At 73.9% G+C, this 56461-nt stretch carries 46 protein-coding genes and 1 tRNA gene (1 of these 47 cut by a window edge); 20 read left to right on the plus strand and 27 right to left on the minus strand.

The features are described 5' to 3' along the window. Positions 1 to 117: 117 nt before the first annotated feature. Positions 118 to 1011 carry a sigma-70 family RNA polymerase sigma factor gene (locus tag ACFU9E_RS23900; RefSeq protein WP_380684056.1) on the minus strand — a complete coding sequence of 298 codons (894 nt, stop codon included), beginning with the start codon at positions 1009 to 1011 and terminating at the stop codon, positions 118 to 120. Positions 1012 to 1110: 99 nt separating this feature from the next. Then, complete coding sequence (locus ACFU9E_RS23905) at positions 1111 to 2064, minus strand: hypothetical protein (protein ID WP_380684057.1); 954 nt, start codon at positions 2062 to 2064, stop codon at positions 1111 to 1113. Positions 2065 to 2148: 84 nt separating this feature from the next. Between ACFU9E_RS23905 and ACFU9E_RS23910 the strand changes: the two genes are divergently transcribed. Next, positions 2149 to 3609 (plus strand): PLP-dependent aminotransferase family protein, encoded by a 1461-nt coding sequence (locus tag ACFU9E_RS23910; protein WP_380684058.1) that lies wholly within the window; start codon positions 2149 to 2151, stop codon positions 3607 to 3609. Between the two features lie 66 nt (positions 3610 to 3675). Here ACFU9E_RS23910 and ACFU9E_RS23915 read toward each other — a convergent pair whose 3' ends face one another. The 9 genes from ACFU9E_RS23915 to ACFU9E_RS23955 form a co-directional block, all read right to left on the minus strand. Next, entirely contained in the window at positions 3676 to 3867 is a 192-nt protein-coding gene (locus tag ACFU9E_RS23915; RefSeq protein ID WP_380684059.1) for a DUF6126 family protein, read from the minus strand. A 32-nt stretch (positions 3868 to 3899) separates the two neighbouring features. Beyond that, positions 3900 to 4562: a helix-turn-helix domain-containing protein gene (locus ACFU9E_RS23920; RefSeq protein ID WP_380684060.1), complete on the minus strand. Its 663-nt coding sequence runs from the start codon at positions 4560 to 4562 to the stop codon at positions 3900 to 3902. 72 nt (positions 4563 to 4634) lie between these two features. Next, positions 4635 to 6347 carry a pyruvate dehydrogenase gene (locus ACFU9E_RS23925; RefSeq protein WP_380684065.1) on the minus strand — a complete coding sequence of 571 codons (1713 nt, stop codon included), beginning with the start codon at positions 6345 to 6347 and terminating at the stop codon, positions 4635 to 4637. Between the two features lie 143 nt (positions 6348 to 6490). Continuing rightward, positions 6491 to 8902: a glycoside hydrolase family 65 protein gene (locus ACFU9E_RS23930; protein ID WP_380684061.1), complete on the minus strand. Its 2412-nt coding sequence runs from the start codon at positions 8900 to 8902 to the stop codon at positions 6491 to 6493. Further along, positions 8902 to 9678: an HAD family hydrolase gene (locus ACFU9E_RS23935; protein ID WP_380684062.1), complete on the minus strand. Its 777-nt coding sequence runs from the start codon at positions 9676 to 9678 to the stop codon at positions 8902 to 8904. Before ACFU9E_RS23935 ends, ACFU9E_RS23930 begins: the two co-directional genes overlap by 1 nt. Before the next feature lie 112 nt (positions 9679 to 9790). After that, a complete protein-coding gene (locus tag ACFU9E_RS23940; RefSeq protein ID WP_380684063.1) occupies positions 9791 to 10582 on the minus strand; it encodes a VOC family protein in 792 nt (263 codons plus the stop codon). Positions 10583 to 10760: 178 nt separating this feature from the next. Further along, the gene (locus ACFU9E_RS23945; protein WP_380684064.1) at positions 10761 to 11222 is read right to left on the minus strand and encodes an SRPBCC domain-containing protein; all 462 of its coding nucleotides are present in this window, start codon (positions 11220 to 11222) and stop codon (positions 10761 to 10763) included. Positions 11223 to 11318: 96 nt separating this feature from the next. Beyond that, entirely contained in the window at positions 11319 to 13100 is a 1782-nt protein-coding gene (locus ACFU9E_RS23950; RefSeq protein WP_380715334.1) for an LCP family protein, read from the minus strand. A 645-nt stretch (positions 13101 to 13745) separates the two neighbouring features. Further along, a tRNA-Lys gene (locus ACFU9E_RS23955) sits at positions 13746 to 13818 on the minus strand. Between the two features lie 414 nt (positions 13819 to 14232). On the opposite strand from ACFU9E_RS23955, the gene ACFU9E_RS23960 reads away from it, so the two are divergent. The 7 genes from ACFU9E_RS23960 (at position 14233) to ACFU9E_RS23990 (ending at position 21841) form a co-directional block, all read left to right on the plus strand. Further along, complete coding sequence (locus ACFU9E_RS23960; protein WP_380690077.1) at positions 14233 to 15144, plus strand: aromatic prenyltransferase; 912 nt, start codon at positions 14233 to 14235, stop codon at positions 15142 to 15144. A gap of 144 nt (positions 15145 to 15288) precedes the next feature. After that, the gene (mvk, locus tag ACFU9E_RS23965; RefSeq protein WP_380682841.1) at positions 15289 to 16326 is read left to right on the plus strand and encodes a mevalonate kinase; all 1038 of its coding nucleotides are present in this window, start codon (positions 15289 to 15291) and stop codon (positions 16324 to 16326) included. Beyond that, positions 16316 to 17374, plus strand: coding sequence for a diphosphomevalonate decarboxylase (gene mvaD, locus ACFU9E_RS23970; RefSeq protein WP_380682840.1), 1059 nt, complete (start codon positions 16316 to 16318; stop codon positions 17372 to 17374). The genes mvk and mvaD overlap by 11 nt, the downstream gene beginning before the upstream one ends. Then, on the plus strand, positions 17371 to 18510 hold the full coding sequence (locus tag ACFU9E_RS23975; RefSeq protein ID WP_380682838.1) for a phosphomevalonate kinase: 1140 nt from the start codon (positions 17371 to 17373) through the stop codon (positions 18508 to 18510). The genes mvaD and ACFU9E_RS23975 overlap by 4 nt, the downstream gene beginning before the upstream one ends. Next, entirely contained in the window at positions 18507 to 19595 is a 1089-nt protein-coding gene (gene fni / locus ACFU9E_RS23980; RefSeq protein WP_380682837.1) for a type 2 isopentenyl-diphosphate Delta-isomerase, read from the plus strand. The genes ACFU9E_RS23975 and fni overlap by 4 nt, the downstream gene beginning before the upstream one ends. Continuing rightward, positions 19592 to 20653, plus strand: a complete 1062-nt coding sequence (locus ACFU9E_RS23985; RefSeq protein WP_380682836.1) for a hydroxymethylglutaryl-CoA reductase — start codon at positions 19592 to 19594, stop codon at positions 20651 to 20653. Before fni ends, ACFU9E_RS23985 begins: the two co-directional genes overlap by 4 nt. Positions 20654 to 20656: 3 nt before the next feature. After that, positions 20657 to 21841, plus strand: coding sequence for a hydroxymethylglutaryl-CoA synthase (locus tag ACFU9E_RS23990; protein WP_380682835.1), 1185 nt, complete (start codon positions 20657 to 20659; stop codon positions 21839 to 21841). 143 nt (positions 21842 to 21984) lie between these two features. Here ACFU9E_RS23990 and ACFU9E_RS23995 read toward each other — a convergent pair whose 3' ends face one another. From ACFU9E_RS23995 to ACFU9E_RS24050, 12 genes are all read right to left on the minus strand, one after another. Further along, positions 21985 to 22155, minus strand: coding sequence for a hypothetical protein (locus ACFU9E_RS23995; RefSeq protein WP_380682834.1), 171 nt, complete (start codon positions 22153 to 22155; stop codon positions 21985 to 21987). Between the two features lie 23 nt (positions 22156 to 22178). After that, positions 22179 to 22850, minus strand: coding sequence for a hypothetical protein (locus ACFU9E_RS24000; protein ID WP_380682833.1), 672 nt, complete (start codon positions 22848 to 22850; stop codon positions 22179 to 22181). Between the two features lie 51 nt (positions 22851 to 22901). Continuing rightward, complete coding sequence (locus tag ACFU9E_RS24005) at positions 22902 to 23384, minus strand: PhzA/PhzB family protein (protein WP_355366927.1); 483 nt, start codon at positions 23382 to 23384, stop codon at positions 22902 to 22904. 53 nt (positions 23385 to 23437) lie between these two features. After that, entirely contained in the window at positions 23438 to 24091 is a 654-nt protein-coding gene (gene phzG / locus ACFU9E_RS24010; RefSeq protein WP_380682832.1) for a phenazine biosynthesis FMN-dependent oxidase PhzG, read from the minus strand. Continuing rightward, on the minus strand, positions 24084 to 24920 hold the full coding sequence (locus ACFU9E_RS24015; RefSeq protein WP_380682831.1) for a PhzF family phenazine biosynthesis protein: 837 nt from the start codon (positions 24918 to 24920) through the stop codon (positions 24084 to 24086). The genes phzG and ACFU9E_RS24015 overlap by 8 nt, the downstream gene beginning before the upstream one ends. A 182-nt stretch (positions 24921 to 25102) precedes the next feature. Next, positions 25103 to 27067 (minus strand): anthranilate synthase family protein, encoded by a 1965-nt coding sequence (locus ACFU9E_RS24020; protein ID WP_380682830.1) that lies wholly within the window; start codon positions 27065 to 27067, stop codon positions 25103 to 25105. Then, positions 27064 to 27687 carry an isochorismatase family protein gene (locus tag ACFU9E_RS24025; RefSeq protein ID WP_380682829.1) on the minus strand — a complete coding sequence of 208 codons (624 nt, stop codon included), beginning with the start codon at positions 27685 to 27687 and terminating at the stop codon, positions 27064 to 27066. The genes ACFU9E_RS24020 and ACFU9E_RS24025 overlap by 4 nt, the downstream gene beginning before the upstream one ends. Positions 27688 to 27794: 107 nt before the next feature. Further along, positions 27795 to 28970, minus strand: a complete 1176-nt coding sequence (locus tag ACFU9E_RS24030) for a 3-deoxy-7-phosphoheptulonate synthase (RefSeq protein WP_380682828.1) — start codon at positions 28968 to 28970, stop codon at positions 27795 to 27797. A 36-nt stretch (positions 28971 to 29006) separates the two neighbouring features. Beyond that, positions 29007 to 29495 (minus strand): PhzA/PhzB family protein, encoded by a 489-nt coding sequence (locus tag ACFU9E_RS24035; RefSeq protein WP_380682827.1) that lies wholly within the window; start codon positions 29493 to 29495, stop codon positions 29007 to 29009. Positions 29496 to 29794: 299 nt separating this feature from the next. After that, positions 29795 to 31090 (minus strand): NAD(P)/FAD-dependent oxidoreductase, encoded by a 1296-nt coding sequence (locus ACFU9E_RS24040; protein WP_380682826.1) that lies wholly within the window; start codon positions 31088 to 31090, stop codon positions 29795 to 29797. Beyond that, positions 31090 to 31413 (minus strand): 2Fe-2S iron-sulfur cluster-binding protein, encoded by a 324-nt coding sequence (locus ACFU9E_RS24045; RefSeq protein WP_380682825.1) that lies wholly within the window; start codon positions 31411 to 31413, stop codon positions 31090 to 31092. Before ACFU9E_RS24045 ends, ACFU9E_RS24040 begins: the two co-directional genes overlap by 1 nt. A 246-nt stretch (positions 31414 to 31659) precedes the next feature. Continuing rightward, the gene (locus ACFU9E_RS24050) at positions 31660 to 32583 is read right to left on the minus strand and encodes a LysR family transcriptional regulator (protein ID WP_380682824.1); all 924 of its coding nucleotides are present in this window, start codon (positions 32581 to 32583) and stop codon (positions 31660 to 31662) included. A 247-nt stretch (positions 32584 to 32830) separates the two neighbouring features. On the opposite strand from ACFU9E_RS24050, the gene ACFU9E_RS24055 reads away from it, so the two are divergent. From ACFU9E_RS24055 to cydC, 4 genes are all read left to right on the plus strand, one after another. Continuing rightward, positions 32831 to 34126, plus strand: a complete 1296-nt coding sequence (locus tag ACFU9E_RS24055; RefSeq protein ID WP_380682823.1) for a cytochrome ubiquinol oxidase subunit I — start codon at positions 32831 to 32833, stop codon at positions 34124 to 34126. 60 nt (positions 34127 to 34186) lie between these two features. Continuing rightward, positions 34187 to 35281 carry a cytochrome d ubiquinol oxidase subunit II gene (locus tag ACFU9E_RS24060; protein WP_380682822.1) on the plus strand — a complete coding sequence of 365 codons (1095 nt, stop codon included), beginning with the start codon at positions 34187 to 34189 and terminating at the stop codon, positions 35279 to 35281. A gap of 149 nt (positions 35282 to 35430) precedes the next feature. Further along, complete coding sequence (gene cydD, locus ACFU9E_RS24065; RefSeq protein ID WP_380681909.1) at positions 35431 to 37116, plus strand: thiol reductant ABC exporter subunit CydD; 1686 nt, start codon at positions 35431 to 35433, stop codon at positions 37114 to 37116. Further along, complete coding sequence (cydC, locus tag ACFU9E_RS24070) at positions 37113 to 38795, plus strand: thiol reductant ABC exporter subunit CydC (RefSeq protein ID WP_380681910.1); 1683 nt, start codon at positions 37113 to 37115, stop codon at positions 38793 to 38795. Before cydD ends, cydC begins: the two co-directional genes overlap by 4 nt. Positions 38796 to 38826: 31 nt before the next feature. Here cydC and ACFU9E_RS24075 read toward each other — a convergent pair whose 3' ends face one another. Then, positions 38827 to 40722 carry a BTAD domain-containing putative transcriptional regulator gene (locus ACFU9E_RS24075; RefSeq protein WP_380681911.1) on the minus strand — a complete coding sequence of 632 codons (1896 nt, stop codon included), beginning with the start codon at positions 40720 to 40722 and terminating at the stop codon, positions 38827 to 38829. Positions 40723 to 41195: 473 nt separating this feature from the next. Here ACFU9E_RS24075 and ACFU9E_RS24080 point away from each other — a divergent pair, with 473 nt between their 5' ends. The 4 genes from ACFU9E_RS24080 (at position 41196) to ACFU9E_RS24095 (ending at position 50643) form a co-directional block, all read left to right on the plus strand. Continuing rightward, positions 41196 to 46553, plus strand: a complete 5358-nt coding sequence (locus ACFU9E_RS24080) for a beta-ketoacyl synthase N-terminal-like domain-containing protein (RefSeq protein WP_380681912.1) — start codon at positions 41196 to 41198, stop codon at positions 46551 to 46553. Positions 46554 to 46662: 109 nt separating this feature from the next. Continuing rightward, the gene (locus tag ACFU9E_RS24085) at positions 46663 to 48309 is read left to right on the plus strand and encodes a (2,3-dihydroxybenzoyl)adenylate synthase (protein WP_380681913.1); all 1647 of its coding nucleotides are present in this window, start codon (positions 46663 to 46665) and stop codon (positions 48307 to 48309) included. A gap of 73 nt (positions 48310 to 48382) precedes the next feature. Next, positions 48383 to 49609 (plus strand): sedoheptulose 7-phosphate cyclase, encoded by a 1227-nt coding sequence (locus ACFU9E_RS24090; protein WP_380681914.1) that lies wholly within the window; start codon positions 48383 to 48385, stop codon positions 49607 to 49609. Continuing rightward, positions 49606 to 50643 (plus strand): ketoacyl-ACP synthase III family protein, encoded by a 1038-nt coding sequence (locus tag ACFU9E_RS24095; protein ID WP_380681915.1) that lies wholly within the window; start codon positions 49606 to 49608, stop codon positions 50641 to 50643. The genes ACFU9E_RS24090 and ACFU9E_RS24095 overlap by 4 nt, the downstream gene beginning before the upstream one ends. A 66-nt stretch (positions 50644 to 50709) precedes the next feature. Here the strand turns inward: ACFU9E_RS24095 and ACFU9E_RS24100 are convergent, their stop codons facing one another. Beyond that, on the minus strand, positions 50710 to 51303 hold the full coding sequence (locus tag ACFU9E_RS24100) for a TetR/AcrR family transcriptional regulator (RefSeq protein ID WP_380681916.1): 594 nt from the start codon (positions 51301 to 51303) through the stop codon (positions 50710 to 50712). Between the two features lie 44 nt (positions 51304 to 51347). On the opposite strand from ACFU9E_RS24100, the gene ACFU9E_RS24105 reads away from it, so the two are divergent. Further along, entirely contained in the window at positions 51348 to 51719 is a 372-nt protein-coding gene (locus ACFU9E_RS24105) for a hypothetical protein (RefSeq protein WP_380681917.1), read from the plus strand. Here the strand turns inward: ACFU9E_RS24105 and ACFU9E_RS24110 are convergent. Then, positions 51686 to 52138 carry a MarR family winged helix-turn-helix transcriptional regulator gene (locus ACFU9E_RS24110; RefSeq protein WP_380681918.1) on the minus strand — a complete coding sequence of 151 codons (453 nt, stop codon included), beginning with the start codon at positions 52136 to 52138 and terminating at the stop codon, positions 51686 to 51688. The genes ACFU9E_RS24105 and ACFU9E_RS24110 overlap by 34 nt on opposite strands. Positions 52139 to 52323: 185 nt before the next feature. Continuing rightward, entirely contained in the window at positions 52324 to 53277 is a 954-nt protein-coding gene (locus tag ACFU9E_RS24115) for an NADP-dependent oxidoreductase (RefSeq protein WP_380681919.1), read from the minus strand. 146 nt (positions 53278 to 53423) lie between these two features. Between ACFU9E_RS24115 and ACFU9E_RS24120 the strand changes: the two genes are divergently transcribed. The 3 genes from ACFU9E_RS24120 to ACFU9E_RS24130 all read left to right on the plus strand — a co-directional run. Next, positions 53424 to 54596, plus strand: coding sequence for an acyltransferase family protein (locus ACFU9E_RS24120; protein WP_380681920.1), 1173 nt, complete (start codon positions 53424 to 53426; stop codon positions 54594 to 54596). A gap of 91 nt (positions 54597 to 54687) precedes the next feature. Further along, positions 54688 to 56331, plus strand: coding sequence for an FAD-binding oxidoreductase (locus tag ACFU9E_RS24125; protein ID WP_380681921.1), 1644 nt, complete (start codon positions 54688 to 54690; stop codon positions 56329 to 56331). 120 nt (positions 56332 to 56451) lie between these two features. Beyond that, positions 56452 to 56461, plus strand: the beginning of a protein-coding gene (locus ACFU9E_RS24130; RefSeq protein ID WP_355366981.1) for an SDR family oxidoreductase. 734 nt of this gene lie beyond the right edge of the window; 10 of the gene's 744 nt are visible here — the first part of the coding sequence; the start codon lies at positions 56452 to 56454; the stop codon falls past the right edge of the window.

Consider the following 56461-nt stretch of genomic DNA (forward strand, 5'->3'; position numbering starts at 1 on the left):
TGTCGGGGGGGCTGGTATTTTTTTATAAGCCCCGGGGGCGGGCGGGTGGTGTGGGGGCGGCCCCCCGGGGGGCGGCCCCGCGGGGGGCCCCGCCACCCGGAGTGAGGGCCCGGGGCGTCAGGCCGCCGCCAGGCCGAGGCGCCCCAGGCGCTCCGGGTCGGTGAAGATGTTCAGCTCGACGATCCTGCCGCCGCGCACCGTGAACGCGGCGAGCGAGACCGGGCGGCCGTCGGCGAACGCGGCCACCGCCGGCTCGCCGTTGACCAGCACCGGGCGGGACTCCCCGGCGAACTGCGCGCCGAACAGGCTCGCCCCGGCCGCCACCTCGTTCGCGCCGAGCCGGAAGGTGGCCGGCCGCAGCGCGCCGCCGTCGGAGCGGGCCACCACGTCCGGGTCGAGAACGGTGAGCAGCGCGTCGAAGTCCCCGCCCCGGGCGGCGGCCAGGAACGCCTCCACCACCGCGCGGCGCAGCGCCAGATCGGCGTCCGGCACGGGCGCGGCGCCCTGGACCCGGCGGCGGGCCCGGCTGGCGAGCTGGCGGGTGGAGGCGGAGGTGCGGCCGAGGATCGGGGCGATCTCGTCGAACGGCACCGAGAACAGGTCGTGCAGCACGAACGCCAGCCGCTCCGCCGGGGCCAGCGTCTCCAGCACGATCATCAGCGCGAGGCCGACCGAGTCGGCGGTGAGGATCTCCTGCTCCGGGTCGACGGCCCGCGCTCCGCCGATGATCGGATCGGGCAGCCGGACCTCCCGGCCGTCCTGCTCCTGCAGCGGGTCCTCGCGCCGGGCGACGCGGGAGCGCAGCAGGTCCAGGCAGACCCGGCCGGTCACGGTGGTCAGCCAGCCGCCCAGGTTGGCGACCCCGCCGACATCCGTGCGGCTCAGCTTGAACCACGTCTCCTGGACGGCGTCCTCGGCCTCGCTGAGCGAGCCGAGCATCCGGTAGGCGACCGCCCGGAGATGGGGCCGGTGCTGCTCGAACCGCTCGGCCAGAAGGTCTTCCCCGTTCATCTGCCACACCCTCGCGTCGGGATCCGTCGGTTCACTGACGGACGTTAGCCGTTCGGCGTGACGCGGACGCGCGCGCACCGAGCCGGGGGACGGGTGGTCTCAGGGCCGGCGGGGGCCGCGGGCCGACGGGGACGGACCGCCGGAGGGGCGCGGACGGGGCCGGCCGGGCGGGTGGGGCGGACGGGCGGCACCGAGCGCGGCCTGGCGACGCTGGATCTCCCGCCAGATCCGCGGCGGGCACGGACCCTGCGGGCGGTCGGAGAGGAAGCTCTCGTACGGCACCCGGCGCGGCACCATCCCGATCTCCACCCAGGACGGCTTGCCGGTCCAGTCCCAGCCCTCGTGCTCCATCCGGATGTAGTCGGGGCGGTGGTCCTTGTCCTTGCTCGTGATCTGCAGGACCTCCGCGTACCCGGCCCGGACGCCCACGACCACGCAGTAGTGCCGCGCCGCCTCCGCGCGGTCGCGGAAGGGCACCATCGCCACCCACACCTCCCCCGCCGCCGGGCGGGTGACGGTGGCGGTGCGCGACGGGGCGCCGTCCGTGCCCGGCGCCGTCCGGCGGGGCCGGGGGCGCTCCACCGGGCCGCCGGACCAGGCGCGGACGCCCAGCCGCCACGCCCACGCGAACACGCCCACCACGAGGCACTGCAGGGCATAGCCGTTCGCCGCCGCCGGATCCTGGCCGACGCCGAAGACCTTCGGGACGAGGTACTCGCCGACCAGGTGGGCGACCAGCGAGCAGGCGGCGGCCAGCACGGCCGCCCGGGCCGGCACCACCCACCGGGCGACGGCCCGACGGCCCCGGGACGCCTGCCGGTCCACCAGCAGGGCGACCGCGTAGGCGATGCCCACCAGGATCGCCACCTGCCCGGGGGTGGTGTGCAGCGGCGGGGTCTGCGCCCGCATGAGGGCCGGGATCAGGACCGGCAGGGCGAGCGGGTAACCCAGCACGGCAAAGAGGACCGGCAGCAGGAAGGTCCCCAGGCAGCCCCCGCGGCCGGGCCGCCGTCTTCGCTGCGGAACCGCCGAACTCCCGTACTGGTACGCCATGTTCGCCACCCCCACCGCGGTCGTGCGTCGGGCGCAATGTATCGGACATCCGGGGGCGGCGGGGGTTGCGGCGATAATCCCGCCATGAGCCGCCCCCGAACCACCCGCGCCGCCGCCCCCTGGACCGCGTTCGGCGGCGATCTGCACCTCGACCTCGGCGAACGGCGCACCGCCGGGGCCGGACTGCGCGCGGCCCTGGAGGACGCGCTGCGCGAGGCCGTCCAGGACGGGCGGCTCGCGCCCGGCACCCGGCTGCCGTCCTCCCGGGCCCTCGGCGAGGACCTCGGGATCGCCCGGAACACCGTCGTCGAGGCGTACGGCCAGCTGACCGCCGAAGGCTGGCTCAGCTCCCGGCAGGGCTCCGGGACGACGGTCGCCGAACGCACCGCGCCCCGGCCCGCCGGCCGGGCCGTCGAGGTGTCGGCGGGCCGCCGCCCCACGGGGCGGCACGACCTGCTCGCCGGGCGGCCGGACCTCTCGCTGTTCCCCCGGACCGCCTGGCTGGCCAGTGCCCGCCGGACGCTGGCCGTCGCCCCGCACGAGGCCTTCGACTACGGCTCCCCGCTGGGGCGGATCGAGCTGCGGCGGGCGCTCGCCGACTACCTGGCCCGGGTGCGGGGCGTGCGCACCGATCCGGACCGGCTGCTGATCTGCGCCGGCTTCGGCCAGGGCCTCGGCCTGCTGGCCACCGCCCTGCGCGAGCGAGGGGCCGGGCGGGTGGCCGTCGAGACGTACGGGCTGCCGCCGCAGCGGGCCGTCCTGCGGGCGGCCGGGCTCGGGCTCGCGCCGCTGCCGCTGGACCGCGCCGGGGCGCGGACGGACCTGCTGGCCGGGCTGACGGGGGAACGGGTCGGGGCGGTGCTGCTCACCCCCGCGCACCAGTTCCCGACCGGCGCCGCCCTGGCCGCCGAGCGCCGCTCGGCCGCCGTCCGCTGGGCCCGCGAGCACGACGGGTACGTGATCGAGGACGACTACGACGGCGAGTTCCGCTACGACCGGCAGCCGCTCGGCGCGATGCAGGCGCTCGACCCGGACCGCGTGGTGTACGGCGGCACCGCCGCCAAGAGCCTCGCGCCCGGCCTGCGGCTGGCCTGGCTGGCACTGCCCGACGAACTGGTCGAGCCGGTCGGTCGGCTCAAGGACCTGGCGGACACCATGAGCCCGGTGATCGACCAGCTCACCTTCGCCGAACTGATCACCTCGGGCCGCTACGACCGGCACGTGCGGCGCTGCCGGCTGCACTACCGTCGCCGCCGGGACCTCCTGGTCGCGGCGCTCGCCGAACGGGCCCCGCACGTCCGGGTCACCGGCATCGCCGCCGGGCTGCACGCCGTCCTGGAACTGCCGCCCGGCTCCCGCCCGGAAGCGGAGCTGGTGAGCCGCGCCCGCGCCGCCGGTCTGGTCCTCACCGGCCTCGGCTGGTACCTCACCGAGCACGCCGCCGCGGACGCCCCGCCGGCCCTGGTCGTCGGCTACGCCACCCCGCCCGACCACGCCTTCCCCGCCGCCCTCGACGCCCTCTGCGAGGTGCTGCGCACAGCCTGAGGAAGCCGCGTCGCGGCAGGCCGGAGGCCGCCGGGGGTGGGCCTCGGCGGCCTGGGGCGGGAGGGGCTACTTGTTGCGGCTGCCCAGTTCGAACAGGAGCATGATGAAGCCGGCGAAGATGTGGATGCCGGCGGTGTAGATCACCAGGCGGTGGTAGACGCGGCGGTTGGCCCACTTGCCCGCGTCCATGGTCTTCGGCGCGTTCTCGTCCCTGGTGTCCGGGGCGGGCAGGGCGGGGGTTGCGGCGGTCTCGGCCATCGGGATCATCCTCCGGGTTTCCTGACGTCGGGTCAGTGGTGCGGGGCGGCGGGGCCGCCGCCGAGGCAGAGTTCGCCGCCGGGGCTCTGCAGCAGGGTGTGCATGAAGAGCAGTTCGACTCCGGACGAGGAGTCGGCGGCGATGCAGTGCGGGGTGAGCGAATCGAAGTGGGCGGAGTCGCCCTCGTCGAGCAGGTGGACGCGTTCGCCGAGGGTCAGCTTCAGCCGGCCCTGGAGGACGTACAGCCATTCCTCGCCGGGGTGGACGCGGACCACGGCGTCCTGCACGCCCGGGGGGACGTGCACGCGCAGCGCCTGCATGGCCCGGCCGGGGGCGCCGGTCCGGCGGTAGCCCCAGCCGCCGGCGCGACCGGGTTCGATCGCGCCGCCGCGCACCACCGGGTCCGGCTCGGTGTAGGTCTCGCCGAGCAGACCGGACACGGAGGTGCCGTAGGCGCGGGCGAGGCCGAGCAGGACCGGCAGCGAGGGCTGCCGGCGTCCGGTCTCCAGTCGGGACAAGTAGGCTGGGGACAGACCGATCCGGGCGGCGGCGACCTCCAGGGTGAGGCGGCTGCCGAGCCGGTGGTCGCGCAGCCGCGCGGCGAGGCCGGCCACCTCCTGCAGCTCGTGCTCCTCGACGGGGGCGACGGGAGCGGCGGAAGCCTCGGGCTGGGGACCGGCTGGGCTGGTGGTCATGTGTCCAGTGGACACCTCACGTGCCGCCTGGGCAATTTTCTTGCCTCTCGGGCAAAGCGGCGTGTGAGCCCGCTACGGGCGGGGAATGTTCCTGAGGTTGGACCGGGCCAGGTCGATCATCCGACCGACGCCGCCGGAGAGCACCGTCCGCCCGGCGGCCAGCGCGAAGCCCTTCACCTGGGCGGCCGTGATGTGCGGCGGGATGGACAGCGCGTTGGCGTCGGTGACCACGTCCACCAGCGCCGGGCCGGGCCGTTCCAGCGCCTCCGCCAGCACCTCCCGCACCCGGGCCGGCTCGGTGACCCGCTTGGCCGGGATGCCCATCGCCCGGGCGATCCCGGCGTAGTCGACGTCGCCGTTGTCGATCTCCGACTCCGGGTAGCCGGAGACCAGCATCTCCAGCTTGATCATGCCGAGCGCGCCGTTGTTGAAGACCACCGTCTTCACCGGCAGCCGGTGCCTGGCCACCGAGAGCAGCTCGCCCAGCAGCATCGACAGGCCGCCGTCGCCCGCCATCGCCACCACCTGGCGCCCGGGGAAGGCGAACTGGGCGCCGATCGCGTGCGGCAGCGCGTTGGCCATCGAGCCGTGCAGGAAGGAGCCGATCACCCGGCGGCGCCCGTTGGGCTGCAGGTACCGGGCGGCCCAGACGTTGTTCATGCCGGTGTCGACGGTGAACACCGCGTCGTCGGCGGCCACCTCGTCCAGCACCGAGGCCACGTACTCGGGGTGGATCGGCAGGTGCTTCTCGATGTCCTTGGTGTACGCGCCGATCACGCCCTCCAGGGCGCGGCAGTGGCGGCGCAGCATGTCGTCCAGGAACGAGCGGTCGCTCTTCTGCTCCAGCAGCGGCAGCACGGCGCGCAGGGTGGCGGAGACGTCGCCGTGCACCGCGAGGTCGAGGGCGGTGCGGCGGCCGAGCCGGGTGGCGTCGTGGTCGACCTGGACGGTGCGCGCCTGGGGCAGGAAGGAGTCGTACGGGAAGTCGGTGCCGAGCAGCACGACGAGGTCGGCGGAGTGCAGCGCCTCGTGGCAGGCGCCGTAGCCGAGCAGTCCGCTCATCCCGACGTCGTACGGGTTGTCGTACTGGATCCACTCCTTGCCGCGCAGGGAGTGCCCGACCGGCGCGTGCAGGGCGGCCGCGACCTCCAGCACCTCGGCGTGCGCCGAGCGCACGCCGGCACCGCAGAACAGGGCGACCCGGCGCGCCCTGTTGAGCGCGCCCGCGAGCTCCTGCACCTGGGACCAGGGCGGGGCGGCGACGGCCTGCTCGGTGAGGTAGTGACTGGTCCCGGTCTGACGGGCGGCGGAGAGCGCGGCGACGTCGCCGGGAAAGGCCAGCACGGAGACGCCGCGGGCGCCCAGCGCGTGCTGGATCGCGACCCGCAGCAGGCGGGGCAGCTGGCCGGGGGTGGAGAGCATCTCGCACCAGCTGCTGCAGTCGGTGAACACCCGCTCGGGGTGGGTCTCCTGGAAGAAGCCGGTGCCGATCTGGCCGGAGGGGATGTGCGAGGCGAGGGCGAGCACCGGGACGCCGCTGCGCTGGGCGTCGTAGAGGCCCTGGACGAGGTGGGTGTTGCCGGGGCCGCAGGAGCCGGCGCAGACCGCGAGGCGGCCGGTCAGCTCGGCCTCGGCGGCGGCCGCGAAGGCGCCGGCCTCCTCGTTGCGGACGTGCACCCAGCTGATGCCCTCCGCCCGGCGGATCGCGTCCACGACGGGGTTGAGGCTGTCGCCGACCACGCCGTAGACGCGTTCGACCCCGGCCTGCCGGAGCACCTCGACCATCTGCTCGGCGACACTCACCACGGGGATCTCCTGACGCCGGGGACGCGCGACACCAGCACCGTCCGTCGGCACCGGGCCCCCCGCACCCGGGGTGGGCCGGACGGGTGAGGGGGGCCGGGGCTCGCGGGGGGCCGGTGGCGGTGCTACTCGGCGGCGAGGTGGTCGGGGCCGGAGGTGATCCGGCCGGTGGAGAGGCCGGCCTGGGCCTGGCGGCGGGCCGGTTCGCGGCCGGGGGGCTGGCTGCAGCGCTCCTGGGCGGGCGGGGTGGTGGTGGGCACCGAGACCGGGCGGCCCGCCTTCACCTGGACCGTCTCGCCGTCGTGCCGCAGGTGGATCACCTCGCCCCGGCGCAGCGTGTACGTGGTCCGGTCGTGGTCGATCTCCACCCCCAGCAGCTGCCCGCGGACCAGCAGCGAGAAGCTGAGCCGCATCAGCCCGATGGGCAGCCGGGGACGGAACCAGAGCACCTCGCCGTGGTCGCGCAGCCCGCCGAAGCCGGCCACCAGGGCGATGCAGGCCCCGGCGAGCGAGGCCATGTGCAGGCCGTCGCGGGTGTTGCCGCCGAGGTCGTGCAGGTCCATCAGGGCGGCCTCGGCGGTGTAGTCGTACGCGAGGTCGAGCTGCCCGACCTCGGCGGCGATCACCGCCTGGGTGCAGGCGGACAGCGAGGAGTCGCGGACGGTCAGCCGTTCGTAGTAGGCGAAGTTGCGGGCCTTCTGCTCGTCGGTGAAGGCGTCGCCGCGGACCTGCATGGCGAGCACCAGGTCGGCCTGCTTCACCACCTGCTTGCGGTACAGGTCGAAGTACGGGTAGTGCAGCAGGAGCGGGAAGTTCTCCGGCGGGGTGTTCTCGAAGTCCCAGACCTGGTGGTCGGTGAAGCCGTCGGCCTGCGGGTGGACGCCGAGGTTCTCGTCGTACGGGATGAACATCGCGGCCGCGGCGTCCCGCCAGGCGGCGGTCTCCTCGGTGTTGACGCCGAGTTCGGCGGCCTTGCCCGGGTGCCGGGCGGCGGCCTCGGCGGCGGCGCGCAGGTTCGTCTGCGCCATGAGGTTGGTGTAGACGTTGTTGTCCGCGACGGCGCTGTACTCGTCCGGGCCGGTGACGCCCTCGATGCGGAACCGGCCGACGGAGTCGTGGTGGCCCAGCGAGCGCCACATCCGGGCGGTCTCGACGAGCAGTTCCAGCCCGTAGTCCCGCTCGAACTCGGTGTCCCCGGTGGCCCGGACGTAGCGGGCGGCGGCGGCCGCGATGTCGGCGCCGATGTGGAAGGCGGCGGTGCCGGCCGGCCAGTAGCCCGAGCACTCCTCGCCGCGGATCGTCCGCCACGGGAACACCGCGCCGGCCAGGCCGAGTTGGACGGCCCGGTCGCGGGCCAGCGGGAGCGTCGTGTGCCGCCAGCGCAGCGCCTGGTTGACGGCGGCCGGCAGGCAGTAGGTGAGCACCGGCAGTACGAAGGCCTCGGTGTCCCAGAAGCTGTGGCCGTCGTAGCCGGGACCGGTCAACCCCTTGGCGGGGATGGCACGTTCCTCGCTGCGGGCACCGGCCTGGAGCACGTGGAAGACGGCGAACCGGACGGCCTGCTGGAGTTCGACGTCGCCCTCGATCTCGACGTCGCTGGTCTCCCAGAACTCCTTGAGGAAGTCCCGCTGTTCGGAGACCAGGCCGTCCCAGCCGGTGTACCGGGCGGCGGTCAGCGCGGCCTCGACCTGGTCCCGGACGGCCGGCAGCGAGCGGGTCGCCGACCAGCCGTAGGCCATGAACTTCACCAGCCGCAGCCGCTCGCCGGGGTTCAGCACGGTGGTGACGCTGATCCGGCAGTGGTCGGCCTCCGCCTCGGCGACGGTGTCCAGCCGCTCCGGGCCCTCGATCACGTGGTCCATGCCGGCCGCGACCCGGATGCCGCTGTACCGGGTGCGGTGGACCAGCACCGCCTTGGTGCCGCCCGCGTGGTTCACCTCGGCGAGCAGCGGGGCCTCCAGTACGGCGGCGGCCCGCGGGTCGCCCTCGGGGCCGCCGGGCAGCTGCTCGTTGGCGACCAGCTCGCTCTGCAGCACGATCCGCACCGGGCCGTCCACCGCCTCGACGGTGTACTCGACGGCGGCGATGGCCCGTTGGGTGAGCGAGACCAGCCGGGTGGAGTCGACCTTGATGGTCCGCCCGGCCGGGGAGGTCCACTCGGCGGAGCGCCGCAGCAGGCCCTCGCGGAAGTCCAACCAGCGGCGGTGGCTGAGCAGTTCGCCGTAGCGCAGGTCGAAGGGCTCGTCGTCGACCAACAGCCGGATGATCTTGCCGTTGGTGACGTTGATGACGCTCTGGCTGGACTCCGGGTAGCCGTAGCCGCCCTCGCCGTAGGGCAGCGGGCGCAGCTCGAAGACGCCGTTGAGGTAGGTACCGGGAAGACCGTGCGGCTCCCCCTCGTCGAGGTTGGCGCGCAGGCCGATGTGGCCGTTGGAGAGCGCGAAGACGGATTCGGCGCGGGCCAACGAGGTGAGGTCGAGGCCGTGTTCGACGACCTGCCAGGGGTCGACGGCGAAGGGCTGCTCCTGGCCGCTCATCACGACGACGCCTCCGGCTTCTCGGGCTGCTGCGGGTGGTCGGGGATCAGCTCGGCGAGGTCGCGGACGACCACGGTGGCGCCGTCGCGGCGCAGTTCGGCGGCCTGGCCGGTGCGGTCGACGCCGACCACCGCGCCGAAGCCGCCCGCCCGGCCGGAGGCGACCCCGGCGAGCGCGTCCTCGAACACGGCGGCGTGCGCGGGCTCGACGCCCAGTGCCCGGGCGGCGGCCAGGTAGGTGTCCGGCGCGGGCTTGCCCGGCAGGCCCTCGCGCTTGGCGACGACGCCGTCCACGATCACGTCGAAGAAGCCCTCGATGCCCGCCGCCCGCAGCACGTCCCGGCAGTTGGCGCTGGACGAGACGACGGCGGTGGGCAGGCCGAGCGCGCGCAGCCGGCGCACGTAGGCGACCGAGCCGTCGTACGGGGCGACGCCCTGCTCGCGGATCATCCGCAGCACGGTGTCGTTCTTGGCCCGGCTCACACCGTGCACGGTGCGGGCGCCCGGCGGGTCGTCGTCGGTGCCCTCGGGCAGGTCGATGCCCCGGCTGCGCAGGAAGGAGCGGGTGCCGTCGAGTCTCGGCCGCCCGTCCACGTGGGCGTCGTAGTCGGTGACGGCGTCGAACGGGGTGAACGGCCCGCCGGTGCGGGCCGCTTCGGCCCGCAGGAAGGCGTCGAAGGTGTCCTTCCAGGCCGCGGCGTGCACCGTGGCGGTCTGGGTGAGCACCCCGTCGAGGTCGAAGAGGAAAGCGCGGATGTCGTCCGGTAGCCCCAGCATGGGTGCAGTCTTACCCGTCCGCGCGCGCCGTGCCGCCCATTCCCGGCGGCGCGTCGCGGGAACGGGCGGCGGTTCGTCCGGCACGGACCGGAGGACGGCCGGAACCGGCCGCTCAGGGCGAGTCCGGGGTAGAGGTGACCGAGAAGACCGCGCCCTGCGGGTCCCGCACCACGGCCATCCGCCCGGCCTGCATGTCGAACGGCGGCTGGATCACCGAGCCGCCGGCCTTGACCAGGGCGTCCACCGTGGAGTCGGTGTCGTCCACCGAGAAGTAGGCCATCCAGTGCGAGGGCGTGCCCGGCGCCAGGTACTCGGCAACCGGCTGCATGCCGCCCACGGTGTGGTCGCCGACGTTGAGCGAGTAGAAGCCCTCCATGCCCTGGATGGTCCCCGGGCGCAGCCCGAACGCCTGCTGGTAGAAGCGGCCGGCCGCGGCGGTGTCGGTGGTGTTCAGCTCGTTCCAGACCAGCGCGCCGGGCTCGTTGACGATGCCCGCGCCGATGAACTCCAGTTTCTGCCAGACGCCGAAGACCGCGCCGGTCGGGTCCGCGGCGACCAGCATCCGGCCGGTGCCGCCGACCTCCGCCACCGGGTGGACGATCGCACCGCCGGCACCGACGACGGCCAGCGCGGAGGCGTCGACGTCGTCCGTGGCGAGGTAGGTGGTCCAGCCGACCGGCGGCAGCGGCTGCCCGGACTCCCCGGCCTCGGAGCGGGACATGATCCCGGCGACCGGCTTGCCGTTCAGCGAGCACACGGCGTAGCCGCCGAACTCGGGCGGGCCGACCTCGCCCTGCCAGCCGAAGAGGTCGCGGTAGAAGTCGAGCGCGGCCTGCTGGTCGCTCGTCGTCAGGTCCACCCAGCAGGGGGTGCCGGGCTTGTACGGTGCGGTGACTACGGGCATTCCTTGGCCTCCAAGCGATGGTCGTCCGCCGCGGGGCCGCCTGGGCGGCGCGGGCGGTGGGCCGCGCGGCCGACGGCCGTACACCGCCCACGATCGCCGGGCCTCCGCGATCCCGCCACCGGACGGCGTCCCGGCGGGTCGCCGCCGGGCGCACGCTCACCGGCGGGCGTGCGGGCGGTCACGGCGCGTGGTGGTGGCCGCCCTCGGTGAACAGCGGCCGCGGCTCGCCGCTCTGCGCGTAGTCCTTGAGCCGGACGAGCAGCTGCGCCCAGGTGCCGGCCACCAGCGGCACGCCCTCCTCGCTGCCGGGCTGCCAGCCGCCGTGCCGCAGCAGCAGCCGGGTGCGGTGGCCGGGCTCGCCGCGTTCGTCGGGCCGGTCGGCGAGGTCCCAGCTGATCCAGGTGCCGGCCCAGTGCGGCGGGAAGGCCCCGGCGTTCGTCCACACCACCCGGTCCGGGCCGGTGCGCTCACGCCGCAGCCGGTAGGGCTCGGGATCGCCGGGGAGGTCGAACAGCAGCACGTCGCCCTCCCGCTCCACGTCGGTCGTCCACCAGGAGGTCAGCCCGTCGTGGGTGGTCAGCGCGGCCAGCACGACGGCCGGCGGTGCGGCGATGTCGAGCTCCAGGGCGATCTCGGCCATGGTTCCGCCTTTCGGGCCTGCGGCTCCCCCCGGCGTGTGCGACAGGCCCACCATGGCACGGGCCCGCAGGCGCCGCGCCCCGGAGCGCCCGCCCGCTCAGCCGCCGGAGCCGTAGGTGGTGTTGGCGCAGATGTCGTCGTCGGCCGAGCGGGCGTCACCGGTCACGCTGGTGGGCAGCGGGGCGGGCGTTCCGGGGGCGGACGGGGTCGCCGAGGAGCTCGCGGCGGCACTCGTGGTGGCCGTGGCGCCGTTGGCCGCCGCGAAGTCCTTGCCGACGATCACGGTGACGCCCGCCGAGGTGCCCGGCTCGACGATCGCTCCGGGGAACACCGCGGCGACCTTCTCGGCGTTCGCCTTCTGCCCGGAGCCGTACTGGACCATGGTGGTCGTGTACTTGGTGTTGTCCGCCCGGCCCCCGGCGGTCGCGGTGAACTTGGCCGCCTTGAGCTGCTCGGCCGCCTTGCCGGCCATGCCGGTGGCGGTGGTGCCGGTGAGGACGGACACCCTGATGTTCTTGTTGGCGGTTTCGGTGGCGAGCGGGGAGGTGGAGGCGGTCACGGCGGCGGTGGCGGCCGGGGTGGCCGGGTCCGCCGGGGCGGTCGGCGGGGCGGCCTCCGGGGGCTGCTCGCCGGTGGCGTTCTGGCCGTCGATGGTCCGGTCGGCCTTGAGGGTGTCGAAGAGCTTGTTGGCGTCCGGCTGGACGATGTCGATGTTCTTGTCCTGGGTGCGGTAACGCCAGGGCAGGGTGACGAACTTGAGGTCGTGCAGGTCGATGTTGCGCAGCGACAGGCCGAAGGACATCAGCTTGTCGGCGCTGTCGAGGCCGGGGTCGACGGTCAGCGACTTGGTGGCGGCGTCGGCCAGCGGCAGCAGGTTGGTCGGGTTGAGGCCCTGCTTCTTGATCTTGGTGGCCAGCGAGCTGATGAAGGCCTGCTGGCGCTTCATCCGGCCGATGTCGGAGCCGTCGCCGATGCCGTGGCGCAGTCGCACGTAGTCGAGCGCCTGCTGGCCCTCCACCTTCTGCGGGCCCTTCTTCAGGACCACGTTGCCCTTCTTGGGGAGGTTCGGGTTGATGTCGCCCTCGTGGATGTCCTGCGGCAGGCAGACGTCCACCCCGTCGACCGCCTTGGTCATCGCCGAGAAACCCGAGAAGTCGACCACGATGGTGTGGTCGACGCGAATCCCGGTGAGCTTCTCCACGGCGTTCTGGGTGCAGGCGGGATTGCCGTCGTCGGAGCCGCCGGTGGAGAACGCCGCGTTGAACAGCTGGCTGTTCTCGCCCTTGGTCCACTTGCCGTTGGGCAGTTTGCAGGACGGGATGGCCACCATCGCGTTGCGCGGTATGGAGATGCCGACGGCGTGCTTGTGGTCGGCGTAGACGTGCAGCAGGATCGTGGTGTCCGAGCGGGCGCCGCCCTCCTCGCCGCCGCCGAGGTCGGAGTTGTTCTTGCCGCGGCTGTCGGAGCCGATCATCAGGACGTTGACCGGCTTGTTGCCGTCCGAGTCGGCCTGCGCCTCCGGCGGGCGGTCCTTGGCGATCGCGTCCGCGTCGAAGGACTTGATGTTGCCGTTCAGCTTGTAGTAGATCAGCCCGCCGGTGCCCGCCAGCAGGACGAGCACCCCGGCGGCGGACCAGGCGACGATCTTCTTGGCGCCCCACTTCGGCTTGCGCGCCGCCGCCCTGGCCGCCGCCCGGCCGCCGGACGCCGCCGGGGGCGCGCCCTGGGCGGCACCGGCCTTGCCCTGGGCGGCGCGGCGGGCCTCGGCGCGGCCGCCCGGCCGCGGCGCGGGCACCGCCGCGGAGTTCGCCCCGTCGGCCGTGGCCGCGCCGGACGCGTCGTCACCGCGAGCCGCACCCTCGCCCCACTGACCTGACATGCCTGCACCTTTCACCGCCGGGACGCCGCGCCCCCCTTCGTCCGGACGCGTTGCACACAGAGAGACGGTCGAGGCGGTTCTCGGGTTGCACATACGACGGTCGCAATAACCGACGAACTCCCCCGAAATAACGCCCCCACAGCCCCCCAGAGGGTCCGTCGTCCCCCAACAGACCCTCTTGGATCATACAAAGCGACGATTGCCCCTGGGTGATTCCCGCACCGGGACGCTCAGCACTGCTCCCTGCCGATCCGGGCACCGCCGGGGCCGGCGGCGGCCGACGACCACCGGTCGCGGGTCACCCGGGAGGCCGACCGGCGCAGCGGGGCCGGCGGTCGGGGTGGTCCCGGTGGAGCGGCGGGCCCCGTGCCGCTCCGCCCGCGAGCGGTGGCGATCCCCCCGGCTCCAGGACCGCGCCGAGCCCCAACACCAGCCGGAACAGCCCCTGTTCGGCGCGGTCCGCGTCCACCCCCGGCCGGAGTCGGGCTCACCCGCCGGTTCCCGTGCCGGATCGGCCACCTCCCGGCCCCCGGCCACCTCTTCGCCCACCGCTGAGCGCTTCCCCCGCCGCGCACTCCCCCGGGACGGCCCCGGGCACGGCGAAGGCCCGGGCCGGAGGTGGTCCGGCCCGGGCCTTCGCACCGGTGGGGCGCCAGGGGCTCGAACCCTGAACCTACGGATTAAAAGTCCGCTGCTCTACCCATTGAGCTAGCACCCCTACACCGTGGACATCATGCCAGACCGGACCGTGCGGTGCGGCCGAATACGGGCCGGCGGACGGGCCCGCGGACCGACCGACGGACGGGCCGCGGGCGGGCGTGACCCAGGTCACTTTTGCGCGGGCTTGGCCCGGAGCCGGGCGCGTGTCACTATTTCTGCACGCCCACCCTGCCCAAAACCCGTTTCGGGGGCGGGGGTTGAGTGTCCCAGCCGCCGGTCCGCACAGCTCGGACCAGGTCCGCGGCCGACACGAGCACTGGTTCCCCCTCGGTAGTCCGCCACCCGCCCGAGCCGCGGCGTGCGCGGGGGGAGGACCGCGCACGCGCCGCACCGCACACGTCCGCACCGCCGCACGGCCCGCGACGCGCTGCGCCCCACACACGCACGCCACGACTGGACAGGTGGAGGAAGAATGTCGGAAAGCGCTTTCCTGGAGAACTTCTACACGGCCATCGAGGGAACCGCCCGCGTGGTGGAGGTGCCCTTCGAGCGCGACACGGTCTGGCCGGTCCTCACCGCCTACCAGGACGTGCTGGAGGAGTCGGTGATCTCCTTCCGGGTGCAGAACAGCCCGCGCGGCGCCGATGACCTCGACTGCCGGTTCACCATGCTCCCCCGGGGCCTCGACCCCTACGCCGTCGCACTGGCGAACGGCCTGACCGAGCCCACCGACCACCCCGTCGGCCGGCTGCTGGCCGAGGTGCACGGCGAACTCCCGATCGACAGCTGCGGCGTCGACTTCGGGGTCCGTGCCGGCTTCACCAAGGCCTGGTCCTTCCCCACCGTCGAGCGGCTGCTGACGGTCCGCGAGGTGATGGCGCTGCCGTCGGCACCCGAGAGCATCGCGGCCCACCTCGACACCTTCGAGCGCTACGGGCTGGCCGACATCGTCAGCACGGTCGGCATCGACTACGGCAGCCGCACGGTCAACCTCTACTTCGGTGGCGGCGCCTCCGGCCGGGTGCCGCGGACGACCTTCGAGCCCGACGGCGTCCGTTCGCTGCTCGGCGAGCTCGGCCTGCCCGCGCCCAGCGACGAGCTGCTGGCGTTCAACGAGAAGGCGTTCGTCATGTACGCCACGCTGAGCTGGGACTCCCCGGAGATCTCGCGGATCACCTACTCGGTGATGACGCCCGAGCCGCTGGCGCTGCCGGTCACCGTCGCCCCGCAGATCGTGCGGCTGGTGAAGGAGGCCCCGTACAGCACCGAGGGCCGCAACTTCGTCTACGGCGTCACGGTCACGCCCAAGGGCGAATACCACAAGATCCAGTCGTACTACCAGTGGCGGCGCCCGGTCGAGAAGATGCTCGTCGCCGAGAAGTAGGACCCGCCGCGGCGGCGCCCGCCGAGGGCCCGCCGGGGACCGAACCCTCGGTCCCCGGCGGGCCCTTCGCCGTCCCGGCACGTGGCCGGGCGCCGCCTGCCGCCGGATCCACGTCCTTACGAGAACTCTGGATGAGCGATCTCCATGCAGAAACGACACGGGGAGCTGAGTTCGTTGTCCCTACCCGCCGCAGCCGAGGGGCTGTCGGAGCAGCGCGGGACCCGGCCGGTCGGCACCGGTCGGGCCCGTGCCAAGGCCATCGTGCTGGGCGAGCACGCGGTGGTCTACGGAGCCCCGGCGCTCGCCCTCCCGATGCCGCAGCTGACCGTCACCGCCACCGCCGGGTACTCCGCGCAGTCGCCCGCCGACCCCGACGACTTCTCCCTCACCATGACCGGTGACCGGGCCCGGCCGAAGGCCACCCAGGCCTCCGACGGACTGCACCGGCTGACCGCCGAGTTCCGGGCCGTCCTGGGCGTGCCCGACACCCTGCACCTCGACGTGATCATCGACTGCGCGATCCCGGTCGGCCGTGGGCTCGGCTCCAGCGCGGCCTGCGCGCGGGCGGTGGTCCACGCGCTGGCCGACCTCTTCGAGCGCGAGGTGTCGCCGCAGCTGGCCTTCGACCTGGTGCAGACGGCCGAGAACGTGGCGCACGGGCGGGCCAGCGGCGTCGACGCGATGGCCGTCGGCGCGACGGCCCCGCTGCTGTTCCGGGCGGGCCGGGCCGAGGAGTTGCCGATCGGCTGCGAGGGCCTGTTCATCGTCGCGGACAGCGGCGTCGCGGGCCGCACCAAGGACGCCGTCGAGCTGCTGCGCCGCGGCTTCGAGGACCGTCCGGGCTCCCGGGCGGCCTTCGTGCGCCGGGCCACCGAGCTCACCGAGACCGCCCGGCTGGCGCTCGCCGAGGGCCGGCCGGAGCAGCTCGGCGCCCAACTCACCGACTATCACGGACTGTTGCGGGACGGCGGGCTGAGCACCGAGCGGATCGACACCATGGTCGAGGCCGCGCTGGCCGGCGGCGGCCTCGGCGCCAAGATCACCGGCGGCGGGATGGGCGGCTGCGTCATCGCGCTGGCCCGCGCGGAGCAGGCGGCCGAGGTCACCCGCCGGCTGCTGGCCGCCGGCGCCGTCCAGACCTGGTCCGTCCCGCTCGGGGAGCAGGCCGGCCATGGCCGTTGAGCAGCCCGTCGCCGTGCCTGACCACCCGGCCGCCGCCGGCGACGCCACCGCCGTCGCGCATCCGAACATCGCGCTGGTCAAGTACTGGGGCAAGCGGGACGAGCGGCTCGTCCTGCCGTGGACCGACAGCCTCTCGCTGACCCTGGACGTCTTCCCGACCACCACCCGGGTCCGGCTCGCCCCCGGCGCCGCGCACGATGCCGTCGCGCTCGACGGCGTGCCGCTGGAGGGCGAACCGCTGCGCCGGGTGGTCGCCTTCCTGGACCTGGTCCGCGAGCGCGCCGGGCTGCCGCTGCGGGCCGTCGTGGAGACCCGCAACACCGTCCCCACCGGCGCCGGACTGGCCTCCTCCGCGAGCGGGTTCGCCGCGCTGGCCACCGCCGCGAGCGCCGCCTACGGGCTGGGCCTGGACGCCACCGGGCTGTCCCGGCTGGCCCGGCGCGGCTCCGGCTCGGCCTCGCGGTCGGTCTTCGGCGGCTTCGCCCTGTGGCACGCCGGACAGCCCGGCCACGCCGACCCCGACCTCGGCTCGTACGCCGAGCCGCTGACGGTGCCGGTGCGCGCGCTGGACCCGGCTCTGGTGGTCGCGGTGGTCGACGCCGGACCCAAGGCGGTGTCCAGCCGGGAGGCGATGCGGCGCACCGTCGACACCTCGCCGCTGTACCGGCCGTGGGCCGCCTCCAGCCAGGCCGACCTGATCGGGATGCGGGACGCGCTGAACCGCGCCGACCTCGACGCGGTGGGCGAGATCGCCGAGCGCAACGCGCTCGGGATGCACGCCACCATGCTGGCGGCGCGCCCGGCGGTGCGCTACCTCTCGGCGGCCACGCTGACCGTGCTGGACGCCGTGCAGGAGCTGCGGCGCGCCGGGGTGGCGGCGTACGCGACGATGGACGCCGGGCCGAACGTCAAGGTGCTCTGCCGGGGCGCGGAGGCCGAGCGGGTGGCCGCGGCGGTGCGCGGGGCCGTCGGCGACGGTGCGGTGCACCTCGCCGGGCCGGGGCCGGGCGTCCGGCTGCTGGGCCCGAGCCCGGACGCGGACGCGTGAGCGGCGCCCGCCCGCCGGTGGTGCGGCGCGCGCCGGGCAAGCTGTTCGTCGCGGGCGAGTACGCGGTGGTGGAGCCCGGCGGCGCGGCGATCCTGGTGGCGGTCGACCGCCACGTCACCGCCACCGCCACCGAGCCCGCCGCCGGCCCGGGCGTCCTGCTCTCCTCCGACCTCGCCGCCGCGCCGGTGCGCTGGCGGTGGCGGGAGGGCCGGCTCGACCCGGTCGGCGCGGCGGATCCGGCCCGGGCCCGGCGCGAGCTGGCGCACGTCGTCGCCGCGGTCGAGACGGTCGCCCGGCTGCTGGCCGAACACGACCGGCCCGCGCCGGAGTTGGACCTCGCGATCAGCAGCCGGCTGCACCAGGACGGCGTCAAGTTCGGCCTGGGCTCCAGCGGCGCGGTGACCGTGGCGACCGTCGCGGCGGTGGCCGCGTACGCCGACCTGGCGCTGTCGGCCGAGCAGCGCTACCGGCTGGCCCTGCTGGCCTCGGCCGGGCTCGACCCCAAGGGTTCCGGCGGCGACCTCGCCGCCAGCACCTGGGGCGGCTGGATCGCCTACCGGTCGCCCGACCGGACCGCCGTGCTCGACCTGGCCCGCCGCCGGGGGGTGGCCGGGGCGCTGGCCGAGCCCTGGCCCGGCTTCGCGGTGCGCCGGCTGCCGCCGGTCCCCGGGCTGGCCCTGGAGGTCGGCTGGACCGGCACCCCGGCCTCCACCGCGGACCTGGTGGCCGGCCTGCGGCGGCGCGGCCCGCGCGGCACACCCGCCCACCGGCGGTACACGGCCGCCGCCGAGGACGTCGTACGGGCCGCCGCCGAGGCGTTCGAACGGGGCGACCGGCCGGGCCTGCTGGAGCAGATCCGGCGCGCCCGCCGGGAGTTGGCCCGGCTCGACGACGAGGTCGGGCTCGGCGTCTTCACCCCCGCCCTGACCGCCCTGTGCGAGGCCGCCGAGGCCGCGGGCGGAGCGGCCAAGCCCTCGGGTGCCGGGGGCGGCGACTGCGGCATCGCGCTGCTGGACACCGCGCTCAGTGGGACCGCGGACGCGTCGCCCGACATCGACCAGCTACGGGAGCGGTGGGCCGCGGCCGGGGTACGACCCCTGGCCCTGCGTCCCGCCCTGGAAGGGAACGAGGAATGATCTCGCAACGCAAGGACGACCACGTCCGGCTCGCGGTCGAGCAGCAGCACGGCCACGTCGGGCGCAACCAGTTCGACGAGGTGTCGTTCGTCCACCACGCCCTGGCCGGCATCGACCGGCCCCGGGTGTCCCTGGCCACGACCTTCGCCGGCCTCTCCTGGCCGGTCCCGCTGTACATCAACGCGATGACCGGCGGCAGCGAGATGACCGGCCGGATCAACCGCGACCTCGCGATCGCCGCCCGGCGGACCGGGGTTCCGATCGCCTCCGGCTCGATGAGCGCGTACTTCAAGGACGAGTCCTGCGCCGGCACCTTCAGCGTGCTGCGCGAGGAGAACCCGGACGGCTTCGTGCTGGCCAACGTCAACGCCACCGCCTCGGTGGAGAAGGCGCGGCGCGCCGTCGACCTGCTGGCGGCCGACGCCCTGCAGATCCACGTCAACACCGTCCAGGAGACGGTCATGCCGGAGGGCGACCGCTCGTTCTCCGCCTGGGTGCCGCAGATCGGCAAGATCGCGGCGGGCGTGGACGTCCCGGTGATCGTCAAGGAGGTCGGCTTCGGGCTCAGCCGGGAGACCGTCCTGACGCTGCGTGAGCTGGGCGTGCGGGTGGCCGACCTCGGCGGCCGGGGCGGCACCGACTTCGCCCGGATCGAGAACGGCCGGCGCGACCTGCGCGACTACACCTTCCTGGAGGGCTGGGGCCTGTCCACCGCCGCCTGCCTGCTGGACGCGCAGGGCGTGGACCTGCCCGTGCTGGCCTCCGGCGGCGTGCGCCACCCGCTCGACGTGGCCCGCGCGCTGGCGCTCGGCGCCCGGGGCGTCGGGGCGTCCGGCACCTTCCTGCGCACCCTGATGGACGAGGGCGTGGACGCGCTGGTCGATCAGCTCACCACCTGGCTCGACCAGTTGGCGGCGCTGATGACCATGCTCGGCGCGGCCACCCCGGCCGACCTCACCCGCTGCGACCTGCTGATCCAGGGCTCGCTGCGGGAGTTCTGCGCCGACCGCGGCGTCGACACCGCTCAGTTCGCCCGCCGCTCCGCCACCGCCACCGCCGACGACCTCACGGGAGGCACCCGATGACCGACGAACACGCCGTCGCCGGCGTCCCGATGCGCTGGGTGGGACCGGTGCGCATCTCCGGGAACGTCACCAGCACCGAGACGCACGTCCCGCTGGCCACCTACGAGTCCCCGCTGTGGCCCTCGGTGGGCCGCGGCGCGAAGGTCTCCATGCTCGCCGAGCGCGGCATCGTGGCGACCCTGGTCGACGAGCGGATGACCCGCTCGGTGCTGGTCGAGGCGACCGACGCGCAGACCGCGCTGGCCGCCGCCCGCTCCATCGAGGCCCGCTTCGAGGAGCTGAAGGAGGTGGTGCGCGGCTGCAGCCGTTTCGCCGAACTCGTCGGCGTCCGGCACGAGATCAACGCCAACCTGCTGTTCGTCCGGTTCGAGTTCACCACCGGCGACGCCTCCGGCCACAACATGGCGACGCTCGCCTCCGACGTGCTGCTGCAGCACCTGCTGCGGACGGTCCCGGGCATCTCCTACGGCTCGATCTCGGGCAACTACTGCACCGACAAGAAGGCGACCGCCGTCAACGGCATCCTGGGCCGCGGCAAGAACGTGGTCACCGAGCTGCTGGTGCCGCGCGAGGTGGTCACCGGCGTGCTGCGCACCACGGCGGCGAAGGTCGTCCAGCTGAACGTCCGCAAGAACATGCTGGGCACCCTGCTGGCCGGCGGCATCCGCTCGGCCAACGCCCACTTCGCCAACATGCTGCTCGGCTTCTACCTGGCCACCGGGCAGGACGCGGCCAACATCGTCGAGGGCTCGCAGGGCGTGGTGATGGCCGAGGACCGCGACGGCGACCTGTACTTCGCCTGCACCCTGCCGAACCTGATCGTCGGCACGGTGGGCAACGGCAAGGGGCTCGACTTCGTGGAGAGCAACCTGGCCCGGCTCGGCTGCCGGGCCGACCGCGAGCCGGGGGAGAACGCCCGCCGGCTGGCCGTCATCGCGGCGGCGACCGTGCTCTGCGGCGAGCTCTCGCTGCTCGCGGCGCAGACCAACCCGGGCGAGCTGATGCGCGCCCACGTCCACCTGGAACGCGGCAAGGCGACGGAGAAGGTCGGGGTTTAGCGCATGTCCACGAGTACCACCGCCACCGCGGTCGGCATCCACGACCTCTCGTTCGCCACCACCGAGTTCGTGCTGCCGCACACGGCGCTCGCCGAGCACAACGGCACGCCGGTCGGCAAGTACCACGTGGGCATCGGCCAGCGGTCGATGAGCGTGCCCGCAGCCGACGAGGACATCGTCACCCTGGGCGCCGCGGCCGCCGCCCCGATCGTCGCCCGGCACGGCGCGGACGGCATCCGCACCCTGGTGTTCGCCACCGAGTCCTCGATCGACCAGGCGAAGGCCGCCGGCGTGTACGTCCACTCGCTGCTCGGACTGCCGTCGGCGACCCGGGTCGTCGAGCTCAAGCAGGCCTGCTACGGCGCCACCGCCGCCCTGCAGTTCGCCCTCGGCCTGATCCACCGCGACCCCTCCCAGAAGGTCCTGGTGGTGGCGAGCGACGTCTCCAAGTACGAGCTGGACAGCCCCGGCGAGGCCACCCAGGGCGCCGCCGCGGTGGCCATGCTGGTCACCGCGGACCCGGCGCTGGTGCGGATAGAGGCGCCCTCGGGCCTGTTCACCGCGGACGTCATGGACTTCTGGCGGCCGAACTACCGGGACGCCGCGCTGGTCGACGGCCAGGAGTCGATCGGCGCCTACCTCCAGGCCGTGCAGGGCACCTGGAAGGACTACGGCGAGCAGGGCGGCCGGCCGCTGGAGGACTTCAGCGCCTTCTGCTACCACCAGCCGTTCACCAGGATGGCCTACAAGGCGCACCGCCACCTGCTGAACTCCGCCGGGTACGACACCGACGAGACGGCCGTCCAGGAGGCGCTGGGACTGACCACCGCGTACAACGAGGTGATCGGCAACAGCTACACCGCCTCGGTCTACCTGGGCCTGGCCGCGCTGCTCGACCAGGCGGAGGAGCTCGACGGGCGGCCGGTGGGCTTCCTCAGCTACGGCTCGGGCAGCGTCGCGGAGTTCTTCGCCGGGACGGTCGTGCCGGGCTACCGGGCGCACCTGCGCACGGCGGAGCACCGGGCGGCGGTCGAGCGGCGCCGGCCGATCGGCTACGACCGCTACCGCGAGCTGCACCTGCGGTCCCTGCCGACGGACGGCGGCGACCACCCGACCCCGGAGCAGACCACCGGACCGTTCCGGCTGGCGGGGATCAGCGGGCACAAGCGCCGCTACGAGCGGCGCTGACGGCGCGCCGGGTCCCGACACGGAGCACCCGCGGATCCGTTGACGGGCGGTGTTGCCGCCCGCCCGGCAGCGGATCCGCGGGGTTGTCGGTGCTCAGGTGCCCCGGTGCCCCGGTCGGTCCACCTGCTCAGCAGCTCAGCTGCTCAGCTGCTCAGCTGCTCGGGCCGGCGGCGCAGGGCGATCGCGGTGAGTTCCTCGATGTCGAACTCCGAGCGGCCCGGTGTCCCGTAGCGGGTGATCTTCCCCCGGCTGACCCACTTGCGGATGGTCGCCTCCGAGACGCCCGCGGCGAGCGCGGCGACGTTCGTCGGCACCAGCCGGTGGCGGGGCGGACGGCTCAGACCGCCGCCTCTCGCCGCTGGTCCATGAGATGCCGTAGCGTGAGCCATTCGCGTATCCCCCATGAGTGTCCGGACGAGCAGCCGATGCTGCTCCGTCCCCCGGTGTGCTGCTGCGGTGAGGTGTCGATCGTCCCCGGGCAGCCGTCCACCACGCAGTCCCTGGTGGACGGCTCGGGGCGGTCGGCGGCCTCGGGGTCGATCGCGTTGAGCAGTTCGACCCGCAGCTCCTCGATCTCGTCGGCGAACTCGGCGGCCGGCGGCTGCGCGGTGAGCCAGTCCAGGTGACGGCCGAGGAACCGCGCCAGGTGCGGCACGGAGCGGATCGCCGTGGCGGCGCCGGGCGGCTGGGCGCCGAGGCGCTCGGTGCCCGGCCCCTCGGCGCCCAGCCGCTCGGCGGCGAATCCCGACCAGGACTCCAGGATCGCCACGATGTTGTTGCGGGCGTCGATCGCCGCCAGGTTCAGCCGGTCCCGGCGGCGGGTCCCGGAGACCCTGGTGGGGTTGCGCCGCCGGGGCTCCGACTGGATGTGGTGCAGGCACTCCCGGTGCAGCTCCGGGAGCGCCCGCAGGGTGCGTTCCAGCTGTCTGATGCACGGGGCGCAGAGGACGGAACCGGCGGCGGCGGGGATCGCCCGTCCGTGGTTCCTGGGACACGAGTGGAACTCCATCGAATCTCCTTGGTGCGTGCGTGCGACACCCGGATTCCCTTGGCCGGCCGGTCAGTCGGTGGGAATCCAGTCCCGCCGGATGTGCGGGGTCTCGATGCCGAGCGACTTCATGTGCTCGATCGGGTTGGTGTACTCGCGGCTGGCGGCGATCAGGCCGTCGCGCAGCGTGAAGCCGTGGATGAAGTGGTTGCGGTAGCGGCCCTCGGGATAGCCGGGGAAGCGGATCGTCCCCTCGCCGTCGCACTCGACCATGATGAGGTCCGGGTCCTGGGTCTCGTAGAGCCGGACGTCGGACCACTGCCAGTCGGGCAGGACTTCGAGGGAGAGCTCGTTGTGGCGCTTCAGCTTCTCCCGGCCGGTGACCACGATGGGCCGGCCGATGTCGGTGTAGAAGAGGGCGGCGGTGCCGTCCTCGGTGTAGAGGGTGTACCGGCGCAGCCGGGCCTCAGGACCGGTCTCCAGGTACTGCTCGACGGCCCGCCGGTTGCGGGCGCGCAGGTCGTGCCGGTCGGTGAAGATCTGTGGCGAGGTCATGACATCTCCCGGGCGGTGGGCGGGGTCGGCGCGGAGGGTGCTCCGCGCGGGGGTCACGGCTGGAGCCGGCTGATCCCCCAGCCGTCGGCGGTGCGGTCGTAGCGCAGCCGCTCGTGCAGCCGGTCGGTGCCGTCGGCCCAGAACTCCAGGACGTCGGGCACCAGTTCGAAGGCGGTGTAGGACGCGGGGCGGGGCAGCGGCTGCTGCGGGCGGCCGAGTTCCAGCGCCTTGGCCCGGATCTCCTCGAAGTGGTCGAGGTCCTCCACCGGCCGGCTCTGCTGCGAGACGGTGGTCATCGGGTGGGTGAACACCGCCCGGGCCGCCCACAGCTCCTCGGCGGTGGTGTCCGGCAGCTGCCGCACCGGCCCGGCCAGGATCACCTGCTGGCTGGTCTCCCGCCAGTACAGGACGCCGGAGGCCCAGGGGTTCTCCGCCAGCTCGCGGCCCTTCTGGCTGCCGGCGTGGGTGGCGAAGACGATCCCCCGCTCGGTGATCCGGTTGATCACCAGGATCCGGGACGAACTGCGGCCCCGGGCGTCGGCGGTGGCCAGCGCGAGGGCGCGCGGCTCCCGCACCCCGTGCCCGGCCGCGGCGGCCAGCCAGGAGTTCAGCAGGCCCATCGGCTCGGCCGGCGGGGTGCGGAACTCCGGGAAGTCGACGACGACCGTCCCGGTCAGCGACTCGGAACGCCTCGACAGGTCAGACATGCAGGACTCCTTCGATGGTGATGACGCCGTGGCCCGAGACCTCGACGCTGTCGACCCGGTCCCCCTCGCCCTGCACCAGGGCGCCCATCGGCGAGGGGCGGCCGATCTCGACGCCCTGGGTGATCTCGATGCGCTGCCCGTAGGCACCGAGACCGTGCCGGGCCAGGTGGATGGCGATCGGGCCGGCGGCGGAGCCGGTCGCGGCGTCCTCCACCACCCCGTAGGCGGGCGAGAACATCCGGTTGCGCCAGACGGTCCCGGCGCCGGCGATGCAGTTGGTGGCCATGTCCGGGAACCGGGCCAGTGCCCGGTGGTCCGGGTCCACCTTGGACAGCGCCTCGACGCTCTCGAAGCCGACCAGGACGTGCCGCGGGCCGTTGCGGTAGATCTCCACCGGGAGCGTCGAGCCGCTCACGCCCAGCGCCCAGAGCAGCTCCTCGGCCCGGTCGAACGGCTCCCAGACCGGCACCGGCTGGCGCATGCTGGTCGCGACGGTCCGGCCGCCCTCCCGCTCCAGCTCGAACGGGATGACGCCCATCGCGGTCTCGATCCGCAGCGTGCCGGCCTCGGTGCGGTCGCCCAGGGCGATCGCGGTGCCGAGCAACGGGTGCCCGGCGAAGGGGAGTTCGTTCACCGGGGTGAAGATCCGCACATGGTGGTCCCCGCCCTCCCGGGGGGCGAGGACGAAGGTGGTCTCGGAGAGGTTCATCTCCCGGGCGATGCGCTGCATCTGGTCGGCGGACAGGTCGTCGGCCCCGAAGAAGACCGCCACCGGGTTGCCGGTGAGCGGCCGGCGCGCGAAGGCGTCGACGACGACGTACTGATGCATGGGTCCTCCCACTCGTCATTGGGAATGCGGGGGCACCGCCGCGGCGGCCGTACACAGCGGGCGCGGCGGGCAGGGTGGAACCGGGCAGGGGGTGGAACACAAGGCAGCGTGGAACCGGGCAGCCTGGAGCCGGGCCGGCGCGCACGGGGGGGTGATGCGCCGGCCCGGCGGTCCCGGGCGGATCAGGCGGGGTCGGGGACCCTCGCCGGGCCGAGCAGTCCGGACAGGACGGTGGCCACGATCCGCGGCCCCTCCCGGGTGAGGACGGACTCGGGGTGGAACTGGAGCGAGGCGAAGCCGGGCCCGCGCAGCGCGTGGACCTCCCCGGTCGCCGGGTCACGGCTGACCCGCACCGGGCCGACGCCTTCGGCGGGGAACTCCTCCGCCGCGCTCAGCAGGGCGAAGGTGTTGTAGAAGCCGACCCGTTCGACGGTGCCGAAGAGGTCGATCTCTCTCTGCACCCCCTGGTTGGGCACCGTCCGGCGGCGGATCGGCAGCCCGAGCCGCAGCCCGAGCACCTGGTGGCTGAGGCAGACCGCGAGGAACGGCCGGCGCTCCGCCAGCAGCGTGTCGATCGCGCCGCGCAGATGGCGCATCTTGGGATGCGCGGCCTCCTGCGGGTCGCCCGGCCCGGGACCCATCACCACCAGGTCGTGGCCCTCGAAGGAGTACTCCTCGTCGAACCGGCGGACCGTGACGCGCAGGCCCAGGGAACGCAGCTCCTGGTCGATCATCGAGGTGAAGGTGTCCTCGGCGTCAACCACCAGGACGCTGCGCCCGGCGAGTTCGGGCCGGGCCGAGGCGCGGGCCTCGGTATCGGCGAGCCAGAAGCCGGCGATCGAGTCGTTGCGCGACTCCAGGGCTCGGAGCACGCTCGGATGGTCGGCGAAACGTTTTTTCGCACCGCCGTCGAGCGCGGCGACCAGCCCGGCCGCCTTGGCCCTGGTCTCCGCCGCCTCCGAGGCCGGGTCGGAGTGCCGCACGATGGTGGCGCCCACGCCGATGCCGATCCGCCCCTGCGGGGTGATGTCCGCGGTCCGGATCAGGATCGCGGAGTCCATCACCCGCTCCCCCGCCGCGTCCCGCCCGATCAGCGCGACGACGCCGCTGTAGTAGCCGCGGCCGCCCGGTTCGTAGCGGTGGATGATCCGGCAGGCGCTCTCCACCGGGCTGCCCGTCACGGTGGGGGCGAACATCGTCTCGCGCAGGACGTCCCGCACGTCGCGGTCGGTGCGGCCCTCGATGAGGTACTCGGTGTGCGCGACCCGGGCCATCTCCTTGAGGTACGGGCCGACCACCCGCCCGCCCGTCCCGCAGATCCGGGACATCATCTTGAGCTCCTCGTCGAGCACCATGTAGAGCTCGTCGGTCTCCTTGCGGTCGCTGAGGAACTCCAGCACCCCCGAGAGGGTCGGGCCGGACGGCGGGTAGCGGTAGGTGCCGCTGATCGGGTTCATCACCGCGGTGCCGCCGCGGAGGCTGACGTGCCGCTCCGGGGAGGCGCCGACCAGGGTCCGGGTGCCGGTGTGGACCAGGAAGGTCCAGTAGGCCCCGGACTCCCGCTCCAGCAGCCGGCGGAACAGCGCGGGCGCGCTGAGCGGCCCGTAGTCGGTGATGTCGGCGACGAAGGTGCGCCGGATGACGAAGTTGGCGCCCTCGCCGGTGCCGATCATCTCCTCGACGATGCGGCTCACCACCTCGCCGTAGGCCTCGTCGCCGACGTCGAACGCGCCGCCGGCGAGCGTGGTCGGCACGTCCGGGAGGCGGACCAGCGCGTCCGCGAGCGGCACCCGCTGCTGGCCGGTGACGGTCATCGCCACCAGCGGCGTCCCGTCGTCGGCGGCCGCGAAGCCGCGCTCGGCGAGCTGCCGGTAGGGGACCACCACGAGCACCTCGTGCCGCTCCCCGGCGCCGGGCTCCGGGGCCGCGGGCAGCGGGATGTCGGCGAGCACGGCGGGCAGGGCGACCGAGCCGGTCAGCACCTCCACCACCGGGCCGCCCTCGGCGGTGGTGCCCGGCCGGTGCAGCAGGGCGAAGGCCTCCGGGCGGCCCTCCAGCACCTCGCGGAGCAGGTCCGGGGCGCCGTGCTCGGCGCCCCGACCGTGCGAGCTGTACGGGCTGTGCGAGCTGTACGGGCTGTTCGTCATGCGAACAGCCCCTTGACGGTGGTGACGCGGGCGCAGCGCTCGGCGGCGTAGGTGAGCGCCGAGCGGTGGTACTCCGCCGAGAAGTCGGCGGTGGCGTCGGCGACGAAGAACACCTGGATGTCGTTGGTGAAGGCCTCGACGGCGGTGGCCAGCACGCCCACGTGGGCGTAGACGCCGCAGAGCACGAGCTGGTCGCGGCCGGCGTCGCGCATCCGCTGGAGCAGGTCGGTGCGGAAGAAGGCGCTGTAGCGCCACTTGGTGAGCAGCCAGTCGTGCTCGGCGGGCGCCAGGGCGTCCACCACCTGGCGGTCCTCCGGGGCGGGGCGCATGCCCGGGCCCCAGAAGTCCTTGAGGAGTCCGCGCTCCTCGTCGGTCATGCCGCCCGGCTGGGCGGTGTAGGCGACCGGGACGCCCAGGCCGGCGCAACGGTCGCGCAGCCGGGCCGCGTTGCGCACCAGCTCGGTGCGCAGGTCGTCGGGGAGGGGGTTGAGGAAGTACCGCTGCATGTCGTGGACGAGCAGGACCGCGCGGTGCGGCTCGGCGGTCCAGGACACGACGGCCGGCGGCAGGTCGCCCTCGGCCGGTAACGGGTAGGACGGAATGGGGGGTATGCCGGTCATGGCTCCGGTTCTTTGCGTGATGCGAGGGTCTGTGAGGGGCGCGCGCAGAGCGGGGCGGTGGAGCTCGATGGGGTGACGTGGTGCCGTGCCGTGCTGGGGCGGACGGGTCAGGCGGTCCAGGCGGACACCACGGAGACGGCCTGGGCCGGGTTGAGGCGGGGATCGCAGGAGGTCGTGTAGCGCTCGCCGACGGAGTCGAGGTCGGCCTCGGTGGACGCGCACTCGGTGACGTCGTCCGGGGTGGTCTCCAGGTGCAGACCGCCGGCGACGCCGCCCGAGCCGCGCACGGCCTCGACGAACCGGGCGACCTCCAGGGCGATGGTCCCCACCAGGCGGGTCTTGAGGCCGCCGGGGGCCGTGAAGGTGTTGCCGTGCACCGGGTCGCTGAGCCACACCACCGGGTGGCCGGCGCCGCGGACGGCGTCGACGAGCTTCGGCAGCCGGTCCGCGACGGCCTCGGCGCCCATCCGGGCGATCAGGGTGAGGCGGCCGGGGTCGCGCCACGGGTCGAGCTTCTCGCACAGGGCGAGGAGTTCGTCGGGCTCCATGGCGGGGCCGACCTTGCAGGCGACCGGGTTGGCCACCTGGGACAGCAGGGCGACGTGGGCGCCCTCGACCTGGCGGGTGCGTTCGCCGATCCACGGCCAGTGGGTCGAGCCGAGGAACAGCCGGCCCTTGTCGTCGACGCGCAGCATCGGCGTCTCGTAGTCGAGCAGCAGCGCCTCGTGGCTGGTCCACACCAGGGGCTCGACCACGTCGCGGCCGGCCGCGCGGTCGCGCCAGCCGAGGTGCTCGACGATGTCACCGGCGGCCATGTAGCCGGTGAGGATGCGCAGCGGGTCGGGCCGGCGGGACTCCGCGTCCGGCTCCGGCCCGTTCACCATGTGCCCACGGAAGACCGGGAGTTCGATCCCCTCGACGACTTCGGTGGGCTTGGAGCGGGGCTTGGCGAACTGTCCGGCGATGCGGCCCGCGCGGACGACCGGCTTTCCGGTGCGCAATCCGAGCGTCCCGGCGAGCAGATCGAGCAGCGCCGACTTACGCGCGACATGTTGACGTGTACATTCCTGCGGATCCTCGGCGCAGTCCCCGGACTGCAGCACCAGCGCTTCGCCGGTCGCCACTTTTCCCAGCAGGGTGCGCAAGGTGGCCAGCTCGTCGGGCTGGACCAGGGCGGGACGCGAGGCCAGCGCCTCGCCGACCCGGCTGACCTGGAGGAGGTCGCTCCATTCGGGTTGATGCAACGCCCCGCGGATACGAATCTCCCGTATGACGTCTTCCACGACGTACTCCGATCCGGCGGTGGATTTCTTGAATTGTCAGGTGGGTATTCCGGTGCGCTTGATTTCCGGCACCGGGATTCCGAGCGCGCGCAGCTGCTGGAACGGGTTCATGAACTCGCGCTGCAGCTTGATCCGCCCGTTCTCCAATTCGAACGAGTGGAGGAAGTGGTTCTCGTAGTAACCGTCCGGGTAGTCGCCGAAGAGGATCTTCCCGCGGCCGTCGCACTCGACCCAGAAGCGGTTCGGGTCCTGGGTCTCGAAGATCTCGACGTTGTACCACTCCCAGTCCGGGAAGCACTTCAGCGACCAGACGGCGTGCTCACCCAGGCGGTCCCGGCCGTGCGTGGCGACCGGGGAGCCGGTGTCGGTGGTCCAGAGGCCGCCGACGCCGTCCTCGGTGAAGAGCTCGTGCCGGCGCAGCCGGTCCTGGCCGAGGGTCCGCATGTACCGCTCGACGGTGGCCCGGTTGAGGCGGCGCAGCTCGGTCTCGTCGGCGAATCCCTGCGGGCTGGCGGATTCAGGCACAGTCGTATCCCCTGTTTGTTATTCGAACGAGTGAATGAGCAAGCAAGCGATCTTGTTGAATCCTGCCTCACCGGCAGATGCTTCCGCAACAGCGACCTATGAACTAACTGTGAAGGTTCGATCGCCACAACGCCGTCCGGGGGTGGCCGAAAACCGTCCGGCAATAAAAAAACGCTTGTTCTGCGACCTCACCTTTGAAAGGCGTGGGGCCAATGTTCTCGGAATCCGGTATTCCGCTGAACAGCGCCCGCCCCGGGGTTCGGGACGGGCGCCGGAGTGCGCGGAGGGGCTCTGGCCGGTCAGCCGACCGGCACGGCGGAGCCGCCGCGGCGGCTCGTGAGGTGGCCGCGGAGGGTGAAGCCGGGGGCGACGGCATCGGCCGGATCCAGCACCACGCCCCGGTCAAGGAGCTGTCGCGCCGCCAGGTGGTCGGTCGGCCGGTTGACCGACTCCACCGCCTGCAGCTCACCGCCGCGGAACAGCAGCACCGAGAACGCCTCGGGATCCTCACCGAGCACCACCTCGGTGTCGTGCCCCTCGTCCAGGCCGGCGATCTGCACGGTGGTCGCGAACTGGTCGCTCCAGAACCACGGCAGTTCGGCGTAGCCGCGTCCGGTGCCGGTCAGCCGCGCGGCCACCGCCTCGGCGTGGCCGACGGCGTTCTGCACCGACTCCAGCCGCAGCCGGTTGCCCGAGCGCACCTGCGGGAACGCCGCGCAGTCGCCGATCGCCGAGATGTGCGGGTCGCTGGTCAGCAGGTGGGAGTCGACGGCGATGCCGCCGCTCACCCGCAGGCCGGCCGCCGCCGCCAGGCCGGTGCGCGGGATCACCCCGATCCCGGCCAGCACCAGATCGGCCGACAGCCGGTTGCCGTCGGCCAGTTCCACCGAGGCGACCCGGCCCTGGTCGTCGCCGTGCAGCGCGGCCACCCCCTGACCGAACAGCAGCCGGCTGCCCTCCCGCCGGTGCAGCCGGGTGAAGTGCTCGGCGGTGCGGGCGGAGACCACCCGGGCCAGCGGACGGTCGAGGGCCTCGACCACCGTCACCTCGCAGCCCGCCCGCCGGGCGGCGGCGGCGAACTCCAGGCCGATGAATCCGGCGCCGATCACCACCACCCGCCGGGCCGCGCCGAGCGAGGACCGCAGGGCGGCGGCGTCCTGGGCGGTGCGCAGCGTGTGCACCCCGCGCAGCCCGGACCCCGGCACGCCGAGCGTGCGCGCGGTGGCCCCGGTGGCCAGCACCAGGTGGCCGTAGTCGAACACCGAGCCGTCGGCGAGGCGGACCGTGCGGGCCGCCGGGTCGACCGCCGTCACCGAGCCCGCGACCAGTTCGATCGACTGGCGCGCGTAGTAGCTCACCGGTCGCAGCCACAGCTGGGACTCGTCCACCTCCCCCTTGAGGTAGGCCTTCGACAGCGGGGGTCTCTCGTAGGGGAGTTCGTCCTCCGCGTCGATGAGGACCAGTCTCCCCCCGAAGCCGTGCTCACGCAGCGAGGCGGCCGTCTGGTAGCCCCCCTGGCCGGCTCCGACGATGACGACCGACGAGGGGTGACCGAGTTCGGGGCGCTCCGGCGAGGGGCCCGTCGCGAAGGCCATCACTTCTGCCGCTCGGGCAGGTGCACGATCAGGCCGTCCAGCGCTTCGGTCACCGTGAGCTGGCAGCTGAGCCGGCTGTTGGGGCGGCGCGGGCAGGCGGTGAAGTCCAGCATGTCGTTCTCGTCGGGCTGGATCGGCTGCGGCTTGTCGCGCGTCGACTCGTCGACGTAGACGTGGCAGGTGGCGCACTGGAGGTTGCCGCCGCACTGGGCGACGATGCCGTCGACGTCGTTGAAGACGGCGCCGCGCATGACGCTGGTGCCGACCGGTACGTCGACGGTGCGCTCCGTCGTGTCGACGGCGACGTAGGTGATCTTGGGCATGACGGGACTCCTCGGTGGCGCCCGGGCGCGCGCGAGGGCGCGCCGGAACAGGGCACCGGTCACGTGACGAAAGGGAGGAAGGACGGCGCCGCCGGTGGTCGGTGCGGAGCATGCCGCTCCCACCAACCCGCCATCTCTTACCGGCCGTTCGGACACGCGAAGCCCTTGGCCAGGAACACGGCAGCGCGTTCGAGCGTAGCAAAGGACCCTGGCGCACGCCAGGATCGATCACCGGGGCCCGCGCCGTCAGGTCCGCGCCCGGAGCATCCTCGGATCCGGCCGCCGGTGCGTCATGAGCGGCCTGCTGACCGTGAACTCCCGGAACCGGCGGGCCGCCTCGGACTGGTAGGCCTCGCGGTTCCAGACCAGGGTGAGCACCCGGTAGCAGTTCGGGGCCTCCACGTGCACCCAGGCCACCGGGACATGGGTGTCGGTGCCGGCCAGCCGGGACATCGCCGGGATCAGGCCGATGCCCAGGCCGGTGCTGATCATGTCCTGGCTGGCCCCCGGCTCGTCGCCCTCGCAGGACAGCCTCGGGGAGATCCCCTCGGTCGCGAACAGCCGTTCCAGCAGGGCGCGTTGCCAGTGGCCCCGCCGGGTGGTGACGAACGGCTCGTCGGCGATCTCGGCGATGGTCACGCTCTCCCGGCCGTCCAGCCAGTGCCCGCGCGGGACGGCCAGCAGCACCTCCTCGCGCAGCAGCTCGACGGACTCCAGGTCCGGTCCGGTCAGCGGTTGCGAGGCCACGCAGAAGTCGACCTCCCCGGCCCGCAGCTGGCGGTCCATCTCGGACACGGTGGACTGGAAGAGCCGCACCTCGGCGCCCGGGTAGGCGGCCCGGAAGCCGCCCATCAGATGGGTGACGGTCAGCAGCGTCTCGGAGGCGACGCCGACCCGGCCGAGCCCGGTCTCCCGGGCCTCCCGCAGCGCCCGGCGGCCATCGTCGAGCTCGCTCAGCGCGCGGTCGACGTGGCGCAGGAACACCGCGCCGTACTCGTTGAGCCGGATCCGCCGGCCCTGCCGGTCGAAGAGCGGGGTGCCCAGCTCGGCCTCCAGCCTGGCGATGGTGCGGCTGAGCGAGGGCTGGGCGACGTTCAGCTCCTCGGCGGCGCGGCTGATGTGCTCAAAACGGGCGACGGTCCGGAAGTGGCGCAGTTGCAGCAAATCCACGGTTCACCTCTGCTCATGCCTGACGGGCTATCGGCACATAGCAAAACCGGTCTTGGAACGCATAAGCAATCCCGCCTAACGTCATCGGTGGGGTTCGTCGCAGCGGGTGGCGGGCAGCGATGTCCGTCACCCGCTCACGCGAGGCGAGGAACCCGTCCGCTTCCTCCTCTCCCCTTCCCTTCCGCTCCCCTGCCCCCTCATCCGTCCGCCGACCCGGAGGCCAACCGCCCCCCAGGAAGGTCGCATCATGAGCGCTGCGGATCTGGCCCGACTCCAGTTCGCGGCCACCACCAGCGTGCACTGGCTCTTCGTCATCCTCACGATGGGGCTGGTCCCCATGGTGGCGTTCATGCACACCCGGGCCGCGTACACCCGCGACCCCGCCACCCGCGCGGTGCGCGAACGCATGACCCGCTTCTGGGGCCAGCTGTACGTCATCAACTACGCGGTCGGCATCGTCACCGGCCTCGTCATGGAGTTCCAGTTCGGACTCAGCTGGAGCGGACTGAGCAAGTTCGCCGGCAACGTCTTCGGCGCCCCGCTGGCCCTGGAGACGCTGATCGCGTTCTTCGCCGAGTCCACCTTCCTCGGCATGTGGATCTTCGGCTGGGGCCGGATGCGCCGCAGCGTGCACGTGGCGCTGATCTGGCTGGTCGCCCTCACCGCGTACGCCTCGGCGTTCTGGATCCTGGTCGCCAACGGCTTCCTGCAGCATCCGGTCGGCTACGAGGTGCGCGACGGCGCCGCCTACCTGACCGACTTCGTCGCGCTGATCACCAACGCCAACGCGCTGGTCGCGCTCGGCCACATCGCGCTCGCCGCGCTCACCACCGGCGGCATCTTCGTCGCCGGCATCAGCGCCTGGCACTTCGCCAAGGGCACCCGGGAGACCGAGCTGTTCCGCAGCTCGCTGCGGCTGGGCGTCTGGGTGAGCATGCTCTCCTCGTTCTTCGTCATCATCGTCGGCAACCTGCAGGTCCCGGTGATCGAGCGGACCCAGCCGATGAAGGCCGCCATCCTCAAGGGCGGCGGCGTCGCCGAGGAGCAGGCCAGGCTGGTCGCCCAGCACGGCCCCGGGGACTACGTGCCCTGGGAAGGCTGGGTGAAGAACTCGATGGACCTGATGTCGATCCTCGGCAACACCGTCTCGACCATCACGTTCATCGCGGTCTTCCTGCTGCTGAAGGACCTGCTGGTGCGCAAGCGCTGGCTCGCCTACCTGATGACCGCGATCATCCCGCTGCCCTTCATCGCCTCCGTCGGCGGCTGGGTGGTGCGCGAGATCGGCCGCCAACCGTGGCTGGTCTACGGCGAGTTGACCGTCGACGACGCGCTCTCCAACGTCAGCACCGGAGCCCTGGCGGTGTCCTGCACGCTGTTCATCGCCATCTTCGTCGGCCTCGCCGCGACCAACTGGACGCTGATCACCCGCTTCGCCCGGCGCGGCCCGGACGGCGCCCAGCTCGGCGCCGGCGATCCGCTCGGCGACGACCTGCCCGACGCGGGCGGCGCCGACGACAAGCAGCCGGTCCCGGCCTTCTGAGCCCGACGACGGATCCCGCACCGAGATGCACTCCCCTGACGTGACGGAAGGTTGGGCTACATGAGCCTGGAGACCCTCTGGCTGGCCCTCCTCGGCCTGCTGCTCGCCGGCTACTTCGTGCTCGGCGGCTACGACTACGGCGTCCAGATGCTGTCCCCGCTACTCGGTGGCCCGGGCACCGCCCCGGGCCGGGAACCGGACCCCGCGGAACGCAACGCCGCGGAACGCAGGACCGCAGAACGCAGGACCGCCGAACCGGGCGCCGTGGAACGGAACGCCGCGCTCGACGCGATCGCCCCCTTCTTCCTCGGCAACGAGGTGTGGCTGGTGGCCTTCGCCGGCGCGATGTTCGGCGCCTTCCCGCACCTGGAGGGCAGCCTGCTCTCCGGCCTCTACCCGCTGATCGTGGCGATCCTGGCCGGCCTGGTGCTCGGCAACGCCGCCGTCCAGCTGCGCGGCCGCTCCCGCGGCCCCCGGGCGCTGCGCTGGTGGAACGCCCTGGTGGTGCTCGGCGGCGTGGTGCCCGCCGTGTGCTGGGGCATCGTGGTCGGCCTGCTGCTGCACGGCGTGCCGCGCCGGGCGGACGGCTCCTTCCACATCGGCTTCGGCGACGTGTTCGCGCCGTTCTCACTGACCTGCGGGGTGGCCACCGCGCTGCTCTTCGCCGGCCACGGCGCGGCCTTCATCGCACTCCGCTCCGAGCCCGAACTCGCCGTCACCGCGCGGCGGGTGGGCGCCACCCTGATCGCCGCGGCCGGTGCCGCGAGCGCCCTCGGACTGCTGCTGTCGCTGTTCGGGGCGGGGGCCTCGATGACCAGGACCGCCACCTCGGTGGTCCTGTTCCTGCTCGTCGCCGCCGCCGTCGCGGCCGGCTGGTGGTTCCTCGCCCGGGGCCGTGACGCCCTGGCCTTCACCGCCACCTGCGTCGCGACCGCGCTGCCGGTGCTGCTGATCGGGGCCGGCCAGTACCCGTACCTGCTGGCCGCCGAGTCCGGGGCGGGGATCACCGTCGACGACGCCGTCGCCGACGGGGCCACCCTGAAGCTACTGATCGGCTTCGGCGTGGTGATCTTCCCGCTGATCCTCCTCTACCAGGCCTGGAGCTGGTGGGCCTTCCGCGGCCGGACCGGGCTGCGCCACCCCAGCTACTTCTGACCACCGCCACCGCCGGTCGGCAGCCCACCGCTGCCGGCCGGCGGTCCTCCAGCCGGCTTCCGCGGCCCGGCCGCCACCCGACCGGCCCGGACGGGCCGCGGAAGCCCTCCGCACCGCACGCCGGGCACCGCCCCGGGAGGGAGCACGGGATGAAGCCGGCCGAACGCCGTCTGCGGCGCGAACTCCCGGTGGTGCGCCGCCACCTGACCACCTCCACCGCGCTCGCCCTGCTGGGCGCCGCACTCGTCGTCGCCCAGGCCGGCCTGCTCGCCGGCCTGCTCGCGGACGGCTTCGCGGGGCACCGCCCGGACACCACCGCCCTCGCCGCGCTCGCCGCCGTCCTCGCCCTGCGCGCCCTGCTCGCCTGGGCCCGCGGCGCCCTCGCCCAGCGCGCCGCCGCCGAGGCCAAACGCGCCCTGCGCGACCGCCTCACCGCCCGGCTCCGGGAGACCGGCCCGCGCCGGCTGACCGCCCGCCGGCACGGTGAGACGGCCACCCTGCTCACCCGCGGCCTCGACGCCCTCGACCCGTACCTCACCGGCTACCTGCCCACCATGGCCGCCACCGCCGTCGTCCCGCTCGTGGTCGTCGGCCGGCTCTGGTGGGCCGACTGGACCTCCGCGCTGATCATCGTGCTCACGCTGCCGCTGATCCCGGTGTTCGGCGCGCTGGTCGGGATGCACACCGCCCGCCGCACCGCCCGGCAGTGGCGGCTGCTCGCCCGGCTCGGCGGCCACTTCCTCGACGTCGTCGCCGGACTGCCGACGCTGCGCGCGTTCGGCCGCGAGCACCACCAGACCGGTGTGGTGCGGGAGATGGCCGACGCCCACCGGCGGGCCACCATGCGCACGCTGCGGGTGGCGTTCCTCTCCTCGCTGGTGCTGGAGACCGTCGCCACCCTGTCGGTCGCCCTGGTCGCCGTCCCGGTCGGCCTTCGGCTGCTGGCCGGCGAGCTGGACCTGCGCACCGCCCTGGTCGTGCTCTTCCTCGCCCCCGAGGCCTATCTTCCGCTGCGCGCCGCGGGTGCGGCGTTCCACGACAGCGCCGAGGGCATCGCGGTGGCCGAGCGGGTCTTCGCCGTCCTCGACGAGGAGGAGCCCGCGACGGGGCGCGCCGCCCCCGTGCCGGTCCCCGACGCCCGGAGCGCGCGGCTGCGCCTCGACGGGGTCACCGTCCACCACCCCGACCGCGCCGCGCCCGCCCTCGACGCCGTCTCGCTCACCGTCCACCCCGGCGAGCACCTCGCCCTGGTGGGCCCGAGCGGCGCCGGGAAGTCCACCCTGCTCGCCCTGTTCCTCGGCTTCACCGCCCCCGGCACCGGCCGGGTCCTGGTGGACGGCACCGACCTCGCCGCGCTCGACCCCGACGACTGGCTCGCCCAGGTCGCCTGGGTGCCCCAGCGCCCGCACCTGTTCGCCGCGACCGTCGCCGACAACATCCGCCTCGGCCGCCCCGACGCCACCGACGCCGAGGTCCGCGCGGCCGCCCGGGCCGCCTGCGCCGACGGCTTCGCCGAGGCGCTGCCGCAGGGCTACGACACCCTGCTCGGCGAGCACGGCGCCGGGCTCTCCGCCGGACAGCGCCAACGCGTCGCCCTGGCCCGCGCGTTCCTCAAGGACGCGCCGATCCTGCTGCTGGACGAGCCGACCGCCCACCTCGACCCGGAGAGCGAGGCCGCCGTGACCAGGGCCACCGCCGAGCTGATGCGCGGGCGCACCGCGATCGTGGTCGCCCACCGCAGGAGCCTGCTGCCGCACGCCGACCGGATCGTCACCGTCCGGGCCGGCGCTCTCGAACCCGCCCCGGCCACCGAAGAAGTGGTGCTCCTCCCATGACCAACCCCCCGGCCTCCCGCCCCACCGTCCGGCTGCTGCGCCATCTGCTCCCGCACTGGCGCCGGCTGCTGCCCGCCGTCCTCGCCGCCGCCGGCAGCGAGCTCAGCGGCGCCGCCCTGATGGCCACCGCCGCCTGGCTGATCACCCGCGCCGCCGAGCAGCCGCCGATCTCCGCCGTCGCCGTCGCCATCGTCGCCGTGCGCGCCCTCGCCCTCGGCCGCGGCACCCTGCGCTACGCCGACCGGCTGCTCGGCCACGACGGCGTGCTGCGCGCCGTCGCCGGCTTCCGCGCCCGGGTCTACGAGGCACTCGTCCCGCTCGCCCCGGCCGGCACCCCGGCGTTCCGCGGCGGCGACCTGCTGACCCGGCTGGTCGACGACGTCGACGCCGCCCAGGACCTGCTGCTGCGCGTGCTCGTCCCGGTCACCGCGGCCGCCCTGGTCGCCGCCACCGCCACCGGCACCGCCCTGGTGCTGCTGCCCTCCGCCGGCCTGCTGATCGGGGCGCTGCTCGCCGCGGCCGGCCTGCTGGTGCCCGCCCTGGTGCTCGCGCTGTCCCGCCGCGGCGGGCGGGCGGAGAAGGCCGCGCGCGCCGAACTCACCGCGCTCACCGTCGACCTGACCGAGGGCGCCGCCGACCTCGCCGCCTACGGCGCCCGCGGTCGCGCCCACCGGCGGGCCGCCGAGGCCACCGCCCGGATCGCCGCCCTGGAGCGCCGCGCGGCGCTCACCACCTCGCTCGCCTCCGCCGTGGTCCTGCTGTTCCAGGGCGCCGCCACCGTCGGCGCCACCTGGCTCGGCCTGCGCGCCCACGCCGACGGCCGGCTGCCCGCCGTCCAGCTCACCGTCCTCGCGGTGCTCGCCCTGGTCTCCTTCGACGCGCTGGCCGCGCTGCCCGCCGCCGCCCGCCGGCTGGCCGACGTCTGGGCCTCCGCCCGCCGGCTGGCCGACCTGATGGACGCCCCGGCCCCGGTCACCGACCCGGCCGACCCGGCCCCGCTGCCCAGCGACGGCCCGCTCGGCGTCGAGATCACCGACCTGCGGGTGCGCCACCGCCCCGACGGCCCCGCCGCCCTCGACGGGGTCAGCCTCCGTCTGCCCCCCGGCCGCCGGGTCGCCCTGCTCGGCGCGAGCGGCTCCGGCAAGTCCACCCTGATCGCCGCGCTGATGCGGTTCGTCCCCTACGAGAGCGGCAGCATCCGGGTCGGCGGCCGCGAACTGCGCGACTGCGCGGGCGCCGACGTCCGCCGGGTGATCACCGGCGTGACCCAGGACGCCCACGTCTTCCACACCACGATCCGGGCCAACCTGCGGCTGGCCCGCCCCGACGCCGCCGACGAGGACCTGCGCGAGGCCGCCCGCCGGGCCCGGCTGCTCGACTGGATCGAGTCGCTCCCCGACGGCTGGGAGACCATGCTCGGCGGCGACGGCGCCACCATGTCCGGCGGCCAGCGCCAGCGCCTGCTGCTGGCCCGCGCCCTGCTCGCCGACCCGCCCGTGCTCGTCCTCGACGAACCCACCGAGGGCCTCGACCCGGAAACCGCCGCCGCCGTCCTCGCCGACATCCTCGACGCCACTCGCGGCCGCACCACCCTCCTGGTCACCCACGACCACGCCGCCCTCACCGCCGCCGACGCCGTGCTCACCCTCACCGACGGCCACCTCGCCCCCGCCGGCTGACCTCGGGCGGGCGACGGGCGGGCGTACGGCCTCAGCCGGCGAGGTGCAGAAAGGGCTTGGCCACCGCGGCGTTGTCGAAGTGGAGCCGGGTCAACGGCGGGAACCGGAACCGCGCGTCGTGGCTGGAGCGGTCGACCGTCACCTGGAGCAGGTGGTGCGCGACGAGGGCGCCGACCGGCTCCTCCACCTCCAGCAGGTCCATCCCGAGCGTGCGGGCCGCGGCCTCCAGGTCGAACCCCCCGTCGCCGAGCCGGCAGAGCCTGATCAGCGCGTCCCGGTGCTCGGGCCGCAGCCGCCCGGCCGCGTGGTCCAGCCGCGCGCCGAGGTCGAACGGGCCGACCCTCAGCTCCTCGTGCACGCGGTGCTCCTCGGACAGCCGCTGGACGAGCTTGCGCACCCGCCAGGCCCGGCGGGCGAGCAGCTTCTCCCCGACGATCCTGATCGCCAGCGGCAACCGGTCGCACAGCCCGACCAGCCGGGCGCTGTCGGTCGGCTCGGCAGCGATCCGGTCCGCTCCGACGATCCCGGCGAGCAGGTCGACGCTCTCCTGCTCGGTCAGCGGCCCGAGTTCGATCGTGCTGTGCGCCGAGAGCCCGATCGGCCGGTTCCGGGCCGTGACGATCACCGCCGACTCCGGGTTCCCCGGGACGAGCGGGAGGACCTGGTCCACCGAGTCGACGTCGTCCAGGACGATCAGCAGCTTGCGCCCGGCCGTGGTGGTGCGCAGCAGCGTGGCCCGCTCGTGGGGGTCGGCGGGCAGGTCGGCGGGCGCGTGCCCGAGGGACCCGAGCATCCGGGCGATCGCGTCCTCGGGTCCGATCGGTCCGCCGACCCGGTCGTGCAGCGCCATGAACAACTGGCCGTCCGGGAAGCGCTCCTTGAGGGCGTGCGCGGCCTGGACGGCGAGCACCGACTTGCCGATCCCGGGCTGGCCGACGATCACCACCGTCCGGGCCGCCCAGCCTGCCGCGGGCGCGCCCAGAACGGACTCGACGTGTCCGAGCGCCTCCCGACGCCCAGTGAAGTCGGCGATGCCGGAGGGGAGTTCGCTCGGGGCGACGGCGGGCTGCGCGGCAGTGGGGGCGGTCCGCCGGCCGGTCTCGGCCGGGACGCAGTTCAGGATGTCCTGCTGGAGCTGCTGGAGCCGTCGGGACGGTTCGAGCCCGAGCTGCTCGACGAGGTTGCGGCGCAGTTCGTGGTAGGCCTCCAGGGCCAGCCCGGGGTTGTCGGTGCGGCGGCCGGCCTCCATCAGCAGCGCGCAGAACCCCTCGTGGGTCGGGTGCTGACGGGCCAGCGCCTTGAGCTCGCCCACCAGTTCGCGGTGCCGACCCAGTCGCAGGTCGATGCCCAGCCGCTCCTCCAGGATGGTGGTGCGCTGCTCCTCCAGCAGGCCGAGCTGGGCCGACACCCCCGGGCCGAACTCGATGTTGCCCAGCGGCGCGCCGCGCCAGAGGTCGAGCGCCTCGCGGAACACCGCGGCGGCCCGCAGATTCTCCCCGATGTCCCGTGCGCACAGCCCTTCGGCGACCAGCCGGCCGAACCGCCGGAGATCCAGTTGGCGGTCGGCGATCCGAATGCAGTATCCGCCCGGAACCGTTTCGATGAGCGGCGATCCGGTGACCTCGTTGATCGGCCCGAGCGCCGTCCTGAGTTGGTAGACATAGGTCTGGATCGTCTTCCTGGCCAGCTTCGGCGGCCATTCCCACAATTCGTTGATGGCGGATCTGAACGGCACCACCCGATTGGCGTGCAGCAGCAGCAGCGAGAGCAGCCGGGCCTGCATGGGGGCACGCGGGGTGATGTCGCGGCCCGCGCGCCGGACTTCCAGCGGGCCCAGCAGGGAGAAGTTGAGCGGTTCCGACGGACCCCCCGGGCCGGTGTCCCGGAATTCCCGATCAGGTCCGGCCGCGCGAGCGTACTCGTCCATCGGCACGATCCCCCCCTTGCTCCTCGGTCGTCTTTCCTCGTGGCAGGCCCCGTCCGCGCCGACGAGATAACTCGATCGCCATGCTAGGTCGGCCTGTTGACAACGGTCGATCGGAGCCCGCGACATCGCCGCCGGATTAGGCATCTAGGAATTCACCGGCCCGGAAAAAAGCACACAAACACAGTGAAAAGCGGCAGATCGCGCCGCCGGCCACCGGCCCGCGGGCTCGCCGCCCCCTGCGACCAGCGCGTTCGCCCGTCCTGACCGAGCCTTGGTCGCCACCTGGCCGAGGCTTTCCTGCCCTCAGGGCACGATCCTTCGTACGCATCACCCACGCTCCGCCCCGTCGGCTTCGGGTCGGAGCGGTCGAGGTGCTCCTGCGCTCACGTCCGGAAGATCCCGGGCGGCCGAGGTCCCGGCCAGTGCTGTCCGGGGCCGCCGGGCGCTCTCGTCTACGAAAGGTCAAGGCGCTCATGGCGACAATTCCCTTCTCTGGCAGGCCCGAATCCGGCGCGGAGCCGGTGGCCGTCATCGGCATGGGCTGCCGGCTGCCCGGCGGAGTCGACTCCCCCGAGCAGCTGTGGCAGCTGTTGGTGAACGGGCAGGACGCGATCGGCCAGGTCCCGGCCGAACGCTGGGAGCACTACGAGAAACTCGATCCGCGCAATGCGGCGGCGCTGCGCTCCACCACCTCGCAGGGCGGCTTCCTCGCCGACGCCGCCGCGTTCGACGCGGAGTTCTTCGGCGTCACGCCGCGCGAGGCCGAACTGATGGACCCTCAGCAGCGCATCGTGCTGGAGGTCGCCTGGGAGGCGCTGGAGAACGCCGGCCTGCCGCCGCACACGCTCGCCGGCACCGACGCCGCGGTGTTCATGGGCGTCGGCTCCGACGACTACGGCCGCCAGATGCTGGAGGACCTGCCCGCCATCGAGGCGTGGAGCGGCATCGGCGCCTCCATGTGCGCGGTCGCCAACCGCATTTCCTACGCCCTGGACCTGCGCGGCCCGAGCCTGATCGCGGACACCGCGTGCTCCTCGTCCATCGTCGCCCTGCACCTCGCCTGCCAGAGCCTGCGGACCGGCGAGGCCACCCTGGCGATCGCCGGCGGCGTGAACGTGATGGCCGGCCCCGGCCTCACCATGGTGCTGGACGCCGCGGGCGCCACCTCCTCCGACGGCCGCTCCAAGTCCTTCGACGCGGCCGCCGACGGCTACGGGCGCGGCGAGGGCGCGGGCGTCCTGGTGCTCAAGCTGCTCTCCGAGGCCCAGCGCGACGGCGACCGGATCCTCGCGGTGCTGCGCGGCACCGCGGTCAACCAGGACGGCCGGACGGCCGGCATCATGGCGCCGAACGGGGAGGCGCAGGAGTACGTCGCCCGGCAGGCGCTGCGGCAGGCCGGGGTGGCGGCGCAGAGCGTCGGCTACGTCGAGGCGCACGGCACCGGCACCCGCAAGGGCGACCCGATCGAGGTCGGCGCGCTCAGCCGGGTGTTCGGCGAGAACCGCGGCCCCGACGATCCCTGCCTGATCGGCACGGTCAAGCCCACCATCGGGCACCTGGAGGCCGGTGCCGGCGTCGCCGGGGTCATCAAGGCCGTCCTGGCGCTGGTCCACGGCCGGATTCCCGCCACCCCGAACATCACCGAGCTCAACCCGGACATCCCGTGGGAGACCTCGGGGCTGCGGGTCGTCACCGAGACCACCGAGTGGCCGGGCGGCGAGGGCCCGCGCCGGGCCGGGGTGTCCAGCTTCGGCTACGGCGGCACCGTGGCGCACGCCGTCCTGGAGCAGGCCCCGACCCCGGCCGCCGGGCGGTCCGCGACGGCCGAACCCTTCGACGGGGAACGGGTGTTCGCGCTCTCCGGCGTGACCGAGGCCGGGCTCAGGGCCAACGCGGCGAAGCTCGCCGACTGGCTGACCGGCGCCGGGTCCGAGGCCGCCCAGGCGGACGTCGCGCACACCCTGCTGCACCGCCGCTCGCACCTGGGCCGGCGCGCGGCCGTGGTGGCCGCCGACCGGGCCGGCCTGGTCGAGGCCCTGCGCAAGACCGCCGCCGGCGAGCCGGACCGGGCCGTCGTCGAGGGTGCCGCGTCGTCCGGACCGGCCCGGGACGCCGTCTGGCTGTTCTCCGGCCACGGCTCGCAGTGGCTCGGCATGGGCCGTGAACTCCTGGAGACGGACGCCGGGTTCGCCGCGGCGATCGACGAGGTGGAGGCGATCTACCGGGCCGAGATGGGCTTCTCGCCCCGCCGGGTGCTGCTGGAGGGGCCGCTGGACGAGACCCATGTGATCCAGCCGATGATCTTCGCGGTCCAGATCGGCCTGGCCGCCGCCCTGGAGGCCCGGGGCGTGCGCCCGGCCGCCGTGATCGGCCACTCGGTCGGCGAGATCGCCGCCGCCGTGGTCGCGGGGGTGTTCTCCCGCGAGGACGGCGCCCGGCTGATCTGCCGCCGCTCCGCGCTGCTGCGCGAGGTCGCCGGCCTGGGCGCGATGGCCCTGGTCGACCTCGCGTTCGACGAGGCCGACCGGGAGCTGGCCGGCACCCCGGACGCCGTGGCGGCGATCGCCGCCTCCCCCGGCTCGACCGTCGTCGCCGGGACCCCGCAGGCCGTCGCCGCGCACGCCGAGCGCTGGCGCGCGGCCGGGCGCACGGTGCGCGAGGTCGCGTCCGACGTCGCCTTCCACAGCCCGCAGATGGACCCGCTGCTCGACCGGCTGGTCGCCGCCGTCGCCGACCTGGTGCCCGCCGCGCCGCGCATCCCGGTGTACAGCACGGCGCTCGCCGACCCGCGCTCCACGACGGTGCGCGACGGGCACTACTGGTCCGCCAACCTGCGCAACGCCGTCCGACTGGACCGTGCCGTCGCCGCGGCGGCCGAGGACGGGCACCGGCTCTTCCTGGAGGTCTCGGCCCACCCGGTCATCGTGCACTCGGTGAAGGAGGCGCTGGCCGAGGCCGGCCACGACGACGCGTTCACCACCGGCACGCTGCGGCGCAACCAGCCGGAGGCCCCGGCTCTGCTGCTCGCCGTCGGCGCGCTGCACGCCCACGGCGCGGCCGTGGACCTCACGGCGCTCCAGCCCGACGGCACCCTGGTCGACCTGCCGACCACGGCCTGGCAGCACAAGCGGTTCTGGCGCACCCCCTCGACACCGGCGGGCAGCGGCTCCGGCCGGCACCGGATCGAGTCCAGCACCCTGCTCGGCGGCCGGCTGACCCTGGCCGGCGACTCCTCGGTGCGGCTCTGGCAGACCTACCTCGACCACGGCAACCGGCCCTACCCGGGAAGCCACCCGATCCACGGCGTCGAGGTCGTCCCCGCCGCGGTGCTCATCAGCACCTTCGCCGCCGCGAGCGAACACGGCGCGCTGACCGACGTGGACCTGCGGGTCCCGGTGGCCGTCACCGGGCCGCGCGACATCCAGGTGGTCGCCCAGGACGGGATGGTCCGGCTGGCCTCCCGCCCGACCGGCGACGGCGCCGAGGACGACGAGGGCCTCGGCTGGACCTCCCACGCGACCGCCCGGGCCGTCGCACCGGCCGCCGCGGCGGCCGTACCCGACCTGGCCGCGGCCCGCGCACGCTGCACCGAGGCGCTGCGGCCGGAGGCCGTGGTCGAACACCTCCACCGGGTCGGCGTCGCGGACGTCGGCTTCGACTGGCGGATCGTCTCGCTCGACCGCGGCGAGCGCGAGCTGATCGCCCGGGTCGCACCGGCGGGCGACGGCGAGGGGCGTTCCGACGCCTGGGCCTCGCTGCTGGACGCGATCCTCTCCTTCGCCCCGCTGCTCTTCGAGGGCGAGCCGACGCTGCGGATGCCGGCCCGGATCGGCCGGGTCGAGATGCCCGGACGGCTCGGTGGGCAGACGACGGTGCACGTTCGCCTCACCGACGCCCCGGACGGCGACACCGTCGAGGCCGTGGTGGTCGAGGACGACGGCACGGTGTCCGGGCGGCTGGGCGAACTGCGCTTCGGCAAGCTGGACGGCGACGCCGGGGCCGCGGTCAGCCCGCGCCGCCTGGTGCACCGACTCGCCTGGGAGCCCGTCGAGTCGGAGCCGGAGGGCGGCGCCCGACTGCGCGCGGTCGGCCTGCTCGGCGGCAGCCCGCGGGCCCGCGCCGCGATCGCCGCCGCGTTCGAGGCGGAGCGGGTGCGCCCGGTCGCCGTCGCCGACCTCGACGGACTCCCGGCGGCCATGGACGAACTCGGCCCGGACGACGCCCTGCTCGTCCTGCCGGTCGCCGAGGTCCCGGAGGGCGACATCGCCGGGACGGCCGTGGACAACGCCTGGCAGCTCGCCAGGACGGCCCAGCTGCTGGCCCAGGAGTACGGTGCGCCGGCCCCCCGGCTGTGGGGCGTGACGGTGGGCGCGCGCGAGAGCACCGCCCTCACCGACCTCGCCCAGGGCCCGCTGTGGGGTCTGGGCCGGATCATCGCCGGTGAGCAGCCGGAGCTGTGGGCCGGCCTGGTCGACCTCGACCCGACCGCCGCCGACCTCGGCGCCGGGCAGCTGGCCGACCTGGTCCGCACCCGGCCCGAACCGGACGTCTTCGCGGTCCGCGACGGCGCGGTGCTCGCCGCCCGGCTGGCCGAGCTGTCGGCCGAACCGGACCGCGCACCGCTCAACTGCCGCGCGGACTCCACCTACCTCATCACCGGCGGCCTCGGCACGCTCGGCACCGAGGTGGCGACCTGGCTGGCCGGCCGGGGTGCCCGGCGGATCGTCCTGGCCGGCCGGAGCGGGCTGCCGCCCCGCCACCGCTGGGACGCCCAGACCGAGCCCGAGACGGTACGGCGGATCACCGCCGTCCGTGACCTGGAGGCCCTCGGCGTCACCGTCCGGGTGCTGGAGCTGGACATCACCGACCAGGCCGCCGCGAAGATCCTCACCGAACCGGAGGCGCTGGGCCTGCCGCCGATCCGCGGCATCGTGCACGCGGCCGGTGTCCTCGACAACCGGATGCTGCACGGCCTGACCCGGCGGTCGCTGGCCGACGTCATGCGGCCCAAGGTGGAAGGCGCACTCGTCCTGGACGGGCTGTTCCCCGCCGGAACCCTGGACTTCTTCGCCCTCTTCTCGTCCATCGGCCTCCAGCTCGGGCTCACCGGCCAGGCCAGCTACGCCTCCGCCAACTCCTTCCTGGACGCGTTCGCCCGGCACCGCGCCGCGGCCGGCGCCGGCGACACCGTCAGCCTCGGCTGGACGTCCTGGCGGGCGATGGGCATGGCCGTCAACAAGGTGGTCGACGCCGAGCTGGCCGACCGGGGCGTCGGGGACATCTCGGTCACCGACGCCTTCCGGGCCTGGGAGTTCGCCAGCAGCTACCAGGAGCCCTACCTCGCCGTGCTGCGCACCGTCCGGCTGCCGGAGGGCACCGGGCCGCTGCCGATCCTCAGCGGCCTGGGAGAGCTCGGCCGCGCGGCCGGCGGCGGCCAGGACGGCGATCCGGCCGAGGAGTTCGGCGCCGGGCTCGCCCCGGAGCCGCTCCGGGAGCTGCTCGTCACCGAGGTCGGCCGCCAGGTCGGCGGTGAACTCCGGGTCTCCCTGGAGGAGTTGGACGTCAACCGGGCGCTCACCGAGATGGGCCTGGACTCGGTGATGACGATGACGGTGCGCCGGAGCCTGGAGAAGCGGTTCCGGCTCAGCCTGCCCGCGACGCTGCTCTGGAACCACCCGAGCGTCACCTCGGTGGCGGGCTACCTCGCGGAGCGGCTGATCGAGCAGCGTTCGGCCGCCGCCGAGGCGAACGAGCCGGAGCCGGCGACGGAGACGGCCCAGGAGCAGCAGCCGGAGCAGGAGCAGCAGCCGGTGGAAGCCGTCGCCGCCTGATCCTCCCCCCACCCGGCCGGGTCCGGCGGACCCCCGCCCCGCCGACGACCGCGCGGTGCGGCGGCGGTCCGCCGGCCCCGGCCCCGAACAGACCTGGAAGGAACCGAAGATGCGTCACGGAGCGACCGCCTGGCCACCCGAGCTCGCCGAGCTCTACCGGACCGAGGGCTACTGGCGCGGCCTGCCCCTGGGGCGGCTGCCCGAGCAGTGGGCCGCCCGGTACGGCGACCGGACCGCCCTGGTGGACGGCACCACCCGGATCACCTACCGGGAGCTGGCCACCCGGGTGGAATCGGCCGCCACCAACCTCACCGTGCTCGGCCTGGAGCCGGGCGACAACCTGCTCGTCCAACTCCCCAACTGCCACCAGCTGGTGCTGCTGGTCCTGGCCTGCGCCAGGATCGGGGTCGCGCCGGTCCTGCTGCTGCCCGCCCACCGCGAGCGCGAGCTGGTCGCGCTCGGCCGGCACACCGGGGCGGTGGCGCTGGCCACCACCGCCACCACCCGGGGCTACGACCACGCCGCACAGGCCCGCCGGGTCGCCGAGCAGGTCCCGAGCATCCGCCGCCTCCTGATAGCCGGCTGCGAGGAGGAGGCCGGCACCGAGACCGATCTCGACGCCCTGCTCGACTCCCCGCCGGTCCTGCCCGCCGCCCTGCCCGACCCCGACCCCTCGGACGTCGCCCTCTTCCTGCTCTCCGGCGGCACCACCGGAACCCCCAAGGTGATCGCCCGGACCCACAACGACTACGAGTACAACTTCCGCGGCAGCGCGGCGGTCTGCGGGTTCGACACCGGGACGGTCTACCTCGCCGCCCTCCCGGCCGCGCACAACTTCGTACTGGGCAGTCCCGGCGTGCTCGGCACCCTCGCCTCCGGCGGGCAGGCGGTGTTCGTCGCCTCGCCGTCGCCGACCGCGGTGTTCGACGCGATCAAGACGCACGAGGTCACCCACCTCGCCGCCGTCCCCGCCGTGCTGCGGCGCTGGATGGAGTCGGCCGAACTCACCTCGATCGACCTGCCCTCGCTCCGGGTGGTCCAGGTCGGCGGGGAACGGCTGGAGCCGGAGACCGTGCGCCGCGCCGCCCGGGTGCTCGACTGCCGGATCCAGCAGGTCTTCGGGATGGCGGAGGGCCTGCTGAACTACACCAGGCCGGACGACTCCCGGTGGGCCGTGGAGGAGACCCAGGGCCGCCCGATGAGCCCGCACGACGAGATCCGGGTGATCGGCGCGAACGGCGAGGAGACCGCCGCCGGCGAGCCGGGGGAACTGCTGACCCGCGGCCCGTACACCCCGCGCGGCTACTTCCGGGCGCCCGAGTACAACCGGACCGCCTTCACCGCCGACGGTTGGTTCCGCACCGGTGACGTGGTGCGCCGCGACGCCGCGGGCAACCTCGTGGTCGTCGGCCGCATCAAGGACGTGATCAACCGCGGCGGCGAGAAGATCGCGGCCGACGAGATCGAGCACCTGCTGGCGGAACTGCCGGAGATCGCCGACGCCGCGGTCGTCCCCTACCCGGACCCCGACCTCGGCGAGCGGGTCGGCGCCTTCGTGGTCCTGCGGGAGGGCCGCACCCTCACCACCGGGGAGGCCGTGCGGCGGCTCACCGCGAGCGGCATCGCCGCCTACAAGCTGCCCGAGCGGCTCTGGGTCGTCGACACCCTGCCGCAGACGGCGGTCGGCAAGACCGACAAGCAGGCCCTGCGCCGGCTGGTCGCCGACCGGGCCGCCACCCCGCAGTACCAGCACTGACCGCGCACGCGGTACCGGCGAAGCGCACCGGCGACCCGCACCGCCCACCTGCACCGCACCGAAGGAGCACACCGTGCCGCACCAGCTCACCTCGTCACCGTTCGACACCGATCTGTCGCGGCCACCCGCGAGCACCTGGACGGTGGAGTGCGAAAAGCCGGTCCGCTACCAAGTGGCCGTCACCCCCGGCGTCCTGGACTTCGACAACCCGGCGCTCGCCCGCGCCGGCGCGCCGGAGGGCGCGGACACCTCCCGCCGCTTCCTGGTGGTGGACGCCACGGTCGACCGGCTCTACGGCGACCGCATCCGCGAGTACCTCGACTTCCACCGGATCACCGGTCACCTGTGCGTCCTGGAGGCCACCGAGGAGAACAAGACCTCCGACGCCGTCTTCCGGATCTTCGACGAGCTGGACGCCTTCGGCATCGACCGGCGCCGGGAGCCCGTCATCGGCATCGGCGGCGGCGTCCTGCTCGACGTCGTCGGACTCGCCAGCAGCCTCTACCGGCGCAAGACCCCGTACGTGCGGGTGCCCACCACCCTGGTCGGCCTGATCGACGCCGGGATCGGCGCCAAGACCGGCGTGAACTTCGGCCGGCACAAGAACCGGCTCGGCACCTACGAGCCCCCGGCGGTCGCGCTGCTGGACCGCTCCTTCATCGCCACCCAGGAGGACCGGCAGATCAGCAACGGCCTCGCCGAGATCCTCAAGATCGGCCTGATCAAGGACCGGCGGCTGTTCGACCTGCTGGAGGAGCACGGCGCGACGCTGCTCGCCGAGCGGCTGCAGGGCCGCTCCGGTGAGAGCGAGGCCGCGGCCCGCGAGGTGCTGCGCCGGGCCGTGCAGGGAATGCTGGAGGAACTCCAGCCCAACCTCTGGGAGCAGACGCTGGAGCGCGTCGTGGACTACGGGCACTCGTTCAGCCCGTCGATCGAGATGGCCGCGCTGCCCGAGCTGCTGCACGGCGAGGCGGTCGCCGTGGACATGGCGCTGACCACCCTGGTCGCCGCCCGGCGGGGCCTGGTCACGCCGGCCGACCGCGACCGGATCATCGGCGTGCTGCGGACGCTGCGGCTCCCGGTCTGGCACCGCTTCTGCGAGCCCGGCCTGCTGTCCGAGGCGCTCGCCGAGACGGTCCGGCACCGGGACGGCGCCCAGCGGCTGCCGCTGCCGGTCGGCATCGGCTCCGCGGTGTTCGTCAACGACCTCACCGACGAGGAACTCGCCACCGCGGCCAAGGAACTGGCCGTCCTGGGCACGGCCGCCGACGGCGGCCGGGAGGGGGAAGCGACCCGATGAAGTACCAGAACCTCTTCCTGGGCGGGGTGGGCTCCCACTACCCCGAGCCCACCCCGGTCGACCGGGCGGTGGCCGACGGCCGGTACGACCCGGCGGTGCGCCGCCGGACCGGGCAGGTGAGCGTCGCCATCGCCGGCGAGCGGGACTCCCAGCCGGACATGGCGGTCGAGGCCGGCGCCGCCGCGCTGCGCCACTCCGGCCTGCGGGCGGAGCAGTTCGCCCTGCTGCTGCACGCGGTCGCCGGCTACAGCGGACTGGACGGCTGGAACGCGGCCTCCTACCTGCAGCACCGGGTGCTCGGTGGACACGGCGTCTCCTTCGAGGTCCACCAGCTCTCCAACGGGGCGGTCGGCGCCATGGAGCTGGCCGCCGCCTTCCTGGCCGCCGGCCCCTCGCGGGAGGCCGCGCTGATCACCGCGTCGGACCGCTTCGCAGAGCCGGTCTGGGACCGCTGGACGGCGAGCCCCGGCCTGGTCTTCGGCGACGGGGCGAGCGCGGCCGTGCTCACCCGCCACCCCGGGTTCGCCCGGGTGCTGTCGATCGCCACGGCCAACGACCCGGAGCTGGAGGGCATGCAGCGCGGGAACCTGGCGTTCCGGCCCAATCCGGATCCGGCCCACCACCCGGTCAACCTGAAGGCCCGCACCCTGGAGTTCGCGAAGCTGATCGGCCTGGACGAGATCACCGAGCGGATGGCCACCGGTCTGCGGCGGGCGGCGGAGACCGCGGCCACCGAGGCCGGCATCGCGATCACCGACGCCGACCACGTGCTGACCCCCAACTTCGGCCGGGAGCTGCTGCACGACGAGTGCCTGGACCCGCTGGGCGTGGCGCTGGAGCGCACCACCTGGCGGTGGGGCCTGCGCACCGGGCACGTGGGCGCGAGCGACCAGTTCGGCGCACTCGACCACCTGCGCCGCGAGGGCGCGCTCACGGCCGGGCAGCGGGTGCTCCTGGTCGGCGTCGGCGGCGGCTTCAACTGGACCTGCGCCGTGCTGGAGATCCTCGGCGAACCGGCCGGGGCCGGGCGGTGAGCCGGGCAGTGAGCCGGGCGGTGAGCCGGCCCGCGCTCCGCTGAGGGGAGGGCCGCGGACGTGGCCTCAGACGGCGGGCCAGGAGGCCATCGCCAGCTCGGCGACCGCCTCCAGGTCCGCCGTCGAGGCCCCGTCCCTGGCCTGCTGGGACATCCCCTGGACGACGGTCGCGTAGTAGACGGCCAGCGCGTGGGCGTCCGTCCCCGCGGGGAGGCGCCCGGCCGCGACGTCCGTCTCGACGCGCTCCCGGAAGCCGTCCAGGTTGGAGCGCCGCAGCTCCCGCATCGCGTCGGCCACGTCGTCGTCCTTCGGGGAGACGTTGGTGGTGGCACTGATCACCAGGCAGCCGGCCGGGTGCTCGGGATCGGTGTAGACGGCGGCCGCCTCGCGCAGGACCCGGGCGAAGGCCTCGCGGGCGGTCGCCTCCTCCTGGAGGGCGACCGCCACGAAGCTCCCGAAGCTCTGCCCGTACGTCTCGACGACCTCGTCGAAGAGCGTGCGCTTGTCCCCGAAGGCGGAGTACAGGCTCGGCGCGTTGATCCCCATCCGCTTGGTCAGCTCGGCGACCGAGGTGCCCTCGTAGCCGTACTGCCAGAACAGCATGGTGGCCTGCCGGAGCGCGGCCGCACGGTCGAAGGTGCGGGGTCTTCCTCGGGCCATGGTCGTCCACCTTTTTTGTACTGTTCGCTAAGGAAGGTAATGGCATGGTTGCACAGATGCTGCCCGCGCCGCCCGTGCGCAGTTGGTACGCCACGGTGCTCTGGTGGGACCTCACGGACTCCGCGATGACCGTCGAGTCGCTGCTCGGGCGGTTGCGCCAGGGCCCGGAGCCCTCGCCGGAGGGCGACGGCGCCGGCCGCTGGCTGTGGGACCGGGCGGGAAACCGGTGGGGACGCGTGGTGCTCTGGGACCCGCTGGAGGGACGGGCACGGCCCGACGACTGCCCGGCCACCGAGCTGATCGGCTACCCGCCGACCGACTGCTGGTCCTTCGAGCTGGAGGCAGGCCCGTCCCCGGGCGTGCCCGAGGGCCTCGCGGCCGGTCAGGAGGCCGGCGGCCGCTCGCCGGGGGTGTAGCGCAGCCGGGCGACCACGGTCGCCGTCCGCCCGTCGATCGAGGCCAGGTCCAGCGCCTGGCCCATCTCCCGGTCGAACAGGTCACGGGCCTGGCGGGCGGTCTCCTTGCCCTGCTCGGTGATCCGGGCGAGCACGCCGCGCCGGTCGGTCTCCGAGACGCCCCGGCTCACCAGGCCCTGACCCTGGAGCCGCGCCACCAGACGGCTGGCCGAGGACTGGTTCAGACCGAGCGCCTCGGCGAGCTGCTGGATGCGCAGCCCCTCGGGCTCCGCGGCGGCCAGGGCGTTGAGCGTCTGGAACTCGCTGAGGCTGATCCCGGCCTCACGGGTGAGCCTGCGGTCCACGGTGGTACCCACCTCGGCGACGAGCACCGCCAGCTGGTTCCACAGCTCGATGTCGCTCTCGCGTCGCTGTCCCATGGACGACCTCTTACCTCTCCGGCGGCTCCGGCACGCCCTGGCGTACCGCTCCGCTGCGGGGCCGCCGTCCACCCTATGCATTCACATGCAGTTCCGAGGCAGCAGGAAACGGACATCAACAGTACCGCAGGACAACCGGCCGGTGCAGTGCGCGCGGCGCCCGCCCGGCCGGCGGCCCCGGCCGGTCACACCGACAGCAGCAGCTTCCCGCGCACCCCGCCGGCCTCCAGCCGGGCGTGCGCCGCGGCGCCCTCGGCGAGCGGCAGGACGCCGGCGATCCGCAGCGTCAGCACGCCCTTCTCGACGAGACCGGAGACCTCCGCGAGCCGCTCCCCGTCCTCCCTGGCGAAGCAGGTGGACACGGTGATGCCGCGCTCCGCCGCCGGCGGGTCGGGCACGTACACCGTGACCGCCCGCCCGCCGTCGCGCACCGCGCCCAGCACCCGGCCGGGATCGCCGGTGGTCGCCAGCAGCGCGTCCGCGACACCGGCGGGCACCGGGGCGTCCGCCGGGAGCACCTCGGCCGCGCCGAGCTCCCGGGCCAGTCGCTCGTCCCCGGGCCGCACATGGGCGATCACCCGCAGCCCCAGCGCGCTCGCGAGCTGCACGGCGAACCCGCCGACCGCGCCCACCGCGCCGCTGACCAGCAAGGTCGAGCCGGGCTCCGGCGCGAGCTGCTCCAGCGCCTGGTGCGCGGTGAGCCCCGCCAGCGGCAGCGCGGCCGCGTCGACCAGGTCCGTGTTCCCGGGCGCGAGCGCGGCGGCGGACGCGTCGAGGACGACGTACTCGGCGCAGGTGCCGATACCGGTGGCCAGCTGGCCGATCATCGCGATCACCCGGTCGCCGGCGGCGAACCGGGTCACCCCGCTGCCGAGCGCCTCCACCGTGCCGGACACGTCCCAGCCCGGCACCAGCGGGAGCGGGTGGCCGATGTGCTCGGCCAGCGCGCCGGAACGGGTCAGCAGATCGACCGGGTTGACCGCGGCGGCGGCCGTGCGGACCAGGATCTGCCCCGGTCCGGGCTCCGGCACGGGCAGCTCGGAGAGGGTGAGCACCTCGGGGCCACCGTAGACGGGGATGACGAGCGCGCGCATCGGCGAGTCCTTCCAGGAGAGAGCGATCCGGAGTGCGGATTGCATGCAGTAGCAAATACTTAGCGAGGGTCGCGAGCCTGTCAACCGCGCATAGCCATGGACTTTTGTTCGACTAATTGCTTGCAAATGCATGAACTTGCTGACTATGTTGGCCCCGTCGTCACCGATCAGCACCCCGGGAGGTACCCACGATGTCCAAGGCGCCAAGACCGGACCCCGCGGCGGTCCGCGGCAGCCGGCTGCCGTCCCTGACCGGACTGCGCTTCATCGCCGCCGCGATGGTCTTCCTGCACCACGGGATCTGGGTGAACCTCTTCGCCGACACCGGCTTCGCCGGCCTCTACCACGACCTCTTCATCAACGCCGGGCACGTCGGAGTGTCGTTCTTCTTCGTCCTCAGCGGCTTCGTCCTCACCATGGCCCAGCGGCCGGGGGACACCCTGCGGGGGTTCTGGCGGCGCCGGCTGGTGAAGGTCTACCCGAACCACGTCGTCGGCTTCCTGGTCGCGCTGGTGGTCATCGGCCAGAGCGTCCAGTGGAACCAGGTCCTGCCGAACCTCCTCCTGGTGCACTCCTGGGTGCCCAGCTACGACGTGCTCTTCAGCGCCAACCCGCCGAGCTGGTCGCTGGCCTGCGAGGCCTTCTTCTACTTCGCGTTCCCGTGGCTGGCCCGCTGGATCGGGAGGATCCGGGCCGACCGGCTGTGGTGGTGGGCGGGCGGCGTCGTCGCCGCCGTGGTCCTGGTGGCCGTGGCCGCCCAGGTCCTGCTGCCGACGACCCCGGGCATGGCCGACGGCCAGCCGATCGGGCTCTACCAGTTCTGGGCGGTCTACGCCCTCCCGCCGGTCCGGGCGCTGGACTTCGTCCTCGGCATCGTCATGGCGCGGATCGTCCTCTCCGGCCGCTGGATCGCCATCGGCCCGCTGACCGCGGTGATCGCCTTCGTGGCCGCGTACGCGCTGGCGATGCGGCTGCCGTACGTCTACGGGCTCGACGCGGCCACCCTCGTCCCGCTCGCCCTGATCGTTCCGGCCGTGGCGGCCGGCGACCTGGCCGGGAAGCGGACGGTGCTGCACAGCCGTCCGGCGATCTGGCTCGGCGAGATCTCCTTCGCCTTCTACCTCCTGCACGTCCCGCTGCTGATCTGGCTCCGCGCCCGGCTGGGGGCCAGGCTCTTCGACACCCCCCAGGCGCTCGCCCTGCTGCTCCTGGGCCTCGCGATCACCGTGGTGGCCTCCTGGCTGCTCCACACGCTGGTCGAGCAGCCCATGATGCGGCGGTTCAGCCGCCCCCGCCGGACGGCCCCGCCGGCCCCGGACGCGCCGGCCCCGGCCCTGGCCGCGGCCCACGACAACGGCCGGTGAGGACCTCCGCACCGCGCGGAACCCGGCCCGACCACAGCTTCCCCGTCGCTCCATCCAGGTTCGCCACCCAGCGCAAAGGAAGAAGAACATCATGACCAGCTCACTCTCCCGCAGACGGTTCATGGCACGGTCGGCCGCGATCGGCGGAGCGACCGCGGCTGCGGGGCTTGCGGGGGGCATCGCAGTCGCCGACACGACGTCGGTCGCGACGATCACGACCGATCCGGTGTTCGGACCGGTGACGGTCCTTCCGGCCGACGGCCGCTTCCCCGACGTCCGCACCGGCGCCAACCAGCGGTTCGTCGGGACTCCCGACTACGTCCGGCTGACCGGCACCACCGCCCAGGTGGTCGCGGCGGTCCAGGAGGCCGTCACCGCCGGCAAGCGGGTCGCGGTCCGCAGCGGCGGCCACTGCTACGAGGACTTCGTGGCCGGTTCGGACGTGAAGGTCGTCATCGACATCTCGGAGATGAACGGGATCTCGTACGACAGCACCCGGCAGGCCTTCGAGGTCGAGGCCGGCGCCCGGCTCGGCCAGGTCTACGACAAGCTGTACAAGGGATGGGGCGTCACGGTCCCCGGCGGGGCCTGCCCCTCGGTGGGCATCGGCGGCCACCTGCCGGGCGGCGGCTACGGCGCGCTGTCCCGGCAGTACGGCCTGATCGTCGACTACCTCTACGCCGTCGAGGTGGTGATCGTGGACGCCTCCGGCACCGCCCGGAGCGTGATCGCCACCCGGAACCCGGGCGATCCGCACCGCGAACTGTGGTGGGCCCACACCGGTGGCGGCGGCGGGAACTTCGGCATCGCGACCCGCTACTGGCTGCGCTCGCCGGACGCCACCGGCACCACCAGCAGCACCAACCCGGCCACCCTGCTGCCCAAGCCGCCGTCCACGGTGTGGATCAGCACGGTCAACTGGGCCTGGTCCAGCCTGTCCAAGGCCGCGTTCACCCAGCTGATGACCAACTACGGCCAGTGGCACGAGGCCAACAGCGGGACCACCTCGCCGTACTGCGCGATGTTCAGCGAGCTCAAGCTCCCGCACCAGTCCGGCGGATCGATCACCCTCACCGTCCAGATGGACGCGACGGGCGCCAACAGCCAGCAGATGCTGGACAGTTACATCGCGGCCGTGGGTGCCGGCGTCGGCGTCGCCCCGGTGGTCGTGGAGGAACGGCTCGTCCCCTGGCTGCACGCGACCCAGTGGGGCGGATTCACCGGGCCCGACCCGACGTACCGCTTCAAGGGCAAGCCCGGGTACCAGCGCAGGGCCTTCACCGCCGTCCAGATCGACGCGATGTACCGCAACCTGACCCGCACCGACTACTTCAACCCCGGTGCGCTGATGCTCATTTCGGCATACGGCGGCCAGGTGAACCGGTGGTCCTCCACCGACACCGCGGTGGCCCAGCGGGACTCGATCCTCAAGGTCCAGTGCGCGGCGCTGTGGACGGACCCCGCCCAGGACGGCGTCCACCTGGCGTGGCTGCGGCAGTTCTTCCGCGAGCTGTACGCCGAGACCGGCGGTGTGCCCGGCCTGAACGTGGCCACGGACGGCATGTTCATCAACTACGCGGACACGGACGCCCGTGACCCGCAGTTGAACACCTCGGGCATCCCCTGGCAGCGCCTGTACTACAAGGACAACTACCCGCGCCTGCAGCAGGTCAAGGCCGTCTACGACCCCAGGAACGTGTTCCGGCACGGCCTGTCGATCGAGCTGCCGGTCTGACCCCGGCTCGGCCGGGAGCCCGGGCTCCCGGCCGACCTTCCCCAACTTGCTTGCGATTGCATGTAGCGACCGCTACATTAATCACATCGCCCACCACGAACGGAAAGGCACCGAATCACCATGACCGCCA

The sequence above is a fragment of the Kitasatospora sp. NPDC057595 genome, from assembly GCF_042800875.1.
Classification (GTDB): Bacteria; Actinomycetota; Actinomycetes; order Streptomycetales; family Streptomycetaceae; genus Kitasatospora.

What these genes read in the sequence shown, in the direction of transcription:
- ACFU9E_RS23900 (WP_380684056.1), bottom strand. Translation starts at nt 1,011, where the DNA reads ATGAACGGGGAAGACCTTCTGGCCGAGCGGTTCGAGCAGCACCGGCCC.
- ACFU9E_RS23905 (WP_380684057.1), bottom strand. Translation starts at nt 2,064, where the DNA reads ATGGCGTACCAGTACGGGAGTTCGGCGGTTCCGCAGCGAAGACGGCGG.
- ACFU9E_RS23910 (WP_380684058.1), top strand. Translation starts at nt 2,149, where the DNA reads ATGAGCCGCCCCCGAACCACCCGCGCCGCCGCCCCCTGGACCGCGTTC.
- ACFU9E_RS23915 (WP_380684059.1), bottom strand. Translation starts at nt 3,867, where the DNA reads ATGGCCGAGACCGCCGCAACCCCCGCCCTGCCCGCCCCGGACACCAGG.
- ACFU9E_RS23920 (WP_380684060.1), bottom strand. Translation starts at nt 4,562, where the DNA reads ATGACCACCAGCCCAGCCGGTCCCCAGCCCGAGGCTTCCGCCGCTCCC.
- ACFU9E_RS23925 (WP_380684065.1), bottom strand. Translation starts at nt 6,347, where the DNA reads ATGGTCGAGGTGCTCCGGCAGGCCGGGGTCGAACGCGTCTACGGCGTG.
- ACFU9E_RS23930 (WP_380684061.1), bottom strand. Translation starts at nt 8,902, where the DNA reads ATGAGCGGCCAGGAGCAGCCCTTCGCCGTCGACCCCTGGCAGGTCGTC.
- ACFU9E_RS23935 (WP_380684062.1), bottom strand. Translation starts at nt 9,678, where the DNA reads ATGCTGGGGCTACCGGACGACATCCGCGCTTTCCTCTTCGACCTCGAC.
- ACFU9E_RS23940 (WP_380684063.1), bottom strand. Translation starts at nt 10,582, where the DNA reads ATGCCCGTAGTCACCGCACCGTACAAGCCCGGCACCCCCTGCTGGGTG.
- ACFU9E_RS23945 (WP_380684064.1), bottom strand. Translation starts at nt 11,222, where the DNA reads ATGGCCGAGATCGCCCTGGAGCTCGACATCGCCGCACCGCCGGCCGTC.
- ACFU9E_RS23950 (WP_380715334.1), bottom strand. Translation starts at nt 13,100, where the DNA reads ATGTCAGGTCAGTGGGGCGAGGGTGCGGCTCGCGGTGACGACGCGTCC.
- ACFU9E_RS23960 (WP_380690077.1), top strand. Translation starts at nt 14,233, where the DNA reads ATGTCGGAAAGCGCTTTCCTGGAGAACTTCTACACGGCCATCGAGGGA.
- mvk (WP_380682841.1), top strand. Translation starts at nt 15,289, where the DNA reads ATGCAGAAACGACACGGGGAGCTGAGTTCGTTGTCCCTACCCGCCGCA.
- mvaD (WP_380682840.1), top strand. Translation starts at nt 16,316, where the DNA reads ATGGCCGTTGAGCAGCCCGTCGCCGTGCCTGACCACCCGGCCGCCGCC.
- fni (WP_380682837.1), top strand. Translation starts at nt 18,507, where the DNA reads ATGATCTCGCAACGCAAGGACGACCACGTCCGGCTCGCGGTCGAGCAG.
- ACFU9E_RS23985 (WP_380682836.1), top strand. Translation starts at nt 19,592, where the DNA reads ATGACCGACGAACACGCCGTCGCCGGCGTCCCGATGCGCTGGGTGGGA.
- ACFU9E_RS23990 (WP_380682835.1), top strand. Translation starts at nt 20,657, where the DNA reads ATGTCCACGAGTACCACCGCCACCGCGGTCGGCATCCACGACCTCTCG.
- ACFU9E_RS24000 (WP_380682833.1), bottom strand. Translation starts at nt 22,850, where the DNA reads ATGGAGTTCCACTCGTGTCCCAGGAACCACGGACGGGCGATCCCCGCC.
- ACFU9E_RS24005 (WP_355366927.1), bottom strand. Translation starts at nt 23,384, where the DNA reads ATGACCTCGCCACAGATCTTCACCGACCGGCACGACCTGCGCGCCCGC.
- phzG (WP_380682832.1), bottom strand. Translation starts at nt 24,091, where the DNA reads ATGTCTGACCTGTCGAGGCGTTCCGAGTCGCTGACCGGGACGGTCGTC.
- ACFU9E_RS24015 (WP_380682831.1), bottom strand. Translation starts at nt 24,920, where the DNA reads ATGCATCAGTACGTCGTCGTCGACGCCTTCGCGCGCCGGCCGCTCACC.
- ACFU9E_RS24020 (WP_380682830.1), bottom strand. Translation starts at nt 27,067, where the DNA reads ATGACGAACAGCCCGTACAGCTCGCACAGCCCGTACAGCTCGCACGGT.
- ACFU9E_RS24025 (WP_380682829.1), bottom strand. Translation starts at nt 27,687, where the DNA reads ATGACCGGCATACCCCCCATTCCGTCCTACCCGTTACCGGCCGAGGGC.
- ACFU9E_RS24040 (WP_380682826.1), bottom strand. Translation starts at nt 31,090, where the DNA reads ATGGCCTTCGCGACGGGCCCCTCGCCGGAGCGCCCCGAACTCGGTCAC.
- ACFU9E_RS24045 (WP_380682825.1), bottom strand. Translation starts at nt 31,413, where the DNA reads ATGCCCAAGATCACCTACGTCGCCGTCGACACGACGGAGCGCACCGTC.
- ACFU9E_RS24055 (WP_380682823.1), top strand. Translation starts at nt 32,831, where the DNA reads ATGAGCGCTGCGGATCTGGCCCGACTCCAGTTCGCGGCCACCACCAGC.
- ACFU9E_RS24060 (WP_380682822.1), top strand. Translation starts at nt 34,187, where the DNA reads ATGAGCCTGGAGACCCTCTGGCTGGCCCTCCTCGGCCTGCTGCTCGCC.
- cydD (WP_380681909.1), top strand. Translation starts at nt 35,431, where the DNA reads ATGAAGCCGGCCGAACGCCGTCTGCGGCGCGAACTCCCGGTGGTGCGC.
- cydC (WP_380681910.1), top strand. Translation starts at nt 37,113, where the DNA reads ATGACCAACCCCCCGGCCTCCCGCCCCACCGTCCGGCTGCTGCGCCAT.
- ACFU9E_RS24075 (WP_380681911.1), bottom strand. Translation starts at nt 40,722, where the DNA reads ATGGACGAGTACGCTCGCGCGGCCGGACCTGATCGGGAATTCCGGGAC.
- ACFU9E_RS24080 (WP_380681912.1), top strand. Translation starts at nt 41,196, where the DNA reads ATGGCGACAATTCCCTTCTCTGGCAGGCCCGAATCCGGCGCGGAGCCG.
- ACFU9E_RS24085 (WP_380681913.1), top strand. Translation starts at nt 46,663, where the DNA reads ATGCGTCACGGAGCGACCGCCTGGCCACCCGAGCTCGCCGAGCTCTAC.
- ACFU9E_RS24095 (WP_380681915.1), top strand. Translation starts at nt 49,606, where the DNA reads ATGAAGTACCAGAACCTCTTCCTGGGCGGGGTGGGCTCCCACTACCCC.
- ACFU9E_RS24100 (WP_380681916.1), bottom strand. Translation starts at nt 51,303, where the DNA reads ATGGCCCGAGGAAGACCCCGCACCTTCGACCGTGCGGCCGCGCTCCGG.
- ACFU9E_RS24105 (WP_380681917.1), top strand. Translation starts at nt 51,348, where the DNA reads ATGGTTGCACAGATGCTGCCCGCGCCGCCCGTGCGCAGTTGGTACGCC.
- ACFU9E_RS24110 (WP_380681918.1), bottom strand. Translation starts at nt 52,138, where the DNA reads ATGGGACAGCGACGCGAGAGCGACATCGAGCTGTGGAACCAGCTGGCG.
- ACFU9E_RS24115 (WP_380681919.1), bottom strand. Translation starts at nt 53,277, where the DNA reads ATGCAATCCGCACTCCGGATCGCTCTCTCCTGGAAGGACTCGCCGATG.
- ACFU9E_RS24120 (WP_380681920.1), top strand. Translation starts at nt 53,424, where the DNA reads ATGTCCAAGGCGCCAAGACCGGACCCCGCGGCGGTCCGCGGCAGCCGG.
- ACFU9E_RS24125 (WP_380681921.1), top strand. Translation starts at nt 54,688, where the DNA reads ATGACCAGCTCACTCTCCCGCAGACGGTTCATGGCACGGTCGGCCGCG.